Origin of the sequence: Erwinia aeris (assembly GCF_041224955.1) — a bacterium.
Classification (GTDB): domain Bacteria; phylum Pseudomonadota; class Gammaproteobacteria; order Enterobacterales; family Enterobacteriaceae; genus Erwinia; species Erwinia aeris.
In genome coordinates this window covers 1-57,671 of record NZ_JBGFFX010000010.1, presented here as the reverse complement: position 1 = coordinate 57,671, position 57,671 = coordinate 1, and the positions used below count along the sequence as shown (strand labels likewise).

Genomic DNA, 57,671 nt, shown 5'->3' with positions numbered 1-57,671 from the left:
ACCGATCCGCCGACCGCCATGATTGCCGATGGGGGATCTACCGTCGCGTCGCGCGGCACGCTAATGGGCGGACAGGCGGTGCTTAGCGCGGCGAATACCATCAAGCGACGCATGGCTAAAGCGCTGGCGCAAACGCTGGATGTAACCGATCCCGACGATCTGGTATGGGAAAACGGCACCGTATTTCACCGGCGACAACCCTCTAAGCGACTGCCGTTCCGGCAGGTCGTTGACGTGACCAAAGCTGCCGGTGCCAATCTTTCGGCTTACGGCTGGCACGTCGCGCCGGCTATCCACTGGGACGAAGAAAAAGGAAGCGGCAGCCCCTACTTTACGTGGGTTTACGGCTGTCAGGTCGCCGATATCGCGCTGGATACCCGCACCGGAAAAATTACGTTCAACAACGCCACGGCCGTGCATGACGTCGGCAAAGTGATCAACAAAGTCGGCTTTGAAGGGCAGGTCTACGGCGGTCTGGTTCAGGGCATGATCGGCTACGCCATGCTGGAAGAGTTCAATACAGAGCAAGGCGAGGTTAAGTCTGAGAACTTTGATACCTATCTGCTGCCCACGATTAAAGACGTGCCGAATATCGACATCGTCGCGGTAGAAAACCATGACAAGGCTGGCCCCTATGGCGCCAAAGTTATTGGCGAACCCGTGCTGGAGCTTGGCGGCGCGGCGCTAAATAACGCCGTGAGCTTCGCGCTTGGACGTCGCAACTATACGCTGCCGCTGACGCTGGAGCAGGTTCGCCTGGGCTACGCGTTGAAAAAACCGGTCCGCCAGAGCGAGCTACAGGCTGAATCGGGCGGTAAAAAACAGGTTTTACGGCTGAACACGCTACAAATTTACCGCCCGGACACGCTGGATGACGCGCTACGGGCGCTGGCCGACGGCCAGGCCAGGCCGATTGCAGGCGGAACGGATGTGCTGGTACAGGCGCGGCTTAGTACGGTGCCGCTGCCGCTGGTGGATATTTCAGGTTTGAAAGAACTACAGCGTATCGCCCTCTGCGATGAGGGCGTGACCATTGGGGCTGGCGTTTGCTTTAGTGATTTGACGGCTGACCAGCGGCTTCAGGAGCACTATCCGCTATTAATTAGCGCCTGCAACACCATTGGTTCACTACAGCTCCGTAATCGGGCGACGCTGGGTGGCAATATCGTTAATGCCGCGCCCTGCGCAGACTCCGTACCGCCGCTGATTATCTATGACGCTATCGTCGTGCTGCAGAGCCAGCAGGCGCAGCGCCGCATGCCGCTGTCGGACTTTATTACCGCAGGCTATCGTACCCGGCTTCAGCCTGGCGAGTTGCTGACAGCGGTGATACTGCCCGCGCCCTATCGCGATCCTGGCCTTGAGCAACGCTATCTACAGCTGGGTCGTCGCAATGCGCTGAACATTACCCGTCAGAGCTTTACCGGCCAGTTTACCTTCAATCATGCGGGGATGCTGGTTCGCTGTCGTCTGGTAGATGGCGCGTTGTTGAGTAAACCTCAACGCTTGATTGCGGTAGAGAAAGTTCTGACCGGACAGGCGTTGACGGTCGCACAGATAGAGGCGGGTGCCAGCGCGCTGGAAGCCCTGCTAATGGCGGCGATAGGCAACCGTTGGTCCGCCGCGTACAAGGTGCCGGTAGCGTTAAATATGCTGCGTCAAATGTTGCAGGAAGCCCGTGAAGCCGGGACAAAATAAGGAGCAAAAAAATGAACAGGATCGGGCTGACAGTAAACGGGGTTCAGGTTGAGAAAACGGTTGAGGATAATCGCCGCCTGCTTGATTTTTTACGGGAAGATTTACAGCTGACCGGCACCAAAGAGGGCTGCTCGGTAGGCGAGTGCGGCGCCTGTACGGTGATCATGAACGGTAAGGCTGTCTGTTCATGCCTGGTGCTGGCGGCGCAGTGCGATGGTGCGACGGTCAGCACTATTGAAGCACTACACCAGGATGAAACCGGTAGAAAACTGCAGCAGGAATTTGTGCGCCACGGCGGCGTGCAGTGTGGCTTTTGCACGCCGGGCGTGCTGATGAGCACCAAAGCGCTGCTGGATAAAAACCCTCGCCCGAGCGACCAGCAGATTGCAGAAGCGCTGGAGGGAAATCTTTGCCGCTGTACCGGTTACAAGCCAATTATTAAATCAATTAAGGCGGTGCTGAAGACGGAGTAAAGCCATTATGAAGGAATGTATTATGCTGGCGGCCGGACGCTCATCGCGTATGGGATGTTGGAAAATGCTGCTGCCATGGCAGGATACGACGGTGCTGGACAGTGCCATCCGCAATGCGCTGGCGTTCTGCGACAGAGTTATCCTGGTAACAGGCTATCGTGCTGAAGAGCTTCATCAGCGTTACGCCCATTGGCCTGCCGTGGATGTTTGCCACAACGCCGGTTACCAGGCAGGGATGTTCTCTTCGGTACGCTGCGGTGCCGCCGTGCTTTCCGGCGGGCGCTTTTTCGTTGTACCCGGAGATATGCCCGCGATTGATCCGACCATCTATGCACAGCTGTGGCGGCATCAAAGTCTCTGCTGCCAACTGCCCTGCTACGCGGGCAAAAATGGGCATCCGGTGCTGCTGCCTGCCGGGATGGCGGCGCGAATAACCGCAGCGCCTGAACAAAGTACGCTGCGCAAGCTGATTCAGGAATATGGCTGCATCAGCGTACCGATCGACAGCCCAACCGTTCACTGGGATTTAGACACGCCCGCACAGTATCAGCAACGCCTTAGCAACGCCTGCTGAAGCTCAGGCCTGCAGGCCATATTTTTTTATTTTCCGATACAGCGTCGCTACGCCAATGCCCAGCTCTTCCGCTATCTGCTTCTTATTACGGGTGCGCTGCAGCGCTTCTTCTATCAGGCTTTTTTCTACTGATTTCAGCTTTGCCCCTTCCTCTTCCTCTTTTTCGACCGGGCCGCAAACCGTTTTCGGCGGGTACGCCATCAACGGCACAGAACGAATTGTGGTATGGAACAGCGGAGGCAGTAAGGCGCCGTCTATTATCTCCCCTTCAGGAACGATATTGACCAGATACTCCACCAGATTGCTTAACTCGCGCACGTTGCCTGGCCACAGATAGCGTTGTAACAGCTCTATCGCTTCCCGGCTGATACCCGGATAGGCGCAGCCGATGCGCTGCGAGTGATGATTAAGAAAATAGTGCATCAAAAGTTCGATATCCCCTTCGCGATCGCGCAGCGGCGGCACCTCCAGCGGAATAACGTTCAGGCGATAGTAGAGATCCTCCCGGAACTTTCCCTCCTCAATAAATTGCCGCAGGTTTTGATGCGTAGCGGAAATAATTCGAATATCGACAGACACAGGGCGGCTTGCGCCAACGGGCAGCACCTCGCGGTTTTCTATCGCCCGCAGTAAACGAGCCTGCAGGCTCAGCGGCATATCGCCAATTTCATCCAGAAACAGCGTGCCGACATTGGCTGACTGGATCAGCCCCGCCCGTCCGCCGGGCGCCGCGCCGGTAAAAGCGCCTTTTACATAGCCGAACAGCTCGCTTTCCAGCAGGTTTTCAGGAATGGCCGCACAGTTTATCGCCACAAACGGCCTGTCGTGCCTTTTGCTGAGCCTGTGGATAGCCCGCGCCACCACCTCTTTTCCGGTGCCGCTTTCCCCCAGTATCATCACGCTGGAAGGGCTGGAGGCGATGCGCATAATCAGCCGTTTCAGTTTGTGGATTGCTTTGGATTTTCCTACCAGCCGTTCAATGCCGGGCGGCTCGTTTTCAGTCAGCAAAGAAGCAGCCAGCGCGTCCTGATGAAAAGCCATTAAAAAGAGTTTTTGCTGACCGATATGATGTAGCTGCCCCGTCAACAGCATCTGCTGGTCGCCCATAATCACGCGGTGCTGGGTATGACCGTGAGCCGCTTTCCGCTGACGGGTGAGCGGCTCAATAGCCAGGGATCTTCCCGTTAAACTTTCGTGAGTGGCATCCAGCTGGCTGAGCGCACGATCGTTAACGGCTTTCACTTTACCGTCCCGATCCAGCAGGATCACCCCTTGATCCATACTGTCTAACAGCGTGTGCCAGACGGCATCGCTTTGCGTTTGCCGTGGCTGAGCGCTGGCGAGATTAGCCACCAGCAGTCGGGAAACGTGCCGCATATACTGCACAAACATATCCGCGTTATCGCTGAGTTTTCGGTGCTGCTCATTATTGACGGCAATAAGGCTGATGACGCCCAGACAACGGTGAGGGGCCAGGATAGGTACGCCGATAAAAGCTCGCTCTTTGCAAAACTGTCGGTGCTGACAGGCTTTGCACAGGGGGTTGTACCGCGAGTCGACGACAACCATTTCCTTTTGCGTTTCGATGACGTTTCTGAGCAGATGGTTATTGCTTTCCGGACTATGTCCGAAGCGATAACTGTAAGGGCCGGTGCCGGCAATGCGAATGAGGTGGCGATCGACAACCTCCACTTCCATTTCCAGCACGTTAGCCAGCAGGCTGCTGAAATTCAGAATGGTCGGCTGTATGGCCATCAGACCAGAGGGTAACGATGGAGCTTCATCCATGACGTGCATCCTTTTGTTCACAATCCCTTCTCTCATCCTGGAGAGTCATGTGCTGAATCTCATTTTGAGAGAAACAGCAGGCTTTATCATTTTGAGCGCTGAGAATCCAACGATCGCGTAACACCATACTCCGTCATGCCCTTGGCTGTCATGCCCGTTACCCTGCTCAAGCCCTCTTCATTAACCACATCGTTTTAAAATTGCTACATATCTCGCAAATTCGGCGACAGATCACGTTTTTCTGCCACCGATAGCCGCGTCTCCCACTCCTGGCACAGAAGTTGATTACAGCGGTCAGGCTTCCTGCCATGTCGTTAGCGGCAGGGATAACGTATCGCTATAAGGAATCGCTTAAATGGAAGAGACAGGCGCACTGCTACGGACCATTGGCCAGAGGAAAACTGGCCTGGCCAGTAAAGATTTTTTGCTTACCTGGGAGCAAACCCGCGAAGAACTTGAGCAAGTGCTGGATATTGCTCAGGTGATGAAAATCATGCGTGAGAAAAACATCGATACCCGGATTTTTAATAGTGGGCTCGGTATTTCGGTTTTCCGCGACAACTCCACCCGTACGCGTTTTTCCTACGCCTCGGCGCTGAATCTGCTGGGGCTGACGCAACAAGATTTGGACGAGGGCAAATCGCAGATCGCGCATGGCGAAACGGTACGTGAAACCGCCAATATGATCTCCTTTTGCGCGGATGCGATCGGCATTCGCGACGACATGTATCTGGGCGCGGGTAACGCCTATATGCGGGAAGTCGGTGCAGCGCTGGATGAGGGCTTTAGCCAGGGCGTTCTGCCCCAGCGACCTGCCCTGGTCAATCTGCAATGCGATATCGATCACCCCACGCAGTCCATGGCGGATTTGGCCTGGCTTAAAGAACATTTCGGCGGGCTGGACCAGTTGAAAGGCAAAAAAATCGCCATGACCTGGGCCTATTCGCCCAGCTACGGCAAACCGCTTTCGGTACCTCAGGGCATTATTGGATTGATGAGCCGTTTTGGTATGGAAGTCACGCTGGCGCATCCCGAGGGCTACGACCTTATCCCCGACGTGCTGGAAGTGGCCCAGCGCAACGCCAAAGCGTCCGGCGGCAGCTTCCGTCAGGTCAGCACGATGGAAGAGGCGTTCCGCGACGCCGATATCGTCTATCCAAAATCCTGGGCGCCCTGGCAAGTGATGCAGCAAAGAACCATGCTGCTGCGCAATCAGGATACCGCCGGACTAAAAGCCCTTGAGCAGCATTGTCTGCAACAAAATGCGCGTCATCAGCAGTGGCACTGTACGGAAGAGATGATGAAGCTGACCCGCGACGGCAGCGCGCTCTATATGCACTGTCTGCCCGCCGACATCACCGACGTTTCCTGCGAGGCGGGCGAGGTCGCCGCCAGCGTTTTTGAGCGCTATCGCATTGCCACCTATAAAGAGGCCAGCTGGAAACCGTGGATCATCGCCAGCATGCTCCTGGCCCGAAAATTTGCCGATCCCGCTGCCGTGCTGACCCGCCGCCTCCAGGAAGCGCAGCCAAGGATTAAATGCTGAAAAAACCACGGTTCCCGATCACTTTTTTGAGGAAAGGTCAGCTATGTCCAGCTTCGAGTTAAAAATGGTTATTGAAGACAACGCGGCATATGCGCCTGAACGGTCCGACCTGTTCAACCGCCGCACCGCCAGGGCCGCACGGGCTTTTCACAGCAAGCTGCCGGGCTATCGTCCGACTCCGCTGCTCTCTTTGCCCGCTCTGGCCGCCGCGCTCGGCGTTGAACAAATCCTGGTTAAGGATGAGTCGCAACGCTTTGGTCTGAACGCTTTCAAAATGCTTGGCGGCGCATGGGCTATTGCCCGCCTGCTCTGCAAAGAAACCGGCAGCGATATTAACGAATTTTCCTTTGCCGCCTTTCGTCAGCAGCAGCGCGTACCCATGACGTTTGCCACCACCACAGATGGCAACCACGGGCGCGGCGTTGCCTGGGCGGCGCGCCAGCTGGGACAACATGCCGTTATCTATATGCCTAAAGGCTCCTCGCCCGCCCGCGTCAAACATATTACCGACCTGGGCGCCGAGTGCATCGTTACCCAAATGAACTACGACGACACGGTGCGTCTGACCATGCGCAATGCCGAAAAGCAGGGCTGGAAAGTCGTGCAGGACACCGCCTGGGAAGGCTATAGCGAGGTACCCACCTGGATTATGCAGGGCTACGCCACGCTGGCGGATGAAGCCGTAGAGCAAATGCAGGCGCTGGGCACTTCGCCGACCCACGTTTTTTTGCAGGCGGGCGTGGGGGCAATGGCTGCTGGCGTGCTCGGCTATTTGTGCGACGTATACGAGGCCGCCAGCCTGCATGCTGTGGTCGTAGAGCCGGACAAAGCCGACTGTCTCTTTCGTTCCGCCAAACGGGGCGAAATGGTCAACGTGGGCGGCGAGATGAATACCATTATGGCCGGGCTGGCCTGCGGCGAGCCAAATCCGCTTGGCTGGCCGCTATTGCGCGGCTGCGCCCGGCAGTTTATCTCCTGCGAAGATCGCGTCGCCGCTTTGGGGATGCGCGTGCTGGGTAATCCGCTGGGCGACGATCCACGCATTATATCCGGCGAATCGGGCGCGGTCAGCGCAGGCGTGCTGGCTGCCGTTCTGCATCATCCCCAGTCGCAGGCGCTAAAAGAAAAACTCAGGCTTACCCCGGCTTCGCGCGTGCTGCTGCTCAGCACCGAAGGCGACACCGATCCTCAGCACTACCGGGAAGTAGTGTGGGAAGGAAAAGACGGCATTACCGCTTAATTAACAGGAGTTAACTATGAAATCCGTTCCGTTCGACGATATTCTTGCTCTGGCAAATAAATACCAGCCGGAAATGACGCGCTTTCTGCGTGAGATGATCGCCATTCCCAGCGAAAGCTGCGATGAAAAGCTTGTGGTCGCGCGCATACGTCAGGAGATGGAAAAAGTAGGGTTCGATAAAATCGAGATCGATCCCATGGGAAATATTTTGGGCTATATCGGCCACGGCCCACGCCTGCTGGCGATGGACGCCCATATCGACACGGTGGGCATCGGCAATCGCAAAAACTGGCGTTTCGATCCTTACGAAGGCATGGAGGATAACGAGCTGATCGGCGGGCGTGGATCCTCGGATCAGGAAGGCGGCATGGCGGCAATGGTTTACGCAGCAAAGATCATCAAGGATCTCCGGCTGGAAGATGACTACACGCTGCTGATTACCGGAACGGTTCAGGAAGAGGACTGTGACGGCCTTTGTTGGCAATATCTTATTGAGCAGATGAATATCCGGCCCGAATTTGTCATCAGTACGGAGCCTACCGACTGTCAAATCTATCGCGGACACCGTGGCCGCATGGAAATACGGGTAGAGGTACAGGGCGTCAGCTGCCACGGCTCTGCGCCGGAACGCGGCGATAACGCGATTTTCAAAATGGCGCCCATCCTGACCGAGCTGCAGGCGCTGTCCGGCAAGCTGGGCAATGACGAATTCCTGGGTAAAGGCACGTTGACCGTTTCGGAAATCTTTTTCACCTCGCCCAGCCGCTGTGCCGTCGCAGACAGCTGCGCCATTTCCATCGATCGTCGTCTCACCTGGGGCGAAACATGGGAAAACGCGCTGGAGGAGATCCGCGCTCTGCCTGCCGTTAAGTCGGCTAAGGCAGAAGTCTCGCTTTATACCTACGAGCGCCCTTCCTGGACGGGGCTGGTCTACCCAACCGACTGCTACTTTCCTACCTGGAAAGTAGAGCCTGACCACATCACCGTCAAAACGCTTAGCGCGGCCTATCGGGGCCTGTTTAAACGCGAGCCGGTGGTGGATAAGTGGACCTTCTCCACCAACGGCGTTTCCATTATGGGCCGTCATGGCATTCCCGTTATCGGCTTTGGGCCAGGTAAAGAGCCAGAAGCCCACGCGCCGAATGAAAAAACCTGGAAAGCGCATCTGGTCACCTGCGCCGCACTCTATGCCGCCACGCCTTTGACCTGGCTACAGCAGCAGGCCTGACGGCAACCGGCGTCGACAGGAGGAGGGGGATGAAAACGTTACTGAAGGGAGGCACCCTGGTAGATGACGCCGGGGAATACCGCCAGGATCTGCTGATCATGCAGGGAAAAATCGTTCGTCGCGCGCCGCAAATCGAGGCGGACGAAACCATGAACATTATCGACGCTCGTGAGCTACTGGTAATGCCGGGCGGTGTGGATGTGCATACCCATTTTAATATCGACGTCGGCATCGCGCAGAGCTGCGACGACTTTTTTGCCGGTACGCGCGCCGCAGCCTGCGGCGGTACCACCACTATTGTCGATCATATGGGCTTTGGCCCGCCAGGCTGCACGCTGCACCACCAGCTGGAGAAATATCATCGCGACGCGGTCGAGGCAGTTATCGATTACAGTTTTCACGGCGTGATCCAGCATGTGACGCCTCAAATTCTGGAGGAGATCGCGCCGATGGCGCAGCATGAGGGGATCAGCAGCTTCAAATTTTATCTGACCTACGATTATATGCTGCATGATGAAGATGTCCTGAACGTGCTGCAGCGCCTTAACGAAGCGGGCGCGCTGGCCACGGTGCACCCGGAGAACGATGCGGCCATACGCTGGCGACGACAGCAGTTTAAGCAACAGGGGAAAACGGCGCCCGTCTGGCACGCTCACAGCCGTCCGCTGGCCTGCGAAGCGGAGGCGATCGCGCGCGCTATCAACCTGGCCAGGCTGGCGGACAATGCGCCTTTATATATCGTTCATCTCTCCAACGGCCTCGGGCTGGATTATGTCCGTATGGCGCGCGCCAGCGGCCAGCCGGTATGGGCAGAAACCTGCCCCCAGTATCTGCTGCTGGACATCAACCGCTACCTGCGGCCTGACGGGCTGAAATACATCCTCAGCCCGCCGCTGCGGCCATGCAGCGAGCGGGATAAATTATGGGTTGGTATCGCCAACGGCGCGATTGATACCCTGGCTACCGACCACTGCAATTTTCCTTACCGGCAACGCCAACAGATGGCGGCCAACGATTTTACCCGCTGCCCCAACGGCCTGCCGGGCGTAGAGAATCGCCTGGCCCTGCTTTTTTCCGAAGGCGTGATGAAAGGGCGTATCAGCCGTTCACGCTTTGTTTCGCTAACCAGCACGATGCCCGCAAAACTGTTTGGTCTGTGGCCGGAAAAAGGCAGCCTACAGCCCGGCGCGGATGCCGATCTGGTGCTTTTCGATCCCCGACGTCAGCAGATTATCCACCATGCCGATCTGCATGATAACGGCGACTATACGCCCTATGAAGGCTTCTGCTGTCAGGGCTGGCCGGTTATGACCCTTTCACGTGGAACAGTGGTCTGTCGGGAAGGCCGCTTTACCGGTCAGGCAGGACACGGCCGCTTTATTTCTCGCAAGCCATTTGTAACAGGGAGTCACCTATGAAAAAGAGGATAGTACTGGCGCTGGGCGGCAACGCGCTTGGCGCGGGGCTGATGGAGCAGATGCAGGCCGTGCAGAATACGGCGGAAACCATTGTGGCGTTGATAGCCGAAGGCCACGAGCTGGTGATCACCCACGGCAACGGCCCACAGGTAGGGATGATCCATCAGGCCTTTGAAGCGGCGGCCCACACGGCGGCGCATTCTCCGGTATTGCCGATGTCGGTATGTGTGGCGCTTAGTCAGGGATATATCGGTTACGATCTGCAAAACGCGCTGCGGGAAGCGCTGCTTAATCAGAACATGGATAAAAACGTGGTATCGCTGATCACGCAGGTGCGCGTGGACGCGCGCGATCCCGCTTTCACTCATCCCGACAAGCCGATCGGCTCTTTTCTGTCAGAAGAGGAGGCGCGCAAGCTGAAATCAACAGGGATGCTGCTGATGGAGGATGCCGGGCGCGGCTGGCGACGGGTAGTTGCCTCGCCCAAACCGTTGGAGATCGTCGAAGCGCGCGCGGTAAAAACCCTGCTGGAAGCCGGTCAGATTGTGATTACCGCTGGCGGCGGCGGCATCCCGGTGGTCGCCCAGGGAAATCATCTACAGGGCGCAAATGCCGTTATTGATAAGGATCTTGCCAGCGCGGTGCTGGCTCAGGATATCGATGCGGATATGCTGATTATTCTGACCGCGGTCGAAAAAGTTGCTATCGATTTCCGTAAGCCGACGGAGCGCTGGCTGGACACGCTGACGCCGCAGGAAGCTTTGCACCATATTACTGATAATCAGTTCGCGCCAGGCTCGATGCTGCCGAAAGTCGAAGCGGCCGTCGCATTTGCCGAATCAAAGCCTGGCCGTCAGGCCCTGATTACGCTGCTTTCTAAGGCCAGAGAAGGGATTGTTGGCCAGACCGGCACGCTTATTCAACAGTAGCGGCAGAGCGCGCATCGGCGGCTGTTTCAGGCCTGCCCTGCCGCCGACGCGTCGGATGGGCGCGGCCACAATGCTTACCGCTATCTCTTCCGGCGCCAGACGTTCAATCATTCCCCCTCCAATCGTCCCGTCCGTTTTGCCCTATTCTCGCACCAGCATGGTGGCTACGTGACGCGGTGCAGAGCCGCGACTCTCGACGACATGTAATAGCGTAAAAGCGCGGTTTTCCTTCCCCAGACGGCTGGCTATAGCAGACAGGCTCACCTCCTTCTCCTGAGTGTGGATCTTTTAGTCTGCTGCAACCGTTGCGCCGCTTTTTTCAGCGCGCCGGGCAACCGGCCAGGGCAAGCCTTCTCATAATGAGAGCTTACGTTCTTATATTGCGAAGATTTCCCCATGTCGCGCCAGGCCTGGCCATTCTGGATGCTACTCATTCTCACTACCCGCTTTTCTGCGGGCAGGCAGACGATGATTTTGCGAATAGTGTCACGAAACCTGCATGAAAAGACATCGCTAAACGCCTCTGGCTCACTTGTTGCTAAGCACTGACAAAACTGCATTTGTTTACACGAGCGGCATCGCTCAGCAGCATTAAGGAGCTACTTATGGGTGACATCATGCGTCCCATCCCTTTCGATGAACTTTTGATGCGAACCTGCGCGGAATATCAAGAGAATCGTTCGATTTTCGGCATCCCGGAAACGGAATTTTATCAACGGGATCCGCGTCGCCAAATCGCTTTGTTTGGCGAAAGCTGCGACACGCCTGTCGGCCCGGCCGCCGGGCCGCATACGCAGCTGGCGCAAAATATCATCGTGTCCTGGCTGACCGGCGGCAGTTTTATCGAGTTGAAAACCGTGCAGATCCTGGACAGGCTGGAGCTTGAAAAGCCCTGTATTGATGCCAGCGACGAAGCTTTTAACACCGAGTGGTCCACCGAATTTACGCTGAAGAAGGCCTGGGACGAATACCTGAAGGCCTGGTTTATCCTGCACCTGCTGGAAACGATTTATACGCCACGGCGCGACGGCGCAAAACGCTCTTTTATTTTTAATATGAGCGTCGGCTACGACCTGCAGGGCATAAAGCAGCCCGCTATGCAGACCTTTATCAATGAGATGCTGGACGCCGCTCAGAATGAGAAATTCGCGCTTTATCAACAAAAGCTGCAGCGTTTTATTACTCAGGGCGACTGGCAGCTGCTGCAAAAAGCCCAGCCCGCTGATTTACAGGCGTTGCCCGCACGCATTTCCAGCCGCATGGTCAACAGCGTGACGCTTTCCACCATGCATGGCTGCCCGCCTGACGAAATCGAGTCTATTTGTCGCTATATGCTGACAGAGAAGCAGCTGCACACCTTTGTTAAGCTGAATCCCACGCTGCTGGGATATCAGCGCGTGCGTCAGATCCTCGATAACAATGGTTTTGACTATATCGAGTTGAACGAGGCGTCTTTCAGCCACGATCTGCCGCTTGGGCAAGCATTGGGAATGCTTGAAAGATTAATGGCGCTGGGGCGGGAAAAACAGCGGACTTTCGGTGTAAAACTGACCAATACGCTGGGCGCTCGTAATCATAAGCATCGCCTGCCGGGCGAAGAGATGTATATGTCGGGGCGCGCCCTCTATCCGCTATCGATTAACGTTGCGGCGCTGCTTTCAACCCATTTCGCCGGCAGGCTGCCCATCTCCTATTCGGGCGGTGCCAGCCAGTACAATATCGCCGATATTTTCGCGACTGGCATCCAACCGATCACCCTGGCTACCGACCTGCTCAAGCCCGGCGGCTATCTGCGGCTGAAGACCTGCGCGCAAATCCTGGAAAACAGTCAGGGCTGGGAACGCCAGTGCATCGATGTTGCCGGGCTGCAAAAGCTGGCTGATGATGCCCTGTCCGCCCAATGGGCGCAAAAGTCATGGAAATCTCGCGAGCAGATAGACGTAGGCGGCCCGCTGCCGCTGACGGATTGCTATGTCGCGCCCTGCGTCACCGCCTGCGCTATTCATCAGGATATTCCGGAATACCTGCGGCTGGCGGGAGAAGGCCGTTATGTCGAGGCACTGGATCTTATCTATCAACGCAATGCGCTACCGGCCATTACGGGCCATATTTGCGACCATCAGTGTCAGAACAACTGCACCCGACTGGATTACGACAATGCGCTGAATATTCGGCGTATCAAAAAAATTGTGCTGGAAAAAGGCTGGGAGACCTATCGTCAACGCTGGCACAAACCGGCAGGCTCGGGCGATAAACACCCCGTTGCGATCCTGGGTGCCGGCCCGGCAGGGCTTGCCGCCGCCTTTTTTCTGGCGCGGGCGGGCCATCCGGTTACGCTGTTTGAGCGGGAAGCCACGCCAGGCGGCATCGTGCAGCATATCGTGCCGCGTTTTCGCATTCCGGCGCACCTGATTGAGCAGGACATTCAGTTTATTGCCGACCACGGCGTGAGGTTCGTTTTCAACTGTGACCCTCATCTGACGCTTGAGCAGCTTCGTCAGCAGGGCTTCCGCTGGATCTGCATAGGTATTGGCGCGAGAAAAAGCAACGCGCTGTCGCTGGCAGGCGGCAATCCGCACGTGTTCGACGCCTTTGGCTTTTTGCAGCAATTTAACCAGCAGCGAGTCGATCCGGCTATTCAGGGCGATGTGGCGGTAGTCGGCGCGGGCAATACGGCAATGGACTGCGCCAGGGCCGCGCTGAAGGTGCCAGCCGTGCGATCGGTAACGCTGCTTTATCGTCGGGAAGAGCGGGATATGCCCGCCTGGCCGGAAGAGATAGCGGAAGCCAGGCAGGATGGCGTGCAGTTTATGACGTTGGTGAATCCGGAAACTTTTACGCCTGACGGAGGCCTGACGCTGCGAGTGATGCAGCCCGGCGAGCCTGACTCACAGGGGCGCCGTCGTCCGTTAGCCACATCACAAACGCTGAACCAACGCTTTGACGCCCTGATAGCCGCTACCGGAGAAAAACCGGACGGCGAAATACTCCGGCAAATCGGCCTGCCGCTCTCCGCTTCCGGGCAGGTTGACGTTGACCCGCATACGCTGGAAACCAGCCTGCCGAACGTTTTTTTAATCGGCGACGTACAGAGCGGCCCCGCTTCGGTCGTGGCCGCAATTGGCGACGCCCGTAAAGCGACCCGCACTATCCTCCAGCGGGAAAATATCCACTGCGACGACGAGCACAAGCGCTGGCTGAACAGCAATCCCCTCACCATTTATCAGCGACGCGGCATTGTTGCCGTACGGCAGATTGATGCAGACGACCAGGAAGCTTTTGCCAGGCAGGAAGCGGCCCGATGCCTGGAATGCAACTACGTCTGTGCGCGCTGCGTTGATGTCTGTCCAAACCGTGCCAACGTCGCGCTTGCCGTGCCGGGTTTCAGCAGTCGTCAACAGATCCTGCATCTGGATGCGCTTTGCAACGAATGCGGCAACTGCGCACAGTTCTGCCCGTGGCGGGGCAAACCTTATCAGGACAAGATTACCCTGTTCAGTCGTCAGGATGATTTTGACAACAGCAGCAACCCCGGATTTTTGTTGGATAAGCAGAGCGTGCGGCTACGCCTGAACAACCGTGTCTGGCAGCTAAACGTTGACGACCGGGGCGAAATCACGGAAGCGCTGCCTGAAGACTTAAAGACAATGGCCCGCATCATCAGCTACACGCGTCAGCAGCATTCTTATCTGCTGAGCAGAGTGGAGGAATAACCATGCTGCTGCTAAAAAACTGCACCCTAATAAATTTCAATCCCGCCCGGGTTGTCGAAAACGGTGATATCGCCATCGATGGCGAAAAAATTATTGCCGTCGGCGGCGATTTGTCGGCGGATTATCCTCATGCGCAATGCAAATATCTGCACGGCAAACTGGTTATGCCAGGGCTGGTCTGTGCGCATAATCATTTTTACTCCGGCCTCTCGCGGGGGATCATGGCGCCGATAGCGCCCTGCCCGGACTTTATCTCTACGTTAAAAAACCTCTGGTGGCGGCTGGATCGCGCACTGGATGAAGAGTCGCTCTATTACAGCGGCCTGATCTGTTCGCTGGAGGCCATCCGCCACGGCTGCACTGCGGTTATCGATCATCATGCTTCGCCAAATCTTATCAAAGGATCGCTGGCGATCCTGCGGCGCGGCTTTATTGAAGCCGGACTGCGCGGCATGACCTGTTTTGAAACCACGGATCGCAACGGCGGCCTGAAGGAGCTGGAAGCAGGCATCGCGGAAAATATCGATTTTGCCCGGCTGATTGACGCCCGGCGAAACGATAGCCTGGAAGAGCGCCTGGTGGAATGCCATATCGGCGCGCACGCTCCCTTCACCGTGCCGGACAGCGGCCTGACGATGCTGGCCGAAGCGAAGCAGGAAACGGGGCGCGGCCTGCATATCCACGTAGCGGAAGATCGTTACGATGTTTCACACAGTCACGACAGATACGGCATGGATCCTATTGCCCGCCTTGATAAATTCGGCCTGCTGGATGAGAAAACGCTTATCGCCCATGGACTCTGGCTCTCGGCCGATGAGATTGCGTTGCTGAACCAGCGTAGCGCCTGCCTGGCGCACAATGCGCGATCCAACATGAACAATCATGTCGGCTACAACCATCATCTGGCTGATTACCAGCTGGCGGCGCTTGGCACCGACGGTATCGGTGCCGACATGTTTGAGGAGCTGAAATTTGCTTATTTCAAACACCGGGACGCGGGCGGCCCGCTCTGGCCTGACAGCTTTTTGCGCATGTTGCATAACGGCAATATTTTGCTGGAGCGTAATTTTGCCCAACCTTTTGGTCAGCTGGCGGCGGGCTATACCGCCGATTTGACCATCTGCGACTACGTTTCACCGACGCCGTTGCAGGCGGAAAATCTCGCCGGGCATCTGGCTTTTGGACTTAACAGCGCGGCGGTGCACAGCGTCATTATCGCCGGCCGGCTGGTCTATGAAGATCGTCAGTTCCCCTCCGACATTGCACCGCTCTATGCGCGGGCGCGCAAAGCCGCAGCCAGGCTGTGGCAAAACATGGCAAAGCTGTAGATCTGTACGCCTTCGAATCGTAGCCGGGTGCGTTCCCGGCCGTAAGGGAGATACATTAATGAACGCTTCTGTCGCTCGTCCTGAACCGCTTCCGGTTTCTGCGCCGCCTGTCGATCGGGTATTGCCCGCCGGACACCCGACCCTCTTTGGCCTGGAGCATGTGCTGGTATGCCGTGCCGCTGGCCATCGGCACGGCGTCTGGCATAGCCGGTAAACGGATTATCGTGCCGTCCGGCTGCGCTTTGGTGGTCTGTCGCTTTGCCACCTCGCTGCCGCCGCAGCATTTCTTCCGCAGGCAGTGTGAAATCGCGGCCTGCAAGGCAGACAGTAACGGGGCTACTCCCCGATAAAGGACAACTGTTATGAGCATCGATCGCGTCAGGCCAGAAGATACACTTTATCCGGTAGGCAAATCCTTTGTCTGGGGATTGCAGCACGTATTGACGATGTATGGCGGCATTATCGCGCCGCCGCTGATTATCGGCTCGGCAGCGGGGCTGCATGCTGCCGAACTGGGCATGCTGGTCACGGCTGCGCTGTTTGTCAGCGGCTGTGCCACCTTATTGCAGGCGCTGGGCGTGCCCTTCTTTGGCTCCCGTTTGCCGCTGGTACAGGGCGTCTCTTTTGCGGGCGTGGCGACCATGATGGCGCTGGTGGCGGGAGACGGTGGCTTACCGGTAGTGTTTGGTGCAGTAATAGCCTCGTCGCTGATTGGCCTGCTGATTGCGCCGCTGTTTGCTCATGTCATCCGCTTCTTCCCTCCCGTCGTTACCGGGACGGTGATTACGGTCATCGGTCTGTCGCTGATGCCGGTTGCCGCCCGCTGGGCGATGGGTGGCGATGCCGACGCGCCGGAATGGGGATCGCCAGGCAATATCGGGCTGGCCGCGCTGACCTTAGGTCTGGTGCTGCTTTTTCATCGCGTGGGTAATGCCGCGATGAAAAGACTGGCCGTTCTGGCGGCAATAGTTCTGGGCACGCTGTTTGCCTTTGTCAGCGGCAAAGCGCATTTTACTGATGTCCTGCACGGCGAGATGATAGCGCTACCGGGTATCCTCAGCTTTGGGCTGCCGGTTTTTAACGTAGCGGCCATTCTGTCCATGACGCTTATCGTGCTGGTTCTGCTGACGGAAACCACTGCCGGACTGATCGCTATTGGCGAGATTATCGACACGGAGGTCGACGGCAAACGTATCGCCAGCGGTCTGCGGGCGGATATGTTAGCCAGCGCGCTCGCGCCGCTGTTTAACTCCTTTCCACAAAGCGCATTTGCACAGAACATTGGTCTTGTTGCCATTACCGGCATCAAAAGCCGCTATGTAGTGGCGGCGGGCGGCATTATCCTGGTGCTGCTTGGCTGTCTGCCCGTGCTGGGTCGGATAGTCGCAGCCGTTCCGGCTCCGGTACTGGGCGGTGCGGGCGTGGTACTGTTTGGTACCGTGGGGGCATCCGGTATTCGTACGCTGGCAAAAGTCGATTATAAAGACACGATGAATTTGGTAGTGGTAGCAACGGCTATTGCGTTTGGCATGATCCCCATTGTGATGCCCACGTTTTACGATTGCTTCCCGGATTGGATCAGAACGATTTTCCACTCCGGCATTAGCGCCGCCTGCGTGGTTGCCGTGCTGCTGAATATTGTGTTTAACACCATCAAAGGAACGCCAGACGTGCAGGAAAGTCAGTCCGGCTGAAAAATTCGTACAGCTAAAACCGGGTAGCAATTAACCTGAGGCCGCTATTTCTGGCATCTTATCCAGAGAGCAGCCAGCTGCAGAGGCTGGCTTCAGGAAAGAATAAATATTAGCCCTGCGTATCGCCATGCTGTCAAAGTTGTGACGCAGTATTTTGATACCGATAGCCTGTGCCGACATATTTATATTCATTATCCCTGACCGACACGGCTCAAACACGACCAGGAGCGACTGAGTGCGTGACCCGTACCGGCAAGCCATATCGTTTAGCGGAAAAACGGTCAAAACGGTCAGGATGGCCAGAACAGTCAGAAAGGTCAGGCTTGATGATTACGCCAGCAAGCACAACAGGAAGAGGTAAAATAGCCGGAAGCCACGGTGAAAAGATAAAACGGGTGGCGAGCGGCCACCCGAAAGGGTTCTTAACCTTCTTTACGCGGGTAATCTTCGCTGTTTACCCAGGCATGATCTTTTTCCCAGCTGAATTTCCACAGGCGAACCGGCCCGGCCATTACGTTCAGGTAATAATTGTCGTAACCGGCGATAGTCGCCACCGGATGGTAGCCTCGCGGCACCATTACCACATCGTGGTTATAGGCCGCCATGCACTCATCCAGCGAGCGGTCGTCGGTATAGACTCGCTGCATCGCAAAGCCCTGTTCCGGATTAAAACGGTGGTAATAGGTTTCCTCCAGATAGGTTTCGGTTTCTGAATCCTCCCTGTCGTGCTTATGGCTGGGATAAGAACTGGTATCGCCCTCGTCGGTATAAACCTCGACCACCAGCAGGCTGTCAGCGGGCTGGTCATCCGGCAGAATATTATGCACCAGCCGTTTATTGCGCCCTTTGCCGCGCCTCTCCACGCCCACGTCACCAGGCGCAATCAGGCGTGCCGGCAGGTTACCCTTGCCAGGCGCGCGACAGACCGCCAGTTCCAGATCGGAATCGGCCCGAACCTCTACCCGATCGTTATGCGGCACGTAAACGGAGTAAGGCGGCGTGCGTTCAAAAGGCGACATGCGTCTGCCGATATCCGGAAACTCTGCGTCGCGGGTTTTTACCGACGCCAGCCCGGCCACCAGCACCAGGCACAGCTCCTGACTGCCGCTTTCCAGCTGCAGGGTCTGGCCCTTTTTCAGCTGCCAGGCCTCGAAGCCGACATAGCGCCAGTTTGCGCTTTCCGGCGTAATCTGCTGGATACGTCCCTGCGCATCCGGACGTTGTGCTTTGGACAGCAATGACATGGTGCTCCTCCTTATGCGTTATCCCAGCGTTGGCATACTAAATTCAGAAACGGTCTTTTGTCCGCTCGGCCAACGAACGGTCGCGGTTTTCATTCGGGTGTAGAAACGCACGCCGTCCGGCCCATGAACGTTCAGCGCACCAAACACGGAACGCTTCCAGCCGCCGAAGCTGTGGAATGCCATCGGTACGGGAACCGGTACGTTAACGCCTACCATGCCCGCCTGCACCTCGCGTACAAAGTCGCGACCTGTATGACCGTTACTGGTAAAGATCGCGCTGCCGTTGCCGAACTCATGGCTGTTAACCAGTTTTAGCGCCGTCTCGTAATCCGGCGCGCGCATGATGCTCAGCACCGGGCCAAAAATCTCTTCGCGCCAGATAACCATATCGGCAGTGACGTTATCAAAAAGCGTTCCGCCTACGTAGTAACCTTCCGCATAGCCCGGCACCTGGAAATTACGCCCATCGACAACCAGTTTCGCGCCTTCCTCTACCCCTTTGTCGATATAACCCAGCACTTTTTTCTGGTGTGCGGCGGAAACTACCGGCCCCATTTCGTTTTCTTCACTGCCTTTCTGCATGCCGGGCCCGACACGCAGAGCCTTGACCAGCGGCGTCAGCGCGGCAATCAGCTTATCGGCCGTATCATCGCCCACCGCGACCACTACCGGCAGCGCCATGCAGCGTTCGCCCGCAGAACCAAAGGCACCGCCCATAATGGCATTGACCGTGGCGTCTAAATCCGCGTCCGGCATGACAATCGCATGGTTTTTGGCCGCGCCGAAGGCCTGCACGCGCTTGCCATGTGCGCTTGCGGTTTTATAAATATGTTCTGCCACGCCCGAAGAGCCAACAAAGCTGACGGCCTGAACGCGCGGATCGGTATAAAGCTGTTCAGCATCTTCATTGGAACAGTGAATAACGTTAAAGACGCCATCCGGCAGGCCGGCTTCCGTCAGCAGTTCAGCCATACGCACGGAGGCGGAGGGATCCAGCGCCGGCGGCTTAAGCACAAAGGTGTTGCCGCAGGCCAGCGCGATAGGGAACATCCACAGCGGCACCATCGCCGGGAAGTTGAAAGGCGTAATGCCGGCGACGACGCCCAGCGGCTGCATCAGCGAATAGCTGTCCACGCCTGTCGCGACGTCCGCCGAATTTTCGCCTTTAATCAAATGAGGAATACCGCAGGCAAACTCCACGACTTCCATACCGCGCGTCAGTTCTCCCAGCGCGTCTGACCAGACTTTACCGTGCTCGCTAACGATTAGCGCAGCCAGCTCGTCGCGATGCTGCTCCATCAGGGCCTTGAAATTAAACAGGACGCGGGCGCGGCGCAGCGGTGATGTGCGGGACCAGCCTTCAAAGGCGTTATGCGCGACTTCGATGGCGTGAGCGACCTCTTGTGCCGTGCTTTGCGTCACCTCACGCACCGGTTTGCCGGTCGCCGGATCGTAAACCGGAATTGTTTCGTTACTGGCGCTCAAAGACGTTTTTCCGCCGATAAAGTTTCCTGTAATAGTCATGTTCTGGCCTCTTAAATGGTGGTATTCCCTGTGGGCGGCTGCCTTTTAGCGGACGGCCCAACCGGACAACTCCCGAATGCGTGCAAAGACACTATTATATTGGAATAAATTTTTCAAATATTCCACTTTAGAAAATCTGTTTTTAGCGGCATAGATCGCATTTTTCTTTTTGCGCTGCCAGCTGATTTTATGCTGCGTCAGCGCGGAGCGTTAAAATAAAGAATCCAGTTGTGATGGGGGCCAGGAGCTTTAATAGAGGCTTTTTTCCTCGCGCATTCATTTGATTTCACTTGCTCCGGAAGGAGCGGGATTTCATGTATAAAGCCTGCTCAAAACGAAATTTTGCGAGGAAGATCTAAAAATTTAAGTTTCATCATTCCCCACTAATGAAATAAATGTTCTTCTGTTACACAACGTTCGACAGGTCGCGGTACAGGCTGAAAGTTCAGGTTATCGGGGCTGGTCTGATTGCTGATGGTGCAGGCCAGGCAAAGCCCTTGCCAACAGTCCGACATTTATCTCTTTTACTTTGCAGGAGCTGCAAGATGGCGATTGATCCAACCCGTATCTGTATTAACCGTAAAATTGCTCCCGGCCTTGGCATTGAGCAATTTTTCAAACTGGTTCACGGGCTCGGTCTGAATAAGGTTGAGCTGCGCAACGATATGTCCAGCGGCAAGGTGACGGACAATCTGAGCCACGAAGAGGTGCGCGAGCTGGCGCAGCGATACGGTCTGGAAATTGTTACCATCAACGCTGTCTATCCTTTCAACCAGGTGGACGAAGCCCTGCTGGCAAAAACGGAAGCGCTGCTGAAGGACGCCAGGGGCGTAGGCGCAAAAGCGCTGGTGCTCTGTCCGTTAAATGACGGTACGCCAATTTCTGCGGAAGAAACTATCAGCGCGCTGAAAAAACTGGCGCCGCTGTTTGAGCAATATGGCATTGAAGGCCTGGTTGAGCCTCTCGGCTTTCCGATCAGTTCATTGCGTTCCGCCGTCCACGCCCAGGCGCTAATCCGCGATGCCAACGTGCCTTTCCGCCTGTTAGTGGATACCTTCCACCATCATCTGTACGAAAAGGCGGAAGCGGAATTTGAAAGCGGGATCGATATCGACAATATTGGCCTGGTCCACCTTTCGGGCGTCGAAGATACAAGGCCAACGGCGGAACTGACCGACGAAGAACGCATTATGCTGAGTGAAGGTGACCTGCTGAGAAGCGTGGCTCAGGTACAGCGCCTGGAACGCATGGGGTATCGGGGCGTGTACGCGCTGGAACCTTTTTCTTCTGTTATGGAAAACTGGCGCGCTGCGGATATTGAGCGGGAAATCCGTCAAAGCATTCAGCTGTTGCAGGCATAAAATTTTTTAGCGCGCGGCCCGGTGCTGTGGCTGCGCTCTGCCCCTGATTCCCTCTCTTTTATCTGTGTCGTATCTTGCGGTCTGATGACCGCCCTTTTTTTAGCGCTTTTGCGGTATCAACAGCTTTCCCACGCAGCACGCGGCGTCGACAGCTTTCCGCGTGACGAGCGTTATCAACAACCTTCCTGCGCAACATGCATCATCGACAGCCACTCAACGCCGCGCCCTGGCGCCTGATCAAAAAGTCTTTTGCATAATATTTACAATGTTCAACCGTATCTGGCGCCCTGCGCAACGGAAATGCTGCTCAGGCGCTTTCCGCTGTTGCATGACGGGCCTTCAACGTCAGCAACATCGCCAGACAGACCAGCAGCGCGCTAACCAGATAAATAACCGGGACGCCGGCATAGCTCATTACCAGCCCGGCCAGCGGCCCGGTGATGCCCAGCGCAAGATCCATAAAGGCCGTATAGGTTGCCAACGCGCTGCCCTGATTCTGCGCGGGCACGGCCTTCACCGCCACCACGCCAATCGCCGGGAAAACCAGCGAGAAGCCGGCACCGGTCAGCAGCGCGCCCAGCTTTGCCATCCACGGATCCGCCGCACCCCAGACCAGAAATAAACCGACGGCTTCTACCGCAAAGCAGACCGCCGCCACCATCAGTCCACCGTGCCGGTTAATGGCGTTGGGAAACAACAGGCGCGTACCGACAAAAGCGCCGCTGAACAGCGTCAGCGCCCAAGCCGCGCCGTCCCAGCCTTTGTCCTGGTAGAAGAGCGTAATAAAGGTAGCGATCACGCCAAAGCCGGCGGATCCCATCGCCAAAAGGGTACCGAAGCGCCAGATCTTGCCCAGCACGGCGCGAAAAGGCAGCGGTCTGCCCTTGCTGCTTTTGACGGCAGGTCGTGGCAGCGCCATCAGCACCGCCAGCAGCGCGATAGCCGTTACCACGCCGGCCAGCAACAGCAGGCCGCCCCAGCGATAAATGCCCACGCCCAGCGGCGCGCCAATCGCCATCGCGCCATAGGTGAAAATGCCGTTCCAGGAAATTACGCGTCCTATATGAAGCGATCCCACTACGCCGACGCCCCAAAGCGTGGAGCCGGTTCCGGCAAAACTTTGCCCTATGCCAAGCACGATCCGGCCAAAGCAAAGCAAAAGCAGGCTAACCATCGGGAGCGTTGCGGTTAACGCGGCAAGCGCATAGCACAGCCCGCTGATCAGACAGCCGCAAAGCCCAGCCACCACGACTCTTTTCGGGCCCAGCAGGTCGGCAAAGCGCCCCGCGTGCGGACGACTGACCAGCGTGGCGAAATATTGCAGGCTTACCACTAATCCAGCCCAAAATGCGCTGTAGCCCATCACATCGTGGACATAGCCAGGCAGCACTGCCAGCGGCAGGCCAATAGTCAGATAAGCGGCGAAATTGAAAATCACAACGGAAATGATGCGCAGATTCAGACGTAAAGCGCCCGGAGCCTCCGGGGCGGGTTGTTCAGGCATAGCGAAGAATATCCTGTCCGAAATGACATGAATAATAACTATAACCTGATTTCCCGGCCCGCAGGCGGCCAGTGCATAAATTATGCGGCACGCTATTTTTAACACGGCCTGCAGCCAGACCAGCTATTGCTGACGTATCCTGCTCTGCGTTGAACAAAATATCCCGGTTCTGAGACCTTTCCTGAAATCAGAAGCCTGCCGGAAAACAGTCGCTACACTTAATCACAAAAAGCCTGAAGGAGAAGGAATGAACGCACCACAGCAGGAGAAGATGGGGCAGAATATGCTGCTAAAAATGGCGACGCTGGTCGTGGTTTTAGCCGGCATCAAGGCGGCATCGGCTATCCTGGTTCCCTTTTTACTGGCCCTGTTTCTGGCCATTATTTTAAACCCGCTGGTTACCATCCTGATGCGGCGCGGCGTCCGGCGCGGTATGGCTATCAGCCTGGTGATCGCGGCGGTGCTGGTTGCATTCGGGCTGCTGGTGGCGATGATTGCCGGTTCGGCGGATGAGTTCTCTACCGTTTATCCGCAGCTTCAGCAGCAAATGACGCAAAGGCTGGCGCAGCTTCAACATATTGCCGCGCCTTTTCATATTAATCTTTCTACCAACAGCCTGGCGGCGCGGCTCGATCCCAACGCCATTATGGGCATGGCGACGCTGATCCTCAGCCAGTTTTCCGGCGCGCTGACCAACCTGGTGCTGCTGATTATGACAGTGGTGTTTATGCTGTTTGAAGTGCATCACCTGCCCTACAAGCTGCGTTTCGCGCTGATCAATCCTAAAATTCGCATCGCCGGGCTGCATAAAGCGCTGAAAGGCGTTACCCATTACCTGGCGCTGAAAACGCTGATTAGCTTGATTACCGGGTTTTCCGTCTGGCTGGTGCTGATGCTGCTGGATGTGCAGTTCGCGCTAATGTGGGGCGTAGTGGCGTTCGTTTTAAACTATATTCCCAATATCGGCCCTATTATTGCCGGTATTCCGCCCACGCTACAGGCGCTGCTGCTAAACGGCGTGTATGAAGCGGCGCTGGTCGCAGCGCTTTTCAGCGCGATCCATATGGTGTTTGGCAATATGCTGGAGCCGCGCGTGATGGGAAAAGGGCTGGGGCTTTCCAGCCTGGTTGTGTTCCTGTCGCTGATTTTCTGGGGCTGGCTGCTGGGGCCGGTAGGAATGCTGCTCTCCGTACCGCTCACGAGCGTGTGTAAAATCCTGATGGAGACCACGCCGGGCGGCAGCAAACTGGCGATCCTGCTGGGCAACGGCAGACCGCCGAGGACGGCAAAACCCAAACTGCAAAAATAGTCGTCAGCGCGCGTCAAAGACGCTGGTATCGGTTATTGCCCGCACCTCAACCTTGTTGGGCAAGATAGCCAGCGAGGAGAAGAGATCGGCAACCTGCTGAACTTTAGCGATATCCTCTGCCGTAACCGGCCGTATGCCATGAGAAATACGGCCGGTAATGCCTTTCGACACTTCCGGCGGCAGACGAGTCAGCGACGAATAAACCTTATTATACTCAACCGGATGCGCTATCCCCCAGGCGCGAGCCTGCGCCAGTCGGCGCGCGAAATCGGCGATAGCCAACCGCTTTTGCGGATCTTTTAGCGAGCTGCCGGTAGCGGTGACAAATGAGAGCGAGGTGGTCAGCCCTTTGCTGTCGCGCAGCAGCCGCGCGCCGTGCTGTTCAGCAATGCCCAGATAGGGATCGAAAGTGGCCCAGGCGGCAATTTGGCCGGAATTAAAGGCGGCGCTGGCGTCGGTCGGCAGAACAAAGCGTACGGAAACCGCCGTTTGCGGCACTCCGGCCTCTTCCAGCGCTTCATAGAGCAAATGCTGCGAGATGCTGCCGCGTGCGGAGGAGACCACCACCGTTTTTCCTGCCAGATCCCTGACGCTGTGCAGCGGTGAATCAGCGGGTACGATCAGTCCATTGCTCGCGCTGTCGCCCACGTTGGTGGCGATAATTTTCAGATCGACGCCGCCCGAGGCCGCCATCAGCACCGGCAGGTCGCCCGCGTAAGAGGTATCCACTGCGCCAGCCCGCTGGGCTTCAAACAGCGGCGCGGCGCCCTGAAAGTTGGCCCAACGGTAGTCATAAGGCGCGTCTTTCATTACGCCGGAAGCCTCCACCAGCGACCGTAGATTCCGCGCCTGGTCGCCCAGTACCAGCGTCACTTTTTCCGCTTTTGCCGCACTGGCTATCAGGCTTATGCCCAGCAGCAGCGCCAGCGCGCTTTTTCCCGCTTTCATCTTTTTTCCTTAAAGCGCGTTACGCGCCAGCTGACGAATATAGGCATCCCAGTGCAGCAGATACTTTTTATTTTTTATGCCGTTATCAAAAACCCGCGCGGCTTTTTCGGCCACGCTGTCGGGCACAATGCTCAGCTCTGCGCCGCCAGACTGGGCCGCCAGCTGCGCCACGCACGCTCTTTCCAGGTAATAAAGGTTGTAGAAGGCCTCTTCCAGATTTTCACCGCAGGTCAGCAGGCCATGATTACGCAGGATCAGCGCGTTCAGATCGCCCAGGTCGGTGACGATACGCTGCTGTTCATCCAGATCCAGCGCGATGCCTTCGTAATCGTGATAGGCCAGCCTGCGGTAAAAACGCATACTGTGCTGCGAAATCATCAGCAGACCGTTTTTCTGCGCCGCCACGCCAATGCCCGCCGCCGTATGGGTATGCAGCACGGCGTGCGTGTGCGGGCGGGCGCGGTGAATAGCGCTGTGGATAACGTAGCCAGCCGGGTTGATGCCTGAGCCGACAGGATCGTCAATGATTTCGCCGTCCAGATCGACTTTCACCAGCGTTTCCGGCGCAATTTCGTCGAAGGTTTGTCCGTAAGCGTTGATCAGGAAATGCGGCTTGTCGCCCGGCACCCGCAGCGAAAAGTGGGTGTAGATATGATCGGTCCAGCGCAGCCGCGCGGCCAGCTGGTAACACTGGGCCAGTTTGACGCGAGCCTGCCACTCCGCGTCGGTAATTCGCGCGCGAAGCGATTCGGCGGAATGCAGTGCGCCACTCATAAAATCCTCCTGAATACAGCGTGATGGAAGCCCGAAGCCGGGCCAGGGCATCCTGACACAGAAGAAACGTATGGCGGAAACGATCAATCTGAGAATAAATTGCATAAAATTAGCTAAGCGACGGCGCACCTGATTTTTTTTTCCGCGCCATGCTACCTTTACCTTTTCAGGCGGCGCAGGGATGCCGCTAACAGAGGACAATGAATGGATCGGCCGAAAAGAAGCAGTGAAAAAAGAGGCGTGCTGCTGGCGGTCGCTGGCATAGTGCCGCTGCTCCTTTGTCTGATCTTTACTTTTATCGACGCCAGACAGATCGTTAAGCGCCAGCAGGCGGCGACGGCGGGTATGCTGCTGGCGCATGCCGAAGCAATCGGCGACCGGGCCTGGGATACCCTTGACGAACTTCAGGCGTTTCCGAAAAGACCCTGCGAAGAGATCAATGACGAGCTGAGAAAGTATGCGGCGCTGTCTCCCTATTTTCGCTCAATAGGCGTTATGCGTGAGGGTCGCATAACCTGCTCTTCCGCATTCGGCGGGATACATAACGATATCGCTACCGTTATTCAGCGTCAGCCGCCGACGGATCGAAAAGCGAAGTGGATGCTTTCGTTAAGCCAAACCTGGGCGGTGAGAGACAGGCCCGCCGTGATTTTTATGCACGATACGCCCGCGCATTCCGGCGCTTTTGTGATCGTTGACGGCCAGTATTTGCTGGATGTGATGAGCGCGGTCGGCAAAAGCCAGCATAACAGTATCCGGCTACAGTTCGGTGGCGGCTTCGCCTTGCGCAGCGGCGCAAACGGCAATCAGCCGTCGGGACTGCTCCAGCCCGTGACGCTCAGCGAACGTTCCAGCCGCTACCCTATCGGCGTCGAGGTGACCTCGCCCGCCAGCGATATTGCCTTTACCTGGCGTCAGGGTCTGTTTACCTTCGTGCCGATGGCGCTGATCCTGTCGCTGCTGTTGATGACCGTGACCAACAACTGGCTGAAACGTAAGCTTTCTCCCCGCGACCAGCTGCGGAAAGCCATACTGCATCGCGAATTCTCCGTTAATTATCAGCCTGTTTATCATATGGTTACAGGTAAAGCCAGCGGCGCTGAAGTGCTGATGCGCTGGCAGCGGCCCGACGGCCACTGGGTAAGGCCAGATATGTTTATCACCGCGGCGGAAGCGGAAGAGATGATCATACCTTTGACCCGCCATCTGATGGAGCTGGTGCTGGAGGATGCCAAACAGTGGAGTCTGCCGCCGGATTTCCGTCTGGCGCTTAACGTGGCCGCCGCGCACGTCCAGCACGACGATTTTGTCGAGGATATCCGCTATTTTGCTCGTGGCATGGCGATACATCGACCGGATATCACGCTGGAACTGACCGAGCGCAGCCTGCTTTCCGACGGAGAAGACGTCGTGCAAAAGCTCCAGCTGCTGCGTAATGAAGGTATCCATATCGCCATTGATGACTTTGGCACCGGCCACTGCTCGCTCTCTTATCTGCAAACCTTCCCGCTGGATTACCTGAAAATCGACCGCGGCTTCGTCAATGCCATCGAATCAACCACGGGCGAAGCGCCGGTGCTGGACGCCATCATCACGCTAAGCCACAAGCTGGGGCTGAAGATTGTGGCGGAGGGCGTAGAAAACGCCACTCAGCTTCATTATCTGCAGGCGCGCGGAGTAGTATTTATTCAGGGATATTATTACGCCCGCCCAATGGACAACCGGCTATTTATGTCCTGGATGCAGCAGGAAGGTCAACGCCCGCTGGTTTAAATAGTCGGATACAGGCTAAATTAACGCCGACGGCGGAAAAGCGTAACGATTTTCAATTTCATTTGCGTAGCTTTAGCGCCGCCCGCAATGCAATCCTGACGGCGTCGTCTTCGGGGAACGTTTTTTGTTCGCTATGGGTTATCCCTGCCTCTTCGTACCGGGCTTTCGTCCGTTCATTAATCCTGGCCAGCATTGTGATAATTTGAGACGAAACCTGCTGGTGCTCCTGATATATATCCCAATAGCTTTTTCGCTGATATTTCAGGAAGCGATACTTTAATATAAACCTAATGTTATCAATACATTGAATAACTTTCATTCGCATCAAGCCTGGCCACTTAGCCATTAGCAAAGCGCGTTCTTCAGACCCTGTTTTGTCTGTAATTTCTCCACTCTCAGGCTTTATCTGTTTTTGTGAATAAACCCTACCGTTATTAAGGAGAAAAGTTTGCTGAGGCCGGAAGAATTTTAAATTAGCTTCTGTGCTTTCCAGCCAATAGTTTTTAAAATGAACGTGTTTTTTATTATTCATTACCCCCCCGCAAGACTGCGAACGGCAGTATTACCGATCGAGCCAGCAGGCGCAATACTAATATTGGCAGGTAGCCTGACTTAATCTCATTATAAAAAAGTGGGCAATGTCTTCTTATTCCCCCTCACCTGGCTGGCCTTCGCCGTGAATTTTTCTGGCGTTTTCGGCTGCGTCGAGGGCGCGGTTGCGTCCGTTAACCGCTGGTTACACAATCTAATTTCAGGTAGAAATTATGTTACACAGCGCAGAAACGATATACTGAAAGCAGACGGATATTTGTTAACGAACGAACAAATTTGCTACTTATCTCCGTCGACAGGGCGAAAGCCCGTACGCTATTCGCTCTGCTTTCCCGCTGCGGCGGCGCGAGCGGAGCGGAAGATTTTTCCGGGAAACAGTCAATTACAGGGTGCTTTATATGAAGCTACGTAGGAAGCGTGTTAAGCCGATTGGCTTAAAAGACGTAACGATCATTGATGATGCCAGGTTACGCAAAGCCATTACCGCAGCGTCGCTCGGTAACGCTATGGAGTGGTTTGACTTTGGGGTATACGGCTTTGTCGCCTATGCGCTGGGCCAGGTATTTTTCCCCGGCGCCGACCCTGGCGTGCAGATGATTGCCGCGCTGGCGACCTTCTCCGTTCCTTTCCTGATCCGCCCGCTTGGCGGCCTGTTCTTTGGCGCGCTGGGCGATAAGTATGGTCGTCAGAAAATCCTTTCCATTACCATTGTCATTATGTCGGTCAGTACTTTCTGTATCGGCCTGATACCTTCTCATGCCTCTATCGGCATCTGGGCGCCCATCCTGCTGCTGCTGTGTAAAATGGCGCAGGGCTTCTCGGTAGGCGGCGAATATACCGGTGCCTCTATTTTTGTGGCCGAATACTCGCCTGACCGCAAGCGCGGCTTTATGGGCAGCTGGCTGGACTTCGGTTCTATCGTCGGCTTTGTGACAGGCGCAGGCCTGGTGGTGCTGATTTCTACCGTGGTCGGCGAAGCGAATTTCCTTGACTGGGGCTGGCGTATTCCGTTCTTCGTGGCGCTGCCGCTGGGCCTGATCGGCATCTATCTGCGTAACGCGCTGGAAGAAACGCCTGCGTTCCAGCAGCACGTTGAGAAACTGGAACAGGGCGATCGCGAAGGTCTGGCCGACGGCCCGAAAGTGTCGTTTAAGGACATCGCTACCAAACACTGGAAAAGCCTGCTGGCCTGTATCGGTCTGGTGCTGTCTACCAACGTCACCTACTACATGCTGCTGACCTATATGCCCAGCTACCTGTCGCATAACCTTCACTACTCCGAAGATCACGGCGTGATGATTATTATCGCGATTATGATTGGTATGCTGTTCGTGCAGCCGGTAATGGGCCTGATGAGCGATAAGTTTGGCCGTCGCCCGTTTGTGATTATCGGCAGTATTGCGCTGCTGCTGCTGGCGATCCCGTGCTTTATGCTGATTAACAGTAACGTGATGGGCCTGATTTTCGCCGGTCTGCTGCTGCTGGCGGTGATCCTGAACTGCTTTACGGGCGTAATGGCTTCGTCGCTGCCGGCGATGTTCCCTACCCATATTCGCTACAGCGCGCTGGCCAGCGCCTTCAATATATCTATTCTGGTAGCGGGCCTGACGCCAACGCTGGCGGCGTGGCTGGTGGAATACACCGCCAACCTGTATATGCCAGCCTACTATCTGATGGTGGTAGCGGTTGTGGGTCTGATTACCGGTATCATGATGAAGGAAACGGCCAATATGCCGCTGCGTGGTGCAACGCCTGCCGCCTCTGATATTGCCGAGGCAAGAGAGCTGCTGCAGGAGCATCACGACAATATCGAGAGCAAGATCGAAGATATTAGCGAGCAGATCGCCGAGCTGGAAGAGAAGCGTAAGCATCTGATTAACCAGCATCCCCGCATTAACGAGTAAGCCTACAGGTTTGCATTAGCAAGTCAGTTTAAAAGCCCGCAGCCGCGGGCTTTTTCTTTCACCTTCCGCTTTTTTCGCCGCTTGTCCAGTAGGTGCCGGTTTCCGGCAGCGGCAAAAATTCCTCGTTCATTTCACGCAGCGTGTCGGCCGGTTCCAGATCGTGGAACAGCTGCGGATGCAGCGTTTTAGCAATAACCTCGACCGCCAGCAGATGCCACGGGCTCAGATAAAAATTGTGCCACACGGCTAAGGTTCGGCCCTGACGAATGGCCGCCAGCTGGGCGATAACCCGCTCGCTCGCCAGCGCCTGCGAAAAACTTTGCTTTGCCGTGGCCGGCGCGACCTGCGGGCCAAGCTGTAGCCGATGCGGCTGCTGCGCATCGCCCAGGCCGGTTGCCAGAAAGAAATCGGGACGGGCAGCCAGCACCGCCTCCGCGCTTAGCTGACCAAATACGCTGCTAAACTGACCGGCCGCAATATTGTCGCCGCCCGCATACGCCAGCAGATCGGCCAGATTGCCGTGTCCCACCGTGGTACAGCACACTTCCCGCCGCCCTATATGCAGTTGCAGCATCACGCGTGGCCTGACTGGAGCCGCCTGACGCAGCCGGTCATGAATTAGCGCCATATGCCGTTGATAGAAGGCGATAAAGCGCTGCGCTTTCTGCTGGTCACCCAGCGCCTCACCCAAAATTTTCAGGCTCGGTACGGTATTTTTCAGCGGATCTACCCGCGTATCGACGTAGATAACCGGAATGGCCGCCGCGTCCAGCTGCATCAGCGTGCTGTCCTGCGCCGCAGGCTTTTTGGCGTAAAGCGGCAGGATCACCAAATCCGGCCGCAGCGCGATGATTTTTTCCACGCTGAGCTGGCCCGGATTAGCACCGCCAATCAGGGGAATTTTTTTGATGGCGGGGAAAGCGGCACTGTAGCGTGCCCAGGTCTGCCGATCGTAATGCGGCAGATCGCCAGGCCAGCCCGCCACGCGCCGCAGCGGGTTGCCCTGTTCCACCAGCGCCAGCGTATAGAGCAGCCGTCCTTCGCCCAGTACGATGCGCTGCGGATTGTCCGGCACCGTGACCTTGCGCTGCAAAATATCGGTAAGCATTTTTGCCTGCGGCGCGCTGCAGGCTAACAGCAGCAGCAGGATAGGCCATTTTTTCATGAGGTTTCCCATTACGATCAGAAATCAACGGATGCGGAAACCACGATTTCACGCGGCGCGCCTTCGCTAACACGCAGGTTGCCGCCGCTGGATCCGTAATACGCTTTATCAAACAGGTTGTTGACGTTGATCTTCAGCTGAGTATGTTTGCCCACCAGCTTGCTGTCCCAGGCGGCGAAAGCGTCCGCCACCGTATAGTCCGGCATCGTGAAGCTGTTTTCCGGGTCGCCCGCGCGGGAACCGACGTAGCGCCCGCCGCCGCCGACGCGCACCTCGCCCGGTAGCCAGGAGAAACGTATGGCGTGCGTCAGGTAGAGACTGCCGCTGTTGGTTGGTGCGTTGACCAGCCGATTGCCCTCGTTAGCCGGATTAACGTCATCCTCAACGATTTCCGTTTTATCGTGGCTATAGGTGGCTATCAGGTTCCAGTCCGGCGCCAGCTCACCGTTGATCTCCACCTCCGCGCCGGTAGAGCGCGCCTCAGGAATGTTGCGCGTACTGCCGTTGATTAACACCGACATATCCTTCTCGTCAATGCGATACAGCGCCAGCGTGGCGGACACAGCGGGCAACATTTGCCACTTTGCGCCCACTTCATAAGTCGTGCCTTTTTCCGTCGAGGCGACGTTGCCGTCGTCATCGGTTTGCGTTGAAGGGGTAAACGATTTGCTGTAGCTGCCGTAGAGTGAAAGATCGGGCCGCGCCTTATACACCAGCCCCGCCTGCGGCAGAAAAGCATCGCCGCGATCGTTGAGCGTGCTCTGCGGATCGGCCCAGCCGCTGCTGGCGGTTTGGGTGTAGCGCTGATAGCGGGCGCCCGCTACCGCTATCCATTTATCGGTCAGATGGATACTGTCTTTGGCAAACAGCGAACGGCTGTAAAGGTTGGTGCGCAGATTGCTCTGCGCATCGGCCACCGTGCTGGCGTTGATCGGCGGCTCTTCGCCATAGATCGGATCGTACATGTTGAAGGTTTTTGACACCTTGCCGCGATAGGACCAGGCCTTGTAGGTTTCATTCTGCTCGTAGTCAACGCCCAGCATAATATCGTGCTGCATGCCCCAAATCTGCGGGCTGCCGCCTATGTCCCAGGCAAGATAAGTGGTCTGGTGATTGAAGCCGCGGTTCGCGTCCGCGCGGCGAGAGACAATGCCGGTGGCGGCGTTGACCGCCGTAGCGCGGACTTCGTTACTGTCGTAGCGACGCTGCATCCAGGCGTAGTTGAGATGGGTTTCCCAGGTTTCATCCAGGCTGTAGGCGTAGCTGATATTCAGGCGCTTGTTTTTCCCCCAGGCGTGGTTGGCACTGTCGTCCAGACGCTGGTTATAGGGGATATTTACCGGTTTTTTATTGATAAACGCGGTGCCGCGATCGACCGGAATATCAAACTTATATTCGGTATAGCTGATGTTGAAAGCGGCTTTTTCGCCATACCAGCTCAGCGATGGCGACAGCAGCGTATGTTCATTAGCGCCAAAATTACGCCAGTAATCCTCGCGCTGGCGCTCGGCAATCAGGCGAAAGGCAAAGCCGTCGCCCAGCGGCCCGGTGATGTCCACGCTGCCCGCGCCGCCGCCGACGCTGGTGGTTTCGCCGGCAAGATGCGTGTGCCATTCATACTGCGGCTTTTTGCTGACCAGGTTGATAATGCCGCCAGGATTCTGAATGCCGTACAGCAGCGAGGCCGAGCCTTTCAGCACTTCCACATGATCGATGGTGCTGTCCATCGACAGCCCCTGGTTGCTGCGTACGCCGTCGATAAAGATCGAGCCGTCGGAGTTGCTGCCGAAGCCGCGCTTGACGAAGCCGTCCTCAATCGCGCCCAGCGTATTGCCCTGGCTGACGCCGCTGACGAACTTCATGGCGTCGTTCACGCTTTTCACCTGGTAATCTTTTATCACCTGCGGCGTAACCACGCTGACGGACTGCGGCGTTTCATTTCGCGGCAGCGGCATTTTGCTGGCCGCGCTCGCGGTATCCTGGCTGTAGCTGCCTGGCTCGCCGGTGCCGTCGGCGGTTACGGTCAGCGTCGGCTCTTTTGCGGTGCCCGCTGCCAGCGCGGCCGTGCTGAACAGTAAGCCAGGTAACAGCAGGGGAATTTTCCCGGTAAAATGCCCAACGGCAAAAGGAAGAGCGAAAGGTGTTTTCATCAATAAGCGCGCAGGTAGAGTTATAATTGCTGCGGATGATAATAATTTTCATTACCGTTAGCAATTTCAAAAAGCCGTCTGGCGCAACAAAAAAGGGCCCGCAGGCCCTTTCAGCAACCGCTGAAGCGGTCAGAACTTGTAACGTATCCCCATGTTGCCGGTATAGCCTTCCGTACCCGGCCCAAAGCTGTGGGCATATTTTACCTGAGCATACACGCTGAAGTGCGGATTGAGCTGGCTGCTGACACCGGCGCCCGCCTGCCAGTAGCCACGACGTACGTCCGGCCGCATCGTTTCGTTATTCATATCAACGCCCGGCGTGTGGCCCAGAAACTGCACCACGTCTGCCTGTAGGTAAGGCTTCAGCACGGGATTATCGTAATAGAACCGCAGACCTTCGCGCAGCCGGGCGACCATCAGGTTCTGATCCTTCAGCTTAACGCCGCTGGAATAGGTCTGGCTGATGTTCATGTACTGGCCCATCGCCTGTAGCTGGGGTTCCAGCCTGAACCGGTCGCCTAAAGTCAGCGGGATACCGGTTTCCACCGAGGCGACGACGCCGTAGCTGTCCATTTTGGCGCGGGTCAGGCTGGAGAACTCGTTGCTGTAGCGCGTAAGCTGCACAACGTTATCCAGATAAGCGCCGCTGTCGTTCCATGCCGTCAGATAGCCGCCGATGCCGTAAGCGTTGGTGGTCACTTTACCCACGTCAACGGACAGTTCCGACCTCAGGCTGCGCGCGGTGTCTTTGTTGTTACTGCGCTGATGGCCAAGCGTCATCATCGGGCCAGCCGTCAGATGCCAGCCGTCGGCAAACTGACGCGTGACGACATCGCCGCCCAGCTGGACGAAAGTGGTATTCACGTTGAAAGCAAAGCGTCCGGCTGCATACCTGTCGTGACGGCCTGAGACTCGCGCCCAGGCCGTGCCGCCCTGGTAAGCGCCCAGGCGTTCGTGCCAGGTGCCGATGGTGTCAAATCCGTAGGTCGAATTCAGATAAGGCGCGATAAGGTAACCTGCTGTTTCCGGGCGGTAAGCAATAACTTCCGGCTCTGGCGCCGCCGCGTCATTACCTGTTTCGTCGCTCTTATCCGTATCCGGCTCAACAACCTCATCCGTATCCGGCACATCAGGAATAATGGGATCCTCATCGATCTCTGCGGCGTCATCCGGTGGCGGAACGGGCGTCAGCGAAGATTGCAGGTACCAGTCCTTGTCACCGATTTTATTCAGGAAGTACTGATAATTACCGGCCACCACGGCGTTTTTCTGATTAAAGGTCGCGGCATCAGCATCGCCTTCCACGCGCACCAGCAGAATACCGCTGTGGGTCAGCGCGCCCGTGCCGCCTTTGTTGTTGACGCTGACATCATAGCTGCCCGAAGCGTTGCCGTTTACCAGCAGCCTGTCGCTGGGTGAATCGTCGCCGCCCAATTGGGTATTAAACGCAAACGAACCGGAGCCGGCCAGATCGCCTTTCACGGCGAGCGAGCTGAAGCCCGAAGCGTTGTTGAACACCACCGAGCCGCCGTCCATCGTCAGCGTGTTCAGGTTGGAATCGGCCGTTACCAGCCAGCTGCTGGCGCTGTTGAGGATTAGCTGATTAACGTTTTGCGTCGCCCCGCTCAGCGTGGAGCCGTCGTTCAGCGTCAGGTTAACGAGGCTATCGTCGCTGACGATAACATCGCCCAGCAGCTGCGAGGCGCCGTTCGCCGTCACGTTCACCGTCGAAAGAAAAACCTCGCCTTTGTCATTAACGTTTGCGCCAGCGCTGAGCGCCGTACCGTTGCCGCCATAAACAAGGCTACCGTTGCTGAGCGTCAGATCCAGCGCGGAGCCTTTAACCAGCACGCCGCTTCCCGCTTCGCTACGCAGCGTTGTGTTATTCAGCGTGACTGCGCTGCTCAGGGTATCGGAATAGATGTTCGCGTACAGCCCGGCCGCCTGCGGTCCTTTTGATGCTGTAGCCGTTCCCGTATTGGCGATGGTGCTGTCGGTCATTTCTATATTGCCAAGGTTGGCAATTAAACCAAACGCGTTGTTCCCGGAAGCGGTAACGGCGACGTTAGCGGCGGTAACGGTTGCCGCACTTCCGGCATAGATGCCCCCGGTGCCTTCGCCGGTAGTGACAATCTCGCCGCCGGTGATAGTAACCACGCTGCTGGCGGTAGCGGCAACGCCATGCGCCTCTTTACCGCTGGTGGTAATGGCTGGATTGACCAGTGTTGCGGTGCTGTTTGTCATAGCCAGGATGCCATAAGCACTGTCGCCAGAAGTATTTATTTGCGTGTCGTGCAACGTTAATTTGCCGGAGCGGGTAAGATAGGTGCCAACTGAAAACTCGCCGGCCGTAGTGATAGCGCTATTAGTCAGCGTCAATACGCCAGCGTCAGAGGCGACTGCGCCATACGCCTGGGCGTTACTTGTCGTTATGTTGCTGTTGTTAAGGTCTATTATGGCTCCCTGGGCAGCCCTCACGCCGTAGCCCTGTTCGCCAGAGGTATTAACCGTTATCCCGTCGCCCGTGACGTTTCCTGCATAGGAATAGCTTACCGTGGCATAAAGACCGTAGCTCCCACTACCTGAGGTAAGTAGCGTAGCGTCAGTCAGATTAACTTTGCCACCCGCCATAATCCCATGGGAACTGCCGCCGTGGGTGAGGATATTAACGCCGGTGGCGTCCAGTATAGTGCTGCTGAGCGGCATATAAATGCCGTGGGACTTGACCTTAGAGGTTTGAAACGTGCCGCCGTTAATGGTAGCGCTATCGCCCTGCCCGCTTATTTCAAGGGCGTTATGCGCATGATTGTTATCATTCACTGTTGTCGTGATATCAACGTTATTTAGGGTTGCATGACCGCCCAATGTACGGATGCCGACATAGGCCGCATTGATAGTGCTGTCGTTTAAGATCAACGTGCTGTTTGTACCGTTGCCGATCTCAATAGCCGAAAAGTATTCAGAAGCGGTATCGATAGTGATATTGGTGCCGGTAACATGGCCTCTGCGCGCAAAAATAGCCTGAATGGCTTTGTCACCGGTCAGCGTGAAATGGATATTATTTAGCGTGGCGTTGCCATACACGCCTTCATGTGCATAGACTTCAATGCCGGCAACAGGACTAGTAATAGTTAGTCCATCAGCTTTCAGCACCCCGCCCGATACTTCGATAGCGCCGTCAATTGTGTTAGTCGTAAGCGTAGAATTAATAATAGTAACATCACTGTTTTTGGCCCGGATCCCGCGGCTTTGACTGCCCAGTGTAGCGATCGTGCTGTCGGTGATGGTCAGCGTGCCAGAATCAGCATAGATCGCCGTGGAGTTTTCTTCGCTGGTTGATAACGTCACGCCATTCAGATTCAGGCTGCCCTGTTCGGTTACCCTGGCCCCTCTCGTCCCGGCGTGCGAAGTAGTAAAAGTCAGGCCGCTGTCGGTAGTAAGCTGGCTGCCCGCACCCGATACCACCAGCGGGACATCGTTTTGTTCCACAGAGGAATAATCGGCAGTAACCTGTAGCGTGGATCCATCGGTGACGACCCACGGCGAAGCCGCCGCAGCGTAAAGTGGTAAAGACAGCATAATACCGGGGATAAAAGGCCTTAATATCATAGCCATAATGCTTCCTTTCGTTAATATCCATAATAACTATAAATACATCTACCGTATCTGAGGGAGGGCGCTGTCTGCCGGAGAGGGTTTATATAAAAAGGCTGAAAGTAAAAATGGAAATATAGCAATGCTTCCTGCGCCATAATGCCAGCAGATCCGGTCATCCATGGGGTTATATTAGTTGATCCTATTAACAGCAAGAAGGCTTTTTTTTAAAAAATATTTTATATAATCAGAAGTGTTACTCAATACTGCAACAGGAAACAATGGAAATTAACCTAAAAAGGCATGCTTGTTATGGAGTGAAAACTCCAGTAAGCATCTTAATGACGGACTTAATATAGCCGCGTGAGCGGCAACGTTATTTTATTTATGGTATCGCAGACCAGGCCTGTTTAAGGCATGCCTTTCCCGAAAAAATTACATTACCTGATAACACAGTGTTGTTATTTAAAAGAAGACAGCAGGAAAGTAAAAAGGGAAATAGCCAGTCCTGCTGTTTTACATTTTTTAAAATTTATCACCCTTTTTCCAGGCGGTAAGCGTGATATTAAGCCGAATAAAGGGGCTGCCAGCCGCGCGCCGCTATCCCTCTGGCCGACTATGTCCGTTAATCAGGCTGCGCTGCTTATGGCAACAGCCGCCCGGCCTGAGTAACAGAGACTGGCCGGGAGGTCATTTACAACGCCTGCGCGCATGCCCAGGCGGAACTCCAGGCCCACTGGAAATTGTAGCCGCCAAGCCAGCCGGTAACATCCACCACTTCCCCAATAAAATAGAGGCCCGGCACGTCCCGCGCCTCCATCGTTTTTGACGAGAGCGCGTCGGTATCGACGCCGCCCAGCGTCACTTCGGCAGTGCGGTAACCTTCCGTACCGTTGGGCTGCACGCGCCAGCCGTGCAGCGTTTCTGCCAGCTCTGCCTGCTGTCGGCCGTTCAGCTGTTTCAGGGTACATTCCGGCACCATGCCCAATAGCTGCAGGCATTCCACCAGCCGGCGAGGCAGTACTTTAGCCAATGTATTTTTCAGGCTTTGATTCGGATGGATTTCGCGCTCTTCGCTGAGTAAAGCATTGAGATCGCTTTCCGGCGAGAGGTTGATGGTGACGAATTCGCCAGGCTGCCAGTAGCTGGAAAGCTGTAGCACCGCCGGGCCGGAAAGCCCGCGATGGGTAAACAGCAGCGCCTCTTTGAACACGGTGCCGTCTTCCGCCGTCATTACGGCAGGCACGGCGACGCCGGAAAGCGTTTGCAGCTGCTCAAGCAGCGGTTTGTGTAGCGTAAACGGAACCAGTCCCGCCCGCGTGGGAAATACCTTCAGGCCGAACTGTTCGGCAATTTTATAGCCGAAAGGCGAAGCGCCCAGGCCGGGCATGGAAAGCCCGCCGGAAGCGATAACCAGCCTGTCGGCCTGCACTACGCTGCCGTTCAGCTCCAGCGTATAGCCGTTGTCGCGCGTGACCTTCAGCACTTCGCTGCGCAGCCGCAGCGTCACCTGGCCGGTTTCACACTCTTTCAACAACAGATCCACGATTTGCTGAGCGGAGTCGTCACAAAAGAGCTGGCCCAGCGTTTTTTCATGCCACTGAATGCCGTGCCGATTAACCAGGTCGATAAAATCCCACTGCGTATAACGCGCCAGCGCAGATTTACAAAAATGGGGATTATGCGACAGATAGGCCGCAGGCTCGGTATAAAGGTTGGTGAAATTACAGCGGCCGCCGCCCGACATCAGGATTTTGCGTCCCGCTTTTTTGCCGTTATCCAGCACCAGCACGCGCTTGCCTCGCTGCCCTGCCTGGGCGGCGCAAAACAGGCCAGCCGCACCCGCACCGATAATGATAACGTCAAATTTTTCCACACTGCTCTCCGGCCTGCTGCTTAAAAAACGCTGATTGTAATGACAAGGCGCGCTTCCCGCCAGCGTCACAAAAGCGTCATGCGCGACCGCGTTTATAACTGAATGATTTTCATACGCTTCAGGGCCGCTATTTACTCCGCCTGACGCATTAATGTCAAAAAAAGTCTATATTTCACTTTCCCCAGGCGCGGTTTCTCGCTGATAATGCGCCGCGTTCATGTCCTCCAAAATGGCGTAACGCTTATGCTACATCTGTTTGCTGGTCTTGATTACCATACCGGCCTGTTACTCGTCCTTGCCCTGCTCTTTGTTTTGTTCTACGAAGCCATTAACGGCTTTCACGACACGGCAAACGCGGTGGCTACCGTTATCTATACCCGAGCAATGCGATCGCAACTGGCGGTGGTCATGGCCGGCGTATTTAACTTCTTTGGCGTACTGCTGGGCGGGCTAAGCGTTGCTTATGCCATCGTTCATCTGCTACCCACCGATCTGCTGCTTAACGTCGGGTCGGCTCACGGTCTGGCCATGGTCTTTTCCATGCTGCTGGCCGCTATCATCTGGAATCTCGGCACCTGGTATTTCGGCCTGCCTGCTTCCAGCTCCCATACCCTCATCGGGGCCATTATCGGCATTGGCCTGACCAACGCACTGCTGACCGGCACGTCGGTCGTTGATGCGCTGAACATCCCAAAAATGATCGGCATTTTCCTGTCGCTGGTTATCTCTCCGATTGTCGGCCTGGTGCTGGCTGGCGGCATGGTGTTTATTCTGCGCCGCTGCTGGAGCGGCAATAAAAAGCGCCGCCGTATTCATATGACGCCTGCGGAACGCGAAAAGATCGACGGCAAGAAAAAGCCGCCGTTCTGGACCCGTATCGCCCTGATCGTCTCGGCTATCGGCGTGAGTTACTCTCACGGCGCTAACGACGGTCAGAAAGGCATTGGCCTGATTATGCTGGTGCTGATTGGCGTGGCGCCTGCGGGCTTTGTCGTCAATATGAACGCCTCCGGCTATGACATCACGCGCACGCGCGATGCGGTCAATCATCTGGAGCAGTATTACCGGCAGCACGGCGATTCGCTGACGCAGATGGTGCAGATGGCGCCGCCTGCGCTGCCGACGCCGGAAGAGAATCCGGGTAGCCCGAAAGAGTTTCACTGCGATGTTTCGCGCGTGATGCCTGCTATCGAGCGCACCCAGAGCCTGCTGAATAACCTGCAAAGCTACGACGCGTTAAACGTCGAGCAGCGTGGCCAGCTGCGTCGCCTGTTGATGTGTATCTCGGATACCGCCGATAAAACGGCCAAGCTGAAAAGCGTTTCTGCTGAAGATCAGCGTTTCCTCGGCAAGCTGAAAGGCGACATGCTGAATACCGTGGAATACGCACCGGTCTGGATCATTATCGCCGTTGCCCTGGCGCTGTCGCTGGGCACCATGGTGGGCTGGCGCCGCGTCGCCACCACTATCGGCGAGAAGATCGGTAAGAAAGGCATGACCTACGCTCAGGGGATGTCCGCACAGATGACTGCGGCGGTTTCTATCGGTGTGGCCAGCTACACCGGGATGCCTGTTTCAACGACCCACGTGCTCTCCTCTTCCGTTGCCGGCACCATGCTGGTAGACGGCGGCGGCGTGCAGGGCCGCACGATTAAAAACATTCTGCTGGCCTGGGTCTTTACCCTGCCGGTATCCATCGTGCTGTCGGGTAGCCTTTACTGGCTGGCGCTGAAGCTGGTGCCGTAATCCAGCGAAAAGTAAGCTCAGGGCGGGGAAATTTCCCCGCCTTTTTTTATGCCTCAATGCCAGATAAGCAGGCCGATCAGGCTGATAAAAACCAGTCCGCACAGCGCGCTGGTCAGCAGAAACTGGCCGCGTACCCGTTCACAGCGGCGAATAAATTCTTCGTCGTGATGGTCGCGGTAGCGCTGCATCCAGATATAGCGTACCAGCCGCACCTGTTTGCCGGGCTGGCCGTGAGAGGTAAAAAAGCCCGCGCCGTCAACGTACTGATAAAGCAAAGGATCGCAGCCGCGAAGCACCACCAGCAGCGCGCGCAGGGAAGAAAAGTAACGCGCCATATTTACCAGACAAACCACGCAAAGAGCCCAAAAAAGTGCAATCGTGCTAATCATGCTCCCCTCCACGACGATACTCTGCCAGCCGCCGTCATGATGCTTAAACAGAGTGTAGCCAACCCCAGGACCGGGCTATGGTAACGGCAACGTTGCCGTCCAGCGTTTTTATTCTCTTCTTCAGTTTAGGAGATGGAAGGAAATTTTTTCCAGCATGCGCGAGTCTGGAGATAAAAAGAGGCGCAGATTCATTTTGATCCCGCTCGCAAAGGTGAGGCGCTGACCGGGATTTGTTAACATTTTTCGCTATACTGTAAAGATAAAAAACGCGTCGCGACAGGCGCGGGGAACCCTGCCACATCGCATTAATTCAATGTGTTATGATGCCAGACTGCCTGCATGTATGCAGCCGCACCGAATGGAAGGAGTAGCATTATGTCTTACAAACACATTCTGATTGCCGTGGATCTTTCACCAGAAAGTAAACTGCTGGTGGCAAAAGCGGTATCTATGGCCCGCCCTTACGACGCCAAAGTGTCGCTGATCCACGTTGACGTTAATTACTCCGATCTCTATACCGGCCTGATCGACGTAAACCTGGGCGATATGCAAAAAAGGATTTCCGAAGAAACCCACTCCGCGCTTTCCGATATTTCAAACAGCGCTGGCTACCCGATTTCCGAAACCCTTAGCGGCAGCGGCGATTTGGGTCAGGTACTGGTGGACGCCATCAAACGTTACGATGTGGATCTGGTGGTTTGCGGCCATCATCAGGATTTCTGGAGCAAGCTGATGTCCTCGGCCCGCCAGCTGATTAATACCGTGCATATCGATATGCTGATTGTGCCGCTGCGCGATGAAGAAGAGGATTAAGGTTTCTTTATCGTGCGATAAGCCGCTTCCGCTGGTTCAGGGGAAGCGGCTTTTTACTGCCTGCTACTGCCCGGTGTTCAGCGGCGGATAGATATCAAAACGGTGGCTTTTGGTGACCACGGCGGACTGCGTGGCGACGCCTGCCAGCGGCGGCGCATAGTCGGGCCGCTTGACCACCACGCGTTTTTTCGCCAGCCGTCGCGCCGGTTCCAGTAGCCCGTCGGCATCGTCATCCGCGCCTACCAGCGTCTGAAACACGCGCATCTCTTTCTTCACCAGCGCGCTTTTTTGCCGGTGCGGATACATGGGATCGAGATAAACCACGTCCGGCTTTTCGCCGATCGCTGCCAGCGCCTCCAGGCTGGAAGCGTGCACCAGCGTCAGGCGCTCCCGTAACCAGCCGCCGATTTCCGCGTTGCGGTAGCCGCGCTGCAGGCCGTCGTCCAGCAGTGCAGCGACCACGGGATGCCTTTCCAGCATCTGCACGCGGCAGCCCAGCGAGGCGAGGACAAAGGCGTCTCGTCCCAGTCCCGCCGTGGCGTCAGTCACCACCGGCAGATAGCTGCCCTTGACGCCGACCGCTTTCGCGACGGCTTCGCCGCGCCCGCCGCCAAAGCGACGCCGATGCGCCATCGCGCCGTCGACAAAGTCCACAAAAATGCCGCCCAGCTTCGGCTCATCGCGTTTGCGCAGCTCCAGACGGGCGTCGGTCATCACCAGCGCCATCGGCGCGTCTTCGTCGTGCTCTAACTGCCAGCGTGCGGCCAAAACAGATAAGGCGCCGTCTCCGGCGCCCGTTTCGTCAATCAGGCAGATCTTCACTCAGCAGGTTCCTGAATGCCGTAGTGCGCCAGCATCGCGTCCAGCTGCGGCTCGCGGCCACGGAAGCGTTTGAACAGCGCCATCGGCTCTTCGGAACCCCCGCGCGTCAGGATATTGTCCAGGAAAGACTGGCCCGTTTCGCGGTTGAAAATGCCCTCTTCTTCAAATCGCGAATAGGCATCCGCCGCCAGCACGTCCGCCCACAGATAGCTGTAGTAACCCGCCGCGTAGCCGCCAGCGAAAATATGGCTGAAGGCGTGCGGGAAGCGGCCCCATGACGGGGCTGGCACCACGGCCACCAGCTTTTTAATCTCTTTCAGCATCTCCAGGATCTGCGCGCCCTTCGCCGGATCGAACTCGGCGTGCAGGCGGAAGTCGAACAGGCCGAACTCCAGCTGGCGCAGGATAAACAGCGCGGCCTGGTAGTTTTTCGCCGCCAGCATTTTGTCCAGCAGCGCCTGAGGCAGCGGCTCGCCGGTTTCATAGTGGCCGGAAATAAAGGCCAGCGCCTCCGGCTCCCAGCACCAGTTTTCCATAAACTGGCTTGGCAGCTCTACCGCATCCCACGGCACGCCGCTGATACCGGAAACCCCCGGGGTGTCGATACGGGTCAGCATGTGGTGCAGGCCGTGACCAAACTCGTGGAACAGCGTGGTGACTTCATCATGGGTAAAGAGCGCCGGCTTGCCGTTCAGCGGGCGGTTGAAGTTACAGGTCAGATAGGCGACCGGTTTTTGCAGGCTGCCGTCGGCACGACGCATCTGGCCGACGCAATCGTCCATCCACGCGCCGCCGCGTTTGTTTTCACGCGCGTAAAGATCCAGATAGAAGCTGCCGCGCAGCTCGCCACTCTCGTCGAACAAATCGAAGAAGCGCACGTCAGGGTGGTAAACATCCACATCTTTACGCTCTTTAGCGGTAATGCCGTAGATACGCTTAACGACTTCGAACAGGCCGTTGACGGCGCGCTCTTCCGGGAAGTAAGGACGCAGCTGCTCGTCGCTGATGGCGTACAGGTGCTGCTTCTGTTTTTCACCGTAGTAGGTCAGATCCCACGGGTTCAGCTCGTCGATCCCGTGCTCTTTTTTCGCGAAGGCGCGCAGCTGCTCCAGCTCTTTTTCCGCCTGCGGACGGGCGCGCTTCGCCAGATCGGTCAGGAAGTCGGTGACCTGCGCCGGGTTCTCGGCCATTTTGGTCGCAAGGGATTTTTCGGCATAGGAAGAGAAGCCCAGCAGCTGCGCCAGCTCATGACGCAGCGCCAGCGTTTCCGCCATCACTTCGCTGTTATCCCACTTCCCGGCGTTCGGCCCCTGATCGGAGGCGCGGGTGGAGTAGGCGCGATACATCTCTTCGCGCAGCGCCTGGTTGTCGCAGTAGGTCATAACCGGCAGATAGCTTGGAATATCCAGCGTCAGCAGCCAGCCTTCCTGCTCTTTGGCTTCCGCCTGCGCTTTGGCCGCGGCCAGCGCGCTTTCCGGCATTCCGGCCAGCTCGCTTTCGTCGGTAATCAGCTTGCTCCAGCCCATTGTGGCGTCGAGCACGTTGTTGCTGTAGGTCGAACCAAGCTCGGACAGGCGAGCGGCGATTTCACCGTAGCGCTTCTGCTTCTCTTTCGACAGGCCGATGCCGGACAGTTCGAAATCGCGCAGCGCGTTATCTACCGCTTTTTTCTGCGGCGCGCTCAGCGCGTCAAAGCTGTTTTCTTTCAGGTTGCGGTAAGCCTGATACAGGCCTTCATGCTGACCCACCCAGGTGCTGTATTCCGACAGCAGCGGCAGCGTTTGCTCATAGGCCTGACGCAGCTCCGGGCTGTTTTTGACCGAGTTCAGATGGCTGACCGGCGAGAACAGGCGGCTCAGGCGATCGTCGGCTTCTGACAGCGGCTGCACCAGGTTATCCCAGGTATAAGGCGCGCCCTGGGCGACAGCCTTTTCCACCGCCGCACGGCACTCTTCCAGCGCGGTCGTTACGGCTGGCACCACGTGTTCTGGCTTAATAGCGGAAAAAGGCGGAAGCGTAAAAGAAGTCAGCAACGGATTGGTCATAGCGCAGTCCTTGTTATCGATGTATGGGGCGCGTTGCCGCGCGCGATTAAGCTAACATGAGGTTAAGTGTAGCGAAAATCAATGGGGCACCGGCGGGCTTAAAAAAGGCAATTGCCTGCAAAGCGCAGCGGGAGCATACTTTTTCCGCAATTTATTCTGTTGACTCACAGGGAGCGTCTTTATGTGGTACTGCCTTGCCGCATCGTTGTTCTTTCTGCCTTTTTACCGCCGCGTTTCGCTGACCCTGCTGGCTGTCTCGCTGGTTGTGGGCGTCAGCAATCATACCGTGCAGCTACCGGCGCTCGGCGCGCTGGCGGCAATGGGCGCCGTCGCCTTTTTTTGTTACAGGCAGCAGGCGCGAAACGCTTTGGGCGCGGTCGGAGAAGCCTTGCTGTTGCTGAGTGCGGTTGCGCTGATGCTGCATCTTGTGCCGGGCTTTAATAATTTGCGCATCGTTTCCGGCGTGCAGGTTGGGCCAGAGAGCGCGCCTTTTACCTTCTATTACAACTTTGACAAGGCGCTGATCCCCTTTGTGCTGCTGGGCTGCCTGCCAACGCTGCTGAAACGTCCGGCCGCGCCGCCCGCTAACCGGCTGTGGTGGCTGGTTTTGCTGCTCTCTATGCCCACGCTGCTGCTGATCGCCACGCTGGCTGGCGGCCTGCAAGTGGAGCTGCATCAGCCGGCCTGGCTCGGCGCTTTTATGCTGGCTAACCTGTTTTTTGTTTCGCTGGCCGAAGAAGCGCTGTTTCGCGGCTACGTGCAGCAGCGCCTGAGCCAGCGGCTCGGCAACGTGTGGGCGCTGCTGATTACGGCCGTGCTGTTCGGCCTGGTACATTACCCAGGCGGGCCGATGCTGGTCTTTTTTGCCGCGCTGGCCGGCGTGATTTACGGCCTGGCCTGGCTGTGGAGCGGACGCGTCTGGGTTTCCACGCTGGTGCATTTTGCTTTTAATCTGTTGCAGCTGCTGTTTTTTACCTATCCCTTCTGGCTGCATCAGCCCGGATAGCGCATTTTTTCCGCCAGACGGTTATACTGGGCAGGAATCGTGCCGCTCGTGCGGCACACTTGCTTTTTTCCCACCGGACAAATCCCACGACATGCTGAGTTATCGCCACAGTTTTCACGCCGGCAACCACGCCGACGTTCTCAAACATACCGTTCAGAGCCTGATCATTAACGCGCTTAACGAGAAGGATAAACCCTACCTCTATCTCGATACTCACGCGGGCGCCGGACGCTATCAGCTGGGCAGCGAACATGCCGAACGGACCGGAGAGTATCTGGAAGGGATTGCCCGAATCTGGCAGCAGGACGACGTGCCGGAAGAGCTGGAAAGCTACCTTTCCTGTGTGAAAGCGCTTAATCCTAACGGCAGGCTGCGTTTTTATCCCGGCTCGCCATTGATTGCGCGCCATCTGCTGCGCCCTTACGACAAGCTGAACCTGACCGAGCTGCATCCCAGCGACTATCCGCTGCTGCGCAATGAGTTTCAGAAAGACGAGCGCGCGCGGACGGAAAAAGCGGACGGCTACCAGCAGCTGAAATCCAAACTGCCGCCGCCGTCGCGTCGCGGTCTGGTGCTGATCGATCCGCCTTACGAAATCAAAACGGATTACCAGGCGGTAGTGAAAAGCATTCAGGAAGGCCACAAGCGCTTCGGCACCGGCGTGTTCGCCCTGTGGTATCCGGTGGTACTGCGCCAGCAGATCAAACGTATGTTTGCCGAGCTGGAAGCGACGGGCATTCGCCGCATTCTGCAAATCGAACTGGCGGTACTGCCGGACAGCGATCGCCGTGGCATGACCGCATCGGGCATGATCGTGATTAACCCGCCGTGGAAGCTGGAGCAGCAGATGAAAAACGTGCTGCCGTGGCTGCATAAGCGGCTGGTGCCAACGGGCACCGGCCATACCAAAGTCAGCTGGATCGTACCGGAATAAGCCCGGCCTGCCGGTCGGGCGCTGCCCGACCGCGTTAGCTATAGCGGAAACAGCGCAAAATCGTGCGCCATTTCGGTAGCCGGAAAAATCGCCCGACACTCCGCCAGCAGTCGTTCCGCATCCTCACGCAGATAGCGCGAGCTGAGATGGGTAATAATCAGCTTTTTCGCCCGCGCGTCCTTTGCCATGGTGGCCGCCTGCACCGTTGACGAATGGCCGCGACCGTTGGCTTTCTCCTCCATGGCGGCTTCCAGCGTCGCTTCATGCACCACGACGTCAGCCTCAGCCGCCAGCGCGCTTGCCGCCGCCGTGGGCGCCGTGTCGCCGAAAATCGCCAGCGTCCGCCCTTTAATCGCCGGGCCAAGATAGCGGCTGCCGTCCACTACGCGCCCATCCTCCATCGTGACCGTTTTGCCCAGCTTGAGCTGTTGGAACAGCCGTCCGGGCTTGATGCCGTCCGCCAGCAGCCGTTCCGCGTCCAGCGTGCCGGGCCTGTCATGTTCTTCGATGCGAAAGCCGTAGCACTCCACCGGATGCGTCAGCGGAAAGGCCGTGACGCGGAAATGCTCGTCGCTGAAAAGCTCTCCGGCGCCGATTTCCACAATCTCCAGCGGAAAAGTCAGCCATGAGCCGCTCAGGCTGAGGGACATCTCCACAAAGGTTTTGATGCCTGGCGGCCCGTAGAGCGTGATCCCCTCGCTGATGCCGTTCATCGAGCGGCTGGTCAGCAGACCCGGCAGGCCGAAAATATGATCGCCGTGCAGGTGAGTGATAAAAATCTTTTCCAGTTTGCCGGGCTTGACCGCGCTGCGCAGGATCTGATGCTGCGTTCCTTCGCCGCAGTCAAACAGCCAGCTGCCGCTGCGTACGCCCTGTAAATTTAAAGCGATGCTGGTAACGTTGCGCTGGCGGCTTGGCGTCCCCGCGCCGGTACCTAAAAAAAGCAGTTCCATTCCGTCTCTCTTTGCCGGTTTTTAAATCAAAAATAGCGATTTACGTCACGCTTTATGCCGTTTATCCGCGCTTCTGACGCGCCCGCCCTATCACAATCATAGACGCAAACTTTGCGGCATTTGACCGTCAGGCGTTACACTAGTGCCAATTAATTCGACCCTTATGGAACTCTTTCGATGACCAGACATTATGACTACCTTGCTATCGGCGGCGGCAGCGGCGGCATCGCTTCCATTAATCGTGCGGCCATGTATGGACAAAAATGCGCGCTGATCGAGGCGAAAGACCTTGGCGGCACCTGCGTGAACGTCGGCTGCGTGCCGAAAAAAGTGATGTGGCACGCCGCGCAGATCGCCGAAGCGATTCATCAGTATGGCCCTGACTACGGCTTTAATACCACCGTCAACAGCTTTGACTGGGCGACGCTGGTTAAGAACCGTAGCGCCTATATCGACCGTATTCATACCTCGTACGATAACGTGCTGGGCAAAAATAACGTAGACGTCATCAAAGGGTTCGCTCGTTTTGTCGACGCCCATACGGTGGAAGTGAACGGTGAGAAGATCACGGCGGATCATATTCTGATCGCGACCGGCGGCCGTCCAGTCCATCCGTCTATTCCGGGTGCGGAATACGGTATCGATTCTGACGGTTTCTTTGACCTGGACGCGCTGCCAAAACGCACTGCCGTGGTCGGCGCTGGCTATATCGCCGTTGAGATCGCAGGCGTGGTTAACGCGTTAGGCTCTGAAACTCACCTGTTCGTGCGTAAACACGCGCCGCTGCGTACCTTCGATCCGCTGATTGTGGATACGCTGGTGGAAGTGATGAACGCGGAAGGCCCGACGCTGCATACCGAATCGATTCCGAAAGCGGTGATTAAAAACGCCGACGGCAGCCTGACGCTGCAGCTGGAAAACGGCAAAGAGCAGACCGTAGACTGTCTGGTCTGGGCCATCGGTCGTGAACCCGCTACCGACAACCTGAATCTGAGCGTGACCGGCGTTGAGCTGAACGAGAAAGGCTATATCAACGTTGATAAGTATCAGAACACCAACGTGAAAGGCATCTACGCCGTGGGCGACAACACCGGTGCCGTCGAGCTGACGCCGGTAGCCGTAGCCGCCGGTCGTCGTCTTTCCGAACGCCTGTTTAACAACAAGCCGGACGAGCATCTGGATTACAGCAACGTGCCGACCGTGGTCTTCAGCCATCCGCCTATCGGCACCGTGGGCCTGAGCGAGCCGCAGGCGCGCGAGCAGTATGGCGATGACGAAGTGAAGGTCTATAAATCCGCCTTTACCGCTATGTATACCGCCGTAACGCAGCACCGCCAGCCGTGCCGCATGAAGCTGGTTTGCGTGGGCAAAGATGAGAAGATCGTCGGCATCCACGGCATTGGCTACGGCATGGATGAAATGCTGCAGGGCTTCGCGGTGGCGCTGAAAATGGGCGCGACCAAGAAAGACTTCGACAATACCGTGGCTATCCACCCAACCGGCTCGGAAGAGTTTGTCACCATGCGCTAACGGCGCATCCCATAAAAAAAGGCCGGCCTTCGCTGGCCTTTTTTATTGCCCGTTTGCCAGCGCCTTTAACGAGCAGCTGTTGATAAAACGCGGCAGGGTGTCCGCAGGCAAATAGCGCAGCTGCCCGTTTTCCGCCTTTAACAACGCCTGAAAAGACATGGCCGGAAACCCGTTAAAAACCATTGTCAGCGCCATCACCGGGCCGTCAGCAAGCTGCCGTTCCGAAACAATCGGCTGGCTCATCCGCCAGCGACGGGCCAGATCGGATTTAACGACGTTAAGCTGCCAGGCAGGGTTTTGCGCCTCCAGCGTCGGGTTATAGCGCCCATAGCGGATGCGATAAGCACGCTGCCTTAGCGAGCTGGCCTCCGGGGACTGAAGCTGCTTATCCAGGCTAATTTCGCAGCGCAGCTGGTAGCTGTTGGCAAAACGGTTTTTTCCGTCGGCTTCGGTAAGCAGCGATGTCATCACGAAATCGATCGCCAGCGTATCGGTTATAACCGCTGTCGGACGGGTATTCTCATTCTGCCAGCGATCCGGCGCGACGCGGGTCAGGATCATCAGCGGCGCCTCCTGCGTGCTCAGGCGGGCCATAATCGGCGGCAGGCTGATGTAGCCGTTAGGCACGGGTACGGGCACCCTGAGCGCCTGCGGTACCGGATCCGGCCTGGCGCCGTTTAGCGGCAGCCGCCAGATTTTGACCAGCGGCGGATGGTTTGCCGGTTTTCCGCTCTCTACCCGCCGCAGATCGGCTGCCGACCACGCCAGCGCCAGCAGCGCCGTGCCCTGCGCTTTACCCAACCGAACCGACGATAGCGGCTCATCCGTCTCTGCGGCATTTAAAAAGAAGCGCTGGATCTCTCCCGTGTGGCCGTTGCCCAGCCTCTGCCGCGCTACCGCCACGCGCGTGGCGTAATCTTCCCCGCTGTCATCGCGAATAAACTGCCTGCCGTCTGCCGAAACCCCTACGCCGCGAGCAAAAACCAGCGCATGAGTGATATGGCCGACGTCGTCCCGTTCAAACAGCATATCGTGTGACAGGAAGCGATACTGATTGTGGACGGAGGTTGACGGGCCGTTCAGCGCGTAATCGGTCATGGGCTTTCTGACATCGCCCGGCATAAACGCGTTCTGCTCGATTTTTACCGTGGTTTTGTTGCTGCTCAGTACGCCGCGATGGGTCAACGAAACCAGCACCGGCTGATTATCAATAACGGCCAGCTTATTGATTGAGGCGTCGGCATCCTGCGAACAGGCATCCTGAGCACAGCCGGGAAAGCTCAGCGCATGGCTCGACTTCTGCGGCGTTTCCTGCCGGGCGATGGCAAACGGGATCAGGTGAACGCTGGTATCGCTATAGGAGTTACGAGCCAGGGAAACCAGCGGCGGCAGCGCGGCATCTTCACCTGAGGGCCTGTCCGTTACTATCGGCGGCGTGACCACCAGCACGCCGGGAAAAGGCAGCGCGCTGACGCGGCTGCTTTCCGGCGGCGTCGCCAGCACGCGCATTTTCACGGTGTTGCGCCGAAAGTAGAAGGTGCGAACGCCAAAATCCCGCCCCGGATCGCTGACGGTTTCCTGGGGTACGGCGCGTCCTACAATGTAATCGTCGGCCCTGGCCGGCTGCGGATCGTACTCAAACCAGGTCGAGCTTCTTCTGCTGTGAAAAGAGCCTGCTCCGCCCAGCGTTACGCCCAGCAGCACTTCTTTCGCCTCGTGTTCGCAAGCCGCGTACGCCGACAGCGGATCCTGAGAGTTTCCCTGCCGGTTGATCTGTCGGCATAAACGATAGGCGGACTGCTGGAGCTGGCTGTCGCAGTCCGCCTGGGTATAACCGTAGGTCGCATAGCCATGGCGGTAACAGAGGTCGTGCATCACGCAGGCCTGACGAAAGCGCAGAGAAATAGCCGACCCGTCTTCCGCAGGACTGAAAGCAATTTTTTCCATCAGTTTCGGGATGGAGCAGTTCAGCCCCGTGCCCTGGCCGCCCAGAATCGCTTCCGTAGCCAGCGAAGCGCGGTAGGTGGTAAAGGTGGAAGGCGCTTCCGTCTCTTCCGGCTGCGCCAGATCCGGAAAAACTTTTTCAGCGGCCATGCCGCTAAATAAACGGCAGACGATAAGCGTCAGGGCCAATAATATGAAGCATCCTGCCAGTAAAGTTAGCCAGCGATGGGAACGAATAAATGCTTTTAGCCTGGCCATAGTGGACGCCCCTTGTTAAATCTGCCGCTGCGTTGGTAGTAAGGCGATTAGGGCCTTTTTCTGAGGATATTGAAGGGAGTATAGGCACGCTTATATTTACGCAGGGAACGACCTGCAGGGGAAAAGGTAATTTCAAAATAAAAAACGAATGTGGCGGCCGCGTACGCGATCAATCACCAGCGGCGAAGGGAAATAAAAGCCAGCCGGGGCTGGCTTTATCCGTGCTTAAAACGAAAGCGTAACGCCCGCGTACCAGGCGCGGCCAGGCTCGTTATAGGTCGAAGCCCCTTCGTTTTCACGATAAATACGCTTGTCGAACAGGTTGTTGATGCCCGCTTTCAGCTGTACATCCTTTATTACGGCATAGTTCACGCCAACGCCCACGATAGAGTAAGGCGCAACTTCTTTATCGGAAAGTGAACCATTTTCGGTATTACTTTCAGCGTATTGACGAGGTTTTTGCTTGCCGTAGAACGTCCAGTTCAGGTTGGTAGAAAGCTTGCTGGTCACCTTATAATCCAGCATTGTATTAATGGTGTATTCAGGAATAATCGACAGCGGATTGCCGGTGTCTTTATTTTCCGAAGTGATCATATAGGTCGCATTGGTACGCCATTCCAGCATTTCTTCGATCAAAGGAATAGTCAGGTTACCTTCCAGTCCTTCCACCAGCGCCTTGCCGCCGTTTTCCCAGCGCAGAACATGATAACCATCCGAAGCTATGCCAATAAAATCCGTGCCGGAGACGATTTTATTTTTGTAGTCGTTACGGAAATAGGTAATGCCTGCCGCATAGCCCGCGTTAGCAAACTCCAGACCAACCTCTTTATTGATGCTGATTTCCGGATCCAGATCGTCGTTGCCCATCAAATAACATTTGCTGTCGATCCCGATCGGGCAGCCGTTGCCCCGCGTTTTTAGCAAATAGCCTTCGCTGGACTGATAGAGGTTAGGCGCTTTAAATACACGCGCGATACCGGCTTTCAGCTTGAAGTGTTCACCTAATGCCTGAGAAGCATTGAGGCTGGGGCTGTAGTTAGCGCCAAACTTGCTGTGATAGTCAACGCGTAAACCGGGGATCAGGTTGGTGCCGACGACCGGCTCAATGTTATCTTCCAGATAAAACGCGCTCATCTCCGCGCTGTTTTTAGCGCTGCGGTTGTCCGTGATGCCGCTGCCCGATACGCCGCTGGCATTGGTAGCGCGCATCGAAGCGGGGTCGTTCAGCACTTCGCGGTTCCACTCTGCTCCCAGCGTCAGCGTTTGCTCCAGCCATTTTTCCAGCGGGATAGTTGCTTCGCCGCTGGTGCGGTAATTTTGCAGACGGCTGGTGTCATAAGTCTCGCTGTCGATCATCCCTTCGACGCGACCTGTCGTGCCTTCATGCAGACGGGTATTGTTGGTTTTCTCGTAGTAGAAACCGAATTTTGACTGCCCCCAGTCCCAGACGCCATTGTGCGTAACGCCATAGGTCTGACGATACATGCGGTTGGTTTCCTGGCCGTACAGCGTCGGCACCAGATCGCTGATATTGCCGTTACTGTGCTGCGTATCGCCCGCATAGATATTGCCCTGGCGGCTGTAGCCGAGATCGAAATCGACAATTTGCGTCGGCGTCATTTTCCAGGAGAGCTGCGCGTTAATATCTTTGTTGCGTACCCCTTCCCGACCCGCCGCGTGGCTACCGTTTTCTGCGGTATTGATATCGTAAGCATCGGCGTCGGTTTTATTGATATTGCCATACAGCCGCGCGGTCAGCGCTTCGCCCGCCAGCGGGCCGCTCAGGCTGAAGTTGGCGCGTCTGGTGGCGCCTTCCTTGTCGTTTTCCGGCTGGCTGGTAAACAGCGACAGTGAACCGTGCCAGTCGTTGGTGGGGCGTTTGGTGATGATATTGATCACGCCGCCCGCCGCGCCGGAGCCGTAGCGCGCCGCCGCTGGCCCGCGCAGTACTTCTATACGCTCGACCATCTCTGCCGGCACCCAGTTGCTGTCGCCGCGCGTATCGCGTTCCCCACGCCAGCTGTAGCGCACAGAATTGCGCGACCTCGTCGGTATGCCGTCAATCAGGATCAGCGTGTTTTCCGGCCCCATGCCGCGAATATCGATTTGTCGATTGTTACCGCGGCTGCCTGTGGCGCTGTTGCCGGTCAGGTTTACGCCGGGCATCTTGCGGATAATGTCGGAAAGATCGTTAACGGGCGGCTCTTTGGCAATATCTTCCGCAGTAATGACAGAAACGCCCGGCTGCTGTTTTAGCTGCTCTTCAGCAGAGCGGGTCACCACCATTTCCGCCTCGTCATCTTTGACTGCTTCTGTTTCAGCCGTCCAGGCCGGGCCGCTTGCAAAGCAGGCGATAACCATCGCCAACGGCTTGATTTTAAAACTCTTTGTATCAACCATTAATCATATCCCTGATTATTCATCATGATTTAGTAAATGCGCATGATAACGATAACTATTCTCTTTTGAATAATAAAGGATGAACTTCACAATTTACTTTTCCTTGCAAAGCAGCGGGTAAAACAGGTTTTGATGGCAGGGGCGTCACTGCCAGCAGCAGTAGTCAGACTACGCGTTATCTAAGCCAGGCGGATCTCCATCATTATTTCATCGCTTGTTAAATATTTTGCTTTCTCTTTCTGGCGTAATTGAGGCTAAGGTTAACGAGTCAACCCAACCATAAGCTGAGGAAACACGCATGAGCACGTTCAGGACGCAGGATGGTACGCAGATTTATTACAAAGACTGGGGCAAGGGTAAGCCGGTTCTGTTCAGTCACGGCTGGCCGCTGGATGCCGATATGTGGGACAGCCAGATGAATTTTCTGGCCGAACGCGGCTACCGCGTTATTGCCTTCGACCGTCGTGGTTTTGGCCGTTCCGATCAGCCATGGGAAGGGTATAACTATGACACTTTCGCATCCGATATTAATGACCTAATCGAACATCTCGATCTGCACGATATCACGCTGGTCGGCTTCTCGATGGGCGGCGGCGACGTGACCCGCTATATTGGCCGCTATGGCACCGAACGTGTTAGCGCCCTGGCGCTGCTGGGTGCGGTTACGCCGATTTTTATCAAAACCGATGACCATCCGGAAGGCGTGGACAAATCTGTTTTTGACGATATCAAGGCAGGATTACGTAAGGATCGCGCGCAGTTTATCAGCGATTTCGCCACGCCCTTCTACGGCCTCAACAAGGGAATGACGGTATCGGAAGGCGTAAAAACGCAGACGCTGAATATCGCGCTGCTGGCTTCGCTGAAAGGCACTATCGACTGCGTGACCGCTTTCTCAGAAACCGATTTCCGCCCGGACGTGAAGAAGATCGACGTGCCGACGCTGGTTATTCACGGCAGCAGCGACCAGGTCGTGCCTTTTGAGGCAACCGGCAAGCTGGCCGCCGAAACCATCACGGGCGCGCAGCTAAAAATTTACGACGGCGCGCCGCATGGCTTCGCCGTTACGCATCAGCAGCAGCTTAACGAGGATCTGCTGGCTTTCCTGCAAGCCCGTTAACGCTTTCACGAGAGGACGATAAGGGGCTACGGCCCCTTTTTATTTATCCTGTGGACGCAAAGAGATTTCGCCGCCAACCCAGGATTTGCGTATGCCATCCTGCTCCAGGATCAAGCCGCCCTGCTGATCGATGCCTCTGGCGATGCCCGGTATCTCGCGGTCGCCTATCAGCAGCTTCACCGGCCGGTTCAGGAAATTATCCAGCTTACTCCAGCGCTCAATAAAAGGTGCCAGGCCTTCACGCTCAAAAAGCTGAAGGGATCCGCGCATATTATTGACCAGGCTGGCAGCCAGCTTGTTTCTGTCTATGGTGACACCCGCTTCCTCCAGGTTAATCCACGCCTGATTAACTACGCTCGCATCCGGCGAGCGCATCGCCAGGTTTATGCCTGTGCCGATCACGATATTCGCCGCATCCCCCGCTTTTCCCGTTAATTCCACAAGAATGCCAGCGAGTTTACGATCGTTCAGGTAAAGATCGTTCGGCCATTTTACCCTGACATCGCTTGCGCCCAGCGCCTGTAAGACTTCCGCCGTCACAATGCCGATAACCAGACTTAACCCCATCGCAGCCAGCGGGCCTTGCTCCAGCCGCCAGTACATAGAGAGATAAAGGTTGGAGCCGAAGGGAGAAAACCACTGACGCCCACGACGACCGCGACCCGCCTGTTGATATTCCGCCACGCAGGCATCGCCGGATTGCAGCGTAGCCATTCTGTCCAGCAAATACTGATTGGTGGAATCGATCACCGGGATCACCGCCAGGCCGCCCTGATCCAGCTGTGAGAGGATTGTTTCTTCATTCAGCAGCTGGATTGGGCCTGACAGGCTATAGCCCTTACCGGTTACGGTAAAAACATCAATGCCCCACTCTTTGAGCGTCTGAATATGTTTGTTAATGGCGGCACGGCTCATGCCCAGCCGCTCGCCCAGCTGTTCGCCGGAATGAAATTCGCCGTCGGCCAGAATGGCGACAAGTTTTAACGGAACGGTTTGATCTTTCATGCAATGACTCCGACGGCATCCTGCTCGCCTTCTGCGCCGATAAAGCGCACTTCGGGTTCGAGCCATACGTTGAATTTCTGTCCGACACGCTGACGAACTTCATGCGCCAGCGCCACAATATCGTCACTGGTTGCCCGATCCTTATTGATCAAGACCAGCGCCTGATGCTGATGAACCGCCGCGCCACCTACCGTATAGCCTTTAAGATCGCAGCGATCGATCAGCCAGCCCGCAGCCAACTTTACGCTGCCGTCAGCCTGCGGATAGCGCGGCATATCCGGCCAGTCTGCCGCAATAGCGGCCGCCTGTTCCGCAGCGATCACCGGATTTTTAAAAAAACTGCCGGCATTGCCCGTTTCGGCAGGATTGGGCAGCTTGCTGCTGCGCATCGCACATACCGAGTCGAAAATCTGCTGTGGCGTGACCGTAGCTGAAGAAAGCCTGCTTAAATCGCCGTATGTGATGACAGGTGACCACTGCTTTTGCAGGATCAGACCTACGGCGATAATGGCGTAGCCGCATTGATATTGGTGTTTGAAGATACTGTCACGGTAGCCGAACTGGCAGTCCTGCGCAGAAAGGCGGCTGACCTGACCATCAGACAGATGCAGAATATCGACATACTCGCAGACGTTTTTTAACTCGACGCCATAGGCGCCGATATTCTGAATAGGTGCCGATCCCGTACAGCCGGGGATCATCGCCATGTTTTCCAGCCCTGGCAGCGCATTTTCCAGCGTGTACTGAACCAGCTGATGCCAGTTTTCTCCGGCGCCTACATGCAGATGCCAGGCTTCCGCGCTCTCTTTTACCGTTATGCCTTTGATACGATTGACGATGGCGGTACCGTTAAAGTCCTTTAAAAACAGGATATTGCTGCCTTCGCCTATTAACAGTGCCGGTCGCTGCTGGCGCTGGCTTTCCTGCCAGGCGGCGCTTAACGCTTCTGCCGTGGTAGCAATAACGATATTTTGTGCAGAGACATCAAGATTAAATGTATTGAAAGGTTGTAAAGAGTGCTGCTGGCTGGACATGAGACGGCCTTAACAAATTTATCTGCCCGTAGTTTACCCGATTTCAGAGTGGAAGCGTGGAAGGATTTACTGCGAAATGGCGCTTACGCCAGTCTGGGCAGGCTCAAAAAACTGCTGCGCACGCAGAAAAAATAATGACGGAAAAAAGCTTTTTTGGCTCTACTTTCGCATATTTTTGCAGCAAAAAAAAGCGTTGAGCGGCGTTTAAGACAGTCAAAAGCTGAATAGCAAGCCTGGTGGCGGGCTGAAATCTGATGGCAGTGGGACGAGGCGGGCTTTTATGCATCTTTTATACGCGTTTGGCTCGGGTGATTACGTCTGTCCTTCTGTTAGCCTGAGTATTTACGATCGCTATCCGGGTTTTC

The 57,671-nt window shown here is 56.4% G+C and carries 43 protein-coding genes (1 of these 43 running past the window's edge); 23 read left to right on the top strand and 20 right to left on the bottom strand.

The genetic code is table 11. The features are described 5' to 3' along the window. The 3 genes in view from AB6T85_RS16145 to AB6T85_RS16135 are tightly spaced (at most 11 nt apart) and all read left to right on the top strand, a layout consistent with a single transcriptional unit that may run on beyond the window. Positions 1–1,698, top strand: the 3' portion of a protein-coding gene (locus AB6T85_RS16145; protein WP_369896135.1) for a molybdopterin cofactor-binding domain-containing protein. It extends 1,521 nt beyond the left edge of the window; only the last 1,698 of its 3,219 coding nucleotides appear in the window; its start codon lies off the left edge, out of view; the stop codon is at positions 1,696–1,698. Between the two features lie 11 nt (positions 1,699–1,709). Then, the gene (locus tag AB6T85_RS16140) at positions 1,710–2,171 is read left to right on the top strand and encodes a (2Fe-2S)-binding protein (RefSeq protein WP_253457431.1); all 462 of its coding nucleotides are present in this window, start codon (positions 1,710–1,712) and stop codon (positions 2,169–2,171) included. 7 nt (positions 2,172–2,178) lie between these two features. Then, positions 2,179–2,745, top strand: coding sequence for a nucleotidyltransferase family protein (locus tag AB6T85_RS16135; RefSeq protein ID WP_253457428.1), 567 nt, complete (start codon positions 2,179–2,181; stop codon positions 2,743–2,745). A 3-nt stretch (positions 2,746–2,748) separates the two neighbouring features. On the opposite strand, the gene AB6T85_RS16130 is transcribed toward AB6T85_RS16135, so the two are convergent. Next, positions 2,749–4,533 (bottom strand): sigma 54-interacting transcriptional regulator, encoded by a 1,785-nt coding sequence (locus tag AB6T85_RS16130; RefSeq protein WP_369896133.1) that lies wholly within the window; start codon positions 4,531–4,533, stop codon positions 2,749–2,751. Between the two features lie 355 nt (positions 4,534–4,888). Here AB6T85_RS16130 and ygeW point away from each other — a divergent pair, with 355 nt between their 5' ends. The 5 genes from ygeW to arcC are packed head-to-tail and all read left to right on the top strand — an operon-like array spanning position 4,889 to position 10,894. Beyond that, complete coding sequence (gene ygeW / locus AB6T85_RS16125) at positions 4,889–6,079, top strand: knotted carbamoyltransferase YgeW (protein ID WP_369896132.1); 1,191 nt, start codon at positions 4,889–4,891, stop codon at positions 6,077–6,079. Between the two features lie 43 nt (positions 6,080–6,122). Continuing rightward, positions 6,123–7,319, top strand: a complete 1,197-nt coding sequence (locus AB6T85_RS16120) for a diaminopropionate ammonia-lyase (RefSeq protein ID WP_369896131.1) — start codon at positions 6,123–6,125, stop codon at positions 7,317–7,319. Positions 7,320–7,335: 16 nt separating this feature from the next. Then, positions 7,336–8,547, top strand: coding sequence for a YgeY family selenium metabolism-linked hydrolase (locus AB6T85_RS16115; RefSeq protein ID WP_301730936.1), 1,212 nt, complete (start codon positions 7,336–7,338; stop codon positions 8,545–8,547). A 29-nt stretch (positions 8,548–8,576) separates the two neighbouring features. Continuing rightward, a complete protein-coding gene (gene hydA, locus AB6T85_RS16110) occupies positions 8,577–9,965 on the top strand; it encodes a dihydropyrimidinase (protein ID WP_253457414.1) in 1,389 nt (462 codons plus the stop codon). Further along, the gene (arcC, locus tag AB6T85_RS16105; RefSeq protein WP_253457411.1) at positions 9,962–10,894 is read left to right on the top strand and encodes a carbamate kinase; all 933 of its coding nucleotides are present in this window, start codon (positions 9,962–9,964) and stop codon (positions 10,892–10,894) included. The genes hydA and arcC overlap by 4 nt, the downstream gene beginning before the upstream one ends. A gap of 141 nt (positions 10,895–11,035) precedes the next feature. Here arcC and AB6T85_RS16100 read toward each other — a convergent pair whose 3' ends face one another. Continuing rightward, positions 11,036–11,158, bottom strand: a complete 123-nt coding sequence (locus AB6T85_RS16100) for an XdhC family protein (RefSeq protein ID WP_253457408.1) — start codon at positions 11,156–11,158, stop codon at positions 11,036–11,038. A gap of 341 nt (positions 11,159–11,499) precedes the next feature. Here AB6T85_RS16100 and ygfK point away from each other — a divergent pair, with 341 nt between their 5' ends. From ygfK to AB6T85_RS16080, 4 genes are all read left to right on the top strand, one after another. Continuing rightward, positions 11,500–14,607 (top strand): putative selenate reductase subunit YgfK, encoded by a 3,108-nt coding sequence (gene ygfK, locus AB6T85_RS16095; protein ID WP_301251894.1) that lies wholly within the window; start codon positions 11,500–11,502, stop codon positions 14,605–14,607. A 2-nt stretch (positions 14,608–14,609) separates the two neighbouring features. Then, a complete protein-coding gene (ssnA, locus tag AB6T85_RS16090) occupies positions 14,610–15,935 on the top strand; it encodes a putative aminohydrolase SsnA (protein WP_301251895.1) in 1,326 nt (441 codons plus the stop codon). 58 nt (positions 15,936–15,993) lie between these two features. Then, on the top strand, positions 15,994–16,149 hold the full coding sequence (locus AB6T85_RS16085; protein WP_253457399.1) for a hypothetical protein: 156 nt from the start codon (positions 15,994–15,996) through the stop codon (positions 16,147–16,149). A gap of 148 nt (positions 16,150–16,297) precedes the next feature. Then, the gene (locus AB6T85_RS16080; RefSeq protein WP_253457395.1) at positions 16,298–17,629 is read left to right on the top strand and encodes a nucleobase:cation symporter-2 family protein; all 1,332 of its coding nucleotides are present in this window, start codon (positions 16,298–16,300) and stop codon (positions 17,627–17,629) included. A gap of 422 nt (positions 17,630–18,051) precedes the next feature. On the opposite strand, the gene iolB is transcribed toward AB6T85_RS16080, so the two are convergent. Together iolB and AB6T85_RS16070 are read right to left on the bottom strand one after the other, a co-directional pair. Continuing rightward, positions 18,052–18,873, bottom strand: coding sequence for a 5-deoxy-glucuronate isomerase (iolB, locus tag AB6T85_RS16075; protein WP_253457391.1), 822 nt, complete (start codon positions 18,871–18,873; stop codon positions 18,052–18,054). An 18-nt stretch (positions 18,874–18,891) separates the two neighbouring features. Further along, complete coding sequence (locus AB6T85_RS16070) at positions 18,892–20,397, bottom strand: CoA-acylating methylmalonate-semialdehyde dehydrogenase (protein WP_253457389.1); 1,506 nt, start codon at positions 20,395–20,397, stop codon at positions 18,892–18,894. A 545-nt stretch (positions 20,398–20,942) separates the two neighbouring features. Here AB6T85_RS16070 and AB6T85_RS16065 point away from each other — a divergent pair. Next, entirely contained in the window at positions 20,943–21,758 is an 816-nt protein-coding gene (locus AB6T85_RS16065) for a TIM barrel protein (protein WP_253457385.1), read from the top strand. Between the two features lie 307 nt (positions 21,759–22,065). Here the strand turns inward: AB6T85_RS16065 and AB6T85_RS16060 are convergent, their stop codons facing one another. Next, on the bottom strand, positions 22,066–23,262 hold the full coding sequence (locus AB6T85_RS16060; RefSeq protein WP_253457382.1) for an MFS transporter: 1,197 nt from the start codon (positions 23,260–23,262) through the stop codon (positions 22,066–22,068). A gap of 247 nt (positions 23,263–23,509) precedes the next feature. Between AB6T85_RS16060 and AB6T85_RS16055 the strand changes: the two genes are divergently transcribed. Next, entirely contained in the window at positions 23,510–24,571 is a 1,062-nt protein-coding gene (locus tag AB6T85_RS16055) for an AI-2E family transporter (RefSeq protein WP_253457379.1), read from the top strand. Between the two features lie 3 nt (positions 24,572–24,574). Here AB6T85_RS16055 and AB6T85_RS16050 read toward each other — a convergent pair whose 3' ends face one another. Together AB6T85_RS16050 and AB6T85_RS16045 are read right to left on the bottom strand one after the other, a co-directional pair. After that, positions 24,575–25,519, bottom strand: a complete 945-nt coding sequence (locus AB6T85_RS16050) for an ABC transporter substrate-binding protein (protein ID WP_369896127.1) — start codon at positions 25,517–25,519, stop codon at positions 24,575–24,577. A 9-nt stretch (positions 25,520–25,528) separates the two neighbouring features. Continuing rightward, on the bottom strand, positions 25,529–26,293 hold the full coding sequence (locus AB6T85_RS16045; protein WP_369896126.1) for a class II aldolase/adducin family protein: 765 nt from the start codon (positions 26,291–26,293) through the stop codon (positions 25,529–25,531). Positions 26,294–26,497: 204 nt separating this feature from the next. Between AB6T85_RS16045 and AB6T85_RS16040 the strand changes: the two genes are divergently transcribed. Further along, positions 26,498–28,066, top strand: a complete 1,569-nt coding sequence (locus AB6T85_RS16040; RefSeq protein ID WP_301253339.1) for an EAL domain-containing protein — start codon at positions 26,498–26,500, stop codon at positions 28,064–28,066. A 58-nt stretch (positions 28,067–28,124) separates the two neighbouring features. Here AB6T85_RS16040 and AB6T85_RS16035 read toward each other — a convergent pair whose 3' ends face one another. After that, positions 28,125–28,598, bottom strand: coding sequence for a hypothetical protein (locus AB6T85_RS16035; RefSeq protein ID WP_253457368.1), 474 nt, complete (start codon positions 28,596–28,598; stop codon positions 28,125–28,127). A gap of 418 nt (positions 28,599–29,016) precedes the next feature. Between AB6T85_RS16035 and proP the strand changes: the two genes are divergently transcribed. Beyond that, positions 29,017–30,522, top strand: coding sequence for a glycine betaine/L-proline transporter ProP (proP, locus tag AB6T85_RS16030; protein WP_253457366.1), 1,506 nt, complete (start codon positions 29,017–29,019; stop codon positions 30,520–30,522). Between the two features lie 58 nt (positions 30,523–30,580). Here proP and AB6T85_RS16025 read toward each other — a convergent pair whose 3' ends face one another. From AB6T85_RS16025 to AB6T85_RS16015, 3 genes are all read right to left on the bottom strand, one after another. After that, positions 30,581–31,687, bottom strand: coding sequence for an ABC transporter substrate-binding protein (locus tag AB6T85_RS16025; RefSeq protein WP_253457363.1), 1,107 nt, complete (start codon positions 31,685–31,687; stop codon positions 30,581–30,583). A 17-nt stretch (positions 31,688–31,704) separates the two neighbouring features. After that, positions 31,705–33,837, bottom strand: coding sequence for a TonB-dependent siderophore receptor (locus AB6T85_RS16020; RefSeq protein ID WP_369896123.1), 2,133 nt, complete (start codon positions 33,835–33,837; stop codon positions 31,705–31,707). A 129-nt stretch (positions 33,838–33,966) separates the two neighbouring features. Continuing rightward, positions 33,967–37,452 (bottom strand): autotransporter outer membrane beta-barrel domain-containing protein, encoded by a 3,486-nt coding sequence (locus AB6T85_RS16015; protein ID WP_369896122.1) that lies wholly within the window; start codon positions 37,450–37,452, stop codon positions 33,967–33,969. Between the two features lie 396 nt (positions 37,453–37,848). On the opposite strand from AB6T85_RS16015, the gene AB6T85_RS16010 reads away from it, so the two are divergent. Next, positions 37,849–38,103: a hypothetical protein gene (locus AB6T85_RS16010; protein ID WP_369896120.1), complete on the top strand. Its 255-nt coding sequence runs from the start codon at positions 37,849–37,851 to the stop codon at positions 38,101–38,103. Positions 38,104–38,125: 22 nt separating this feature from the next. Here AB6T85_RS16010 and AB6T85_RS16005 read toward each other — a convergent pair whose 3' ends face one another. Further along, positions 38,126–39,307 (bottom strand): BaiN/RdsA family NAD(P)/FAD-dependent oxidoreductase, encoded by a 1,182-nt coding sequence (locus AB6T85_RS16005; RefSeq protein ID WP_253457354.1) that lies wholly within the window; start codon positions 39,305–39,307, stop codon positions 38,126–38,128. A 243-nt stretch (positions 39,308–39,550) separates the two neighbouring features. Between AB6T85_RS16005 and pitA the strand changes: the two genes are divergently transcribed. Continuing rightward, a complete protein-coding gene (gene pitA, locus AB6T85_RS16000; protein ID WP_253457351.1) occupies positions 39,551–41,053 on the top strand; it encodes an inorganic phosphate transporter PitA in 1,503 nt (500 codons plus the stop codon). 53 nt (positions 41,054–41,106) lie between these two features. Here the strand turns inward: pitA and uspB are convergent, their stop codons facing one another. After that, the gene (uspB, locus tag AB6T85_RS15995; protein ID WP_125289981.1) at positions 41,107–41,442 is read right to left on the bottom strand and encodes a universal stress protein UspB; all 336 of its coding nucleotides are present in this window, start codon (positions 41,440–41,442) and stop codon (positions 41,107–41,109) included. Between the two features lie 375 nt (positions 41,443–41,817). Between uspB and uspA the strand changes: the two genes are divergently transcribed. Then, positions 41,818–42,255 (top strand): universal stress protein UspA, encoded by a 438-nt coding sequence (gene uspA / locus AB6T85_RS15990; protein WP_125289982.1) that lies wholly within the window; start codon positions 41,818–41,820, stop codon positions 42,253–42,255. Positions 42,256–42,318: 63 nt separating this feature from the next. Here uspA and rsmJ read toward each other — a convergent pair whose 3' ends face one another. After that, positions 42,319–43,077 (bottom strand): 16S rRNA (guanine(1516)-N(2))-methyltransferase RsmJ, encoded by a 759-nt coding sequence (rsmJ, locus tag AB6T85_RS15985; RefSeq protein ID WP_253457348.1) that lies wholly within the window; start codon positions 43,075–43,077, stop codon positions 42,319–42,321. Further along, entirely contained in the window at positions 43,074–45,122 is a 2,049-nt protein-coding gene (prlC, locus tag AB6T85_RS15980) for an oligopeptidase A (protein ID WP_301253344.1), read from the bottom strand. Before prlC ends, rsmJ begins: the two co-directional genes overlap by 4 nt. A gap of 181 nt (positions 45,123–45,303) precedes the next feature. Here prlC and AB6T85_RS15975 point away from each other — a divergent pair, with 181 nt between their 5' ends. Beyond that, complete coding sequence (locus AB6T85_RS15975; protein WP_369896118.1) at positions 45,304–46,128, top strand: CPBP family intramembrane glutamic endopeptidase; 825 nt, start codon at positions 45,304–45,306, stop codon at positions 46,126–46,128. Between the two features lie 91 nt (positions 46,129–46,219). Further along, entirely contained in the window at positions 46,220–47,062 is an 843-nt protein-coding gene (locus AB6T85_RS15970; RefSeq protein ID WP_369896117.1) for a 23S rRNA (adenine(2030)-N(6))-methyltransferase RlmJ, read from the top strand. A 38-nt stretch (positions 47,063–47,100) separates the two neighbouring features. Here AB6T85_RS15970 and rnz read toward each other — a convergent pair whose 3' ends face one another. Continuing rightward, a complete protein-coding gene (rnz, locus tag AB6T85_RS15965) occupies positions 47,101–48,015 on the bottom strand; it encodes a ribonuclease Z (RefSeq protein ID WP_301253346.1) in 915 nt (304 codons plus the stop codon). Positions 48,016–48,192: 177 nt separating this feature from the next. Between rnz and gorA the strand changes: the two genes are divergently transcribed. Next, positions 48,193–49,545: a glutathione-disulfide reductase gene (gorA, locus tag AB6T85_RS15960; protein ID WP_301253347.1), complete on the top strand. Its 1,353-nt coding sequence runs from the start codon at positions 48,193–48,195 to the stop codon at positions 49,543–49,545. 42 nt (positions 49,546–49,587) lie between these two features. Here the strand turns inward: gorA and AB6T85_RS15955 are convergent, their stop codons facing one another. Together AB6T85_RS15955 and AB6T85_RS15950 are read right to left on the bottom strand one after the other, a co-directional pair. Beyond that, the gene (locus tag AB6T85_RS15955; RefSeq protein WP_369896115.1) at positions 49,588–51,678 is read right to left on the bottom strand and encodes a hypothetical protein; all 2,091 of its coding nucleotides are present in this window, start codon (positions 51,676–51,678) and stop codon (positions 49,588–49,590) included. Between the two features lie 294 nt (positions 51,679–51,972). Then, the gene (locus AB6T85_RS15950; protein WP_369896113.1) at positions 51,973–54,147 is read right to left on the bottom strand and encodes a TonB-dependent siderophore receptor; all 2,175 of its coding nucleotides are present in this window, start codon (positions 54,145–54,147) and stop codon (positions 51,973–51,975) included. Positions 54,148–54,445: 298 nt separating this feature from the next. Between AB6T85_RS15950 and AB6T85_RS15945 the strand changes: the two genes are divergently transcribed. After that, positions 54,446–55,267: an alpha/beta fold hydrolase gene (locus AB6T85_RS15945; protein WP_301253350.1), complete on the top strand. Its 822-nt coding sequence runs from the start codon at positions 54,446–54,448 to the stop codon at positions 55,265–55,267. 39 nt (positions 55,268–55,306) lie between these two features. Here AB6T85_RS15945 and birA read toward each other — a convergent pair whose 3' ends face one another. Together birA and murB are read right to left on the bottom strand one after the other, a co-directional pair. Continuing rightward, entirely contained in the window at positions 55,307–56,272 is a 966-nt protein-coding gene (gene birA, locus AB6T85_RS15940; RefSeq protein WP_253457326.1) for a bifunctional biotin--[acetyl-CoA-carboxylase] ligase/biotin operon repressor BirA, read from the bottom strand. Next, complete coding sequence (gene murB / locus AB6T85_RS15935; RefSeq protein ID WP_253457323.1) at positions 56,269–57,306, bottom strand: UDP-N-acetylmuramate dehydrogenase; 1,038 nt, start codon at positions 57,304–57,306, stop codon at positions 56,269–56,271. The genes birA and murB overlap by 4 nt, the downstream gene beginning before the upstream one ends. Positions 57,307–57,671 lie beyond the last annotated feature (365 nt).

Excerpts from the sequence above, each read along its gene's own strand:
- proP (WP_253457366.1), top strand. The coding sequence starts at position 29,017 with ATGAAGCTACGTAGGAAGCGTGTTAAGCCGATTGGCTTAAAAGACGTA.
- AB6T85_RS15950 (WP_369896113.1), bottom strand. The coding sequence starts at position 54,147 with ATGGTTGATACAAAGAGTTTTAAAATCAAGCCGTTGGCGATGGTTATC.
- AB6T85_RS16120 (WP_369896131.1), top strand. The coding sequence starts at position 6,123 with ATGTCCAGCTTCGAGTTAAAAATGGTTATTGAAGACAACGCGGCATAT.
- ssnA (WP_301251895.1), top strand. The coding sequence starts at position 14,610 with ATGCTGCTGCTAAAAAACTGCACCCTAATAAATTTCAATCCCGCCCGG.
- AB6T85_RS16085 (WP_253457399.1), top strand. The coding sequence starts at position 15,994 with ATGAACGCTTCTGTCGCTCGTCCTGAACCGCTTCCGGTTTCTGCGCCG.
- gorA (WP_301253347.1), top strand. The coding sequence starts at position 48,193 with ATGACCAGACATTATGACTACCTTGCTATCGGCGGCGGCAGCGGCGGC.
- AB6T85_RS15975 (WP_369896118.1), top strand. The coding sequence starts at position 45,304 with ATGTGGTACTGCCTTGCCGCATCGTTGTTCTTTCTGCCTTTTTACCGC.
- ygfK (WP_301251894.1), top strand. The coding sequence starts at position 11,500 with ATGGGTGACATCATGCGTCCCATCCCTTTCGATGAACTTTTGATGCGA.
- AB6T85_RS16065 (WP_253457385.1), top strand. The coding sequence starts at position 20,943 with ATGGCGATTGATCCAACCCGTATCTGTATTAACCGTAAAATTGCTCCC.
- prlC (WP_301253344.1), bottom strand. The coding sequence starts at position 45,122 with ATGACCAATCCGTTGCTGACTTCTTTTACGCTTCCGCCTTTTTCCGCT.
- AB6T85_RS16015 (WP_369896122.1), bottom strand. The coding sequence starts at position 37,452 with ATGGCTATGATATTAAGGCCTTTTATCCCCGGTATTATGCTGTCTTTA.
- birA (WP_253457326.1), bottom strand. The coding sequence starts at position 56,272 with ATGAAAGATCAAACCGTTCCGTTAAAACTTGTCGCCATTCTGGCCGAC.
- AB6T85_RS16050 (WP_369896127.1), bottom strand. The coding sequence starts at position 25,519 with ATGAAAGCGGGAAAAAGCGCGCTGGCGCTGCTGCTGGGCATAAGCCTG.
- rnz (WP_301253346.1), bottom strand. The coding sequence starts at position 48,015 with ATGGAACTGCTTTTTTTAGGTACCGGCGCGGGGACGCCAAGCCGCCAG.
- pitA (WP_253457351.1), top strand. The coding sequence starts at position 39,551 with ATGCTACATCTGTTTGCTGGTCTTGATTACCATACCGGCCTGTTACTC.
- hydA (WP_253457414.1), top strand. The coding sequence starts at position 8,577 with ATGAAAACGTTACTGAAGGGAGGCACCCTGGTAGATGACGCCGGGGAA.
- AB6T85_RS16025 (WP_253457363.1), bottom strand. The coding sequence starts at position 31,687 with ATGAAAAAATGGCCTATCCTGCTGCTGCTGTTAGCCTGCAGCGCGCCG.
- ygeW (WP_369896132.1), top strand. The coding sequence starts at position 4,889 with ATGGAAGAGACAGGCGCACTGCTACGGACCATTGGCCAGAGGAAAACT.
- AB6T85_RS16035 (WP_253457368.1), bottom strand. The coding sequence starts at position 28,598 with ATGAATAATAAAAAACACGTTCATTTTAAAAACTATTGGCTGGAAAGC.
- AB6T85_RS16055 (WP_253457379.1), top strand. The coding sequence starts at position 23,510 with ATGAACGCACCACAGCAGGAGAAGATGGGGCAGAATATGCTGCTAAAA.
- AB6T85_RS16115 (WP_301730936.1), top strand. The coding sequence starts at position 7,336 with ATGAAATCCGTTCCGTTCGACGATATTCTTGCTCTGGCAAATAAATAC.
- AB6T85_RS16040 (WP_301253339.1), top strand. The coding sequence starts at position 26,498 with ATGGATCGGCCGAAAAGAAGCAGTGAAAAAAGAGGCGTGCTGCTGGCG.
- uspA (WP_125289982.1), top strand. The coding sequence starts at position 41,818 with ATGTCTTACAAACACATTCTGATTGCCGTGGATCTTTCACCAGAAAGT.
- AB6T85_RS15945 (WP_301253350.1), top strand. The coding sequence starts at position 54,446 with ATGAGCACGTTCAGGACGCAGGATGGTACGCAGATTTATTACAAAGAC.
- AB6T85_RS16140 (WP_253457431.1), top strand. The coding sequence starts at position 1,710 with ATGAACAGGATCGGGCTGACAGTAAACGGGGTTCAGGTTGAGAAAACG.
- AB6T85_RS16020 (WP_369896123.1), bottom strand. The coding sequence starts at position 33,837 with ATGAAAACACCTTTCGCTCTTCCTTTTGCCGTTGGGCATTTTACCGGG.
- murB (WP_253457323.1), bottom strand. The coding sequence starts at position 57,306 with ATGTCCAGCCAGCAGCACTCTTTACAACCTTTCAATACATTTAATCTT.
- AB6T85_RS16135 (WP_253457428.1), top strand. The coding sequence starts at position 2,179 with ATGAAGGAATGTATTATGCTGGCGGCCGGACGCTCATCGCGTATGGGA.
- AB6T85_RS16130 (WP_369896133.1), bottom strand. The coding sequence starts at position 4,533 with ATGGATGAAGCTCCATCGTTACCCTCTGGTCTGATGGCCATACAGCCG.
- AB6T85_RS16060 (WP_253457382.1), bottom strand. The coding sequence starts at position 23,262 with ATGCCTGAACAACCCGCCCCGGAGGCTCCGGGCGCTTTACGTCTGAAT.
- uspB (WP_125289981.1), bottom strand. The coding sequence starts at position 41,442 with ATGATTAGCACGATTGCACTTTTTTGGGCTCTTTGCGTGGTTTGTCTG.
- AB6T85_RS15970 (WP_369896117.1), top strand. The coding sequence starts at position 46,220 with ATGCTGAGTTATCGCCACAGTTTTCACGCCGGCAACCACGCCGACGTT.
- AB6T85_RS16045 (WP_369896126.1), bottom strand. The coding sequence starts at position 26,293 with ATGAGTGGCGCACTGCATTCCGCCGAATCGCTTCGCGCGCGAATTACC.
- AB6T85_RS16080 (WP_253457395.1), top strand. The coding sequence starts at position 16,298 with ATGAGCATCGATCGCGTCAGGCCAGAAGATACACTTTATCCGGTAGGC.
- arcC (WP_253457411.1), top strand. The coding sequence starts at position 9,962 with ATGAAAAAGAGGATAGTACTGGCGCTGGGCGGCAACGCGCTTGGCGCG.
- iolB (WP_253457391.1), bottom strand. The coding sequence starts at position 18,873 with ATGTCATTGCTGTCCAAAGCACAACGTCCGGATGCGCAGGGACGTATC.
- AB6T85_RS16070 (WP_253457389.1), bottom strand. The coding sequence starts at position 20,397 with ATGACTATTACAGGAAACTTTATCGGCGGAAAAACGTCTTTGAGCGCC.
- AB6T85_RS16010 (WP_369896120.1), top strand. The coding sequence starts at position 37,849 with ATGCCTTTCCCGAAAAAATTACATTACCTGATAACACAGTGTTGTTAT.